Origin of the sequence: Novosphingobium sp. (genome assembly GCF_027486195.1) — a bacterium.
Lineage (GTDB): Bacteria > Pseudomonadota > Alphaproteobacteria > Sphingomonadales > Sphingomonadaceae > Novosphingobium.
The window spans coordinates 57672-115342 of sequence record NZ_JAIXPP010000020.1 but is presented as its reverse complement, the minus strand read 5'-3'; the positions used below and the strand labels follow the sequence as shown (position 1 = coordinate 115342).

53 protein-coding genes and 2 tRNA genes (2 of these 55 cut by a window edge) are annotated in these 57671 nt (G+C 66.2%); 32 read left to right on the top strand and 23 right to left on the bottom strand.

The window, feature by feature from the left end; genetic code table 11:
* The 9 genes from Q0071_RS04705 to Q0071_RS04665 all read left to right on the top strand — a co-directional run.
* On the top strand, positions 1-621 hold the 3' portion of the coding sequence (locus tag Q0071_RS04705; protein WP_298165837.1) for an SLBB domain-containing protein. The gene continues 1269 nt to the left of window position 1, outside the view; only the last 621 of its 1890 coding nucleotides appear in the window; its start codon lies beyond the left edge, outside the window; the stop codon is at positions 619-621.
* The gene (locus Q0071_RS04700) at positions 618-1748 is read left to right on the top strand and encodes a capsule biosynthesis protein (RefSeq protein WP_298165835.1); all 1131 of its coding nucleotides are present in this window, start codon (positions 618-620) and stop codon (positions 1746-1748) included. The genes Q0071_RS04705 and Q0071_RS04700 overlap by 4 nt, the downstream gene beginning before the upstream one ends.
* Before the next feature lie 16 nt (positions 1749-1764).
* Entirely contained in the window at positions 1765-2745 is a 981-nt protein-coding gene (locus tag Q0071_RS04695; RefSeq protein WP_298165833.1) for a glycosyltransferase family 2 protein, read from the top strand.
* Complete coding sequence (locus tag Q0071_RS04690) at positions 2738-4099, top strand: hypothetical protein (protein ID WP_298165831.1); 1362 nt, start codon at positions 2738-2740, stop codon at positions 4097-4099. Before Q0071_RS04695 ends, Q0071_RS04690 begins: the two co-directional genes overlap by 8 nt.
* Positions 4096-5139: an NAD(P)-dependent oxidoreductase gene (locus tag Q0071_RS04685; RefSeq protein ID WP_298165829.1), complete on the top strand. Its 1044-nt coding sequence runs from the start codon at positions 4096-4098 to the stop codon at positions 5137-5139. The genes Q0071_RS04690 and Q0071_RS04685 overlap by 4 nt, the downstream gene beginning before the upstream one ends.
* Positions 5136-6965 carry a thiamine pyrophosphate-binding protein gene (locus Q0071_RS04680; protein WP_298165827.1) on the top strand — a complete coding sequence of 610 codons (1830 nt, stop codon included), beginning with the start codon at positions 5136-5138 and terminating at the stop codon, positions 6963-6965. Before Q0071_RS04685 ends, Q0071_RS04680 begins: the two co-directional genes overlap by 4 nt.
* Positions 6966-6968: 3 nt before the next feature.
* Positions 6969-7409, top strand: coding sequence for a GtrA family protein (locus Q0071_RS04675; RefSeq protein ID WP_298165825.1), 441 nt, complete (start codon positions 6969-6971; stop codon positions 7407-7409).
* A 66-nt stretch (positions 7410-7475) separates the two neighbouring features.
* Positions 7476-8318, top strand: a complete 843-nt coding sequence (locus tag Q0071_RS04670; RefSeq protein ID WP_298165823.1) for a class I SAM-dependent methyltransferase — start codon at positions 7476-7478, stop codon at positions 8316-8318.
* A gap of 26 nt (positions 8319-8344) precedes the next feature.
* Positions 8345-9316, top strand: coding sequence for a nitronate monooxygenase family protein (locus tag Q0071_RS04665; RefSeq protein WP_298165821.1), 972 nt, complete (start codon positions 8345-8347; stop codon positions 9314-9316).
* Positions 9317-9457: 141 nt separating this feature from the next.
* On the opposite strand, the gene Q0071_RS04660 is transcribed toward Q0071_RS04665, so the two are convergent.
* Both Q0071_RS04660 and Q0071_RS04655 read right to left on the bottom strand, forming a co-directional pair.
* On the bottom strand, positions 9458-10588 hold the full coding sequence (locus tag Q0071_RS04660; RefSeq protein WP_298165819.1) for an acyl-CoA dehydrogenase family protein: 1131 nt from the start codon (positions 10586-10588) through the stop codon (positions 9458-9460).
* Positions 10589-10652: 64 nt separating this feature from the next.
* A complete protein-coding gene (locus Q0071_RS04655; RefSeq protein WP_298165817.1) occupies positions 10653-11846 on the bottom strand; it encodes an acyl-CoA dehydrogenase family protein in 1194 nt (397 codons plus the stop codon).
* Positions 11847-12201: 355 nt separating this feature from the next.
* Between Q0071_RS04655 and Q0071_RS04650 the strand changes: the two genes are divergently transcribed.
* The 4 genes from Q0071_RS04650 (at position 12202) to Q0071_RS04635 (ending at position 18923) form a co-directional block, all read left to right on the top strand.
* The gene (locus Q0071_RS04650) at positions 12202-14748 is read left to right on the top strand and encodes a TonB-dependent receptor (RefSeq protein ID WP_298165815.1); all 2547 of its coding nucleotides are present in this window, start codon (positions 12202-12204) and stop codon (positions 14746-14748) included.
* Between the two features lie 265 nt (positions 14749-15013).
* Positions 15014-16528, top strand: a complete 1515-nt coding sequence (locus tag Q0071_RS04645) for a tryptophan halogenase family protein (protein WP_298165813.1) — start codon at positions 15014-15016, stop codon at positions 16526-16528.
* A 4-nt stretch (positions 16529-16532) separates the two neighbouring features.
* Positions 16533-17909: a putative 2OG-Fe(II) oxygenase gene (locus Q0071_RS04640; RefSeq protein ID WP_298165811.1), complete on the top strand. Its 1377-nt coding sequence runs from the start codon at positions 16533-16535 to the stop codon at positions 17907-17909.
* A 15-nt stretch (positions 17910-17924) separates the two neighbouring features.
* Positions 17925-18923 carry a substrate-binding domain-containing protein gene (locus Q0071_RS04635; RefSeq protein ID WP_298165809.1) on the top strand — a complete coding sequence of 333 codons (999 nt, stop codon included), beginning with the start codon at positions 17925-17927 and terminating at the stop codon, positions 18921-18923.
* On the opposite strand, the gene Q0071_RS04630 is transcribed toward Q0071_RS04635, so the two are convergent.
* The 8 genes from Q0071_RS04630 to Q0071_RS04595 form a co-directional block, all read right to left on the bottom strand.
* Positions 18916-19800, bottom strand: a complete 885-nt coding sequence (locus Q0071_RS04630) for an ROK family protein (RefSeq protein WP_298165807.1) — start codon at positions 19798-19800, stop codon at positions 18916-18918. The two genes, Q0071_RS04635 and Q0071_RS04630, sit on opposite strands and share 8 nt — an antisense overlap.
* Positions 19797-20936 carry a glycoside hydrolase family 68 protein gene (locus Q0071_RS04625; protein ID WP_298165805.1) on the bottom strand — a complete coding sequence of 380 codons (1140 nt, stop codon included), beginning with the start codon at positions 20934-20936 and terminating at the stop codon, positions 19797-19799. The genes Q0071_RS04630 and Q0071_RS04625 overlap by 4 nt, the downstream gene beginning before the upstream one ends.
* Positions 20937-21004: 68 nt before the next feature.
* Positions 21005-22135 (bottom strand): galactokinase, encoded by a 1131-nt coding sequence (gene galK, locus Q0071_RS04620; RefSeq protein WP_298165803.1) that lies wholly within the window; start codon positions 22133-22135, stop codon positions 21005-21007.
* Positions 22132-23166: a UDP-glucose--hexose-1-phosphate uridylyltransferase gene (locus tag Q0071_RS04615; RefSeq protein ID WP_298165801.1), complete on the bottom strand. Its 1035-nt coding sequence runs from the start codon at positions 23164-23166 to the stop codon at positions 22132-22134. Before Q0071_RS04615 ends, galK begins: the two co-directional genes overlap by 4 nt.
* Complete coding sequence (locus Q0071_RS04610) at positions 23163-25229, bottom strand: alpha-galactosidase (RefSeq protein WP_298165799.1); 2067 nt, start codon at positions 25227-25229, stop codon at positions 23163-23165. Before Q0071_RS04610 ends, Q0071_RS04615 begins: the two co-directional genes overlap by 4 nt.
* The gene (locus tag Q0071_RS04605; protein ID WP_298166065.1) at positions 25222-26562 is read right to left on the bottom strand and encodes an MFS transporter; all 1341 of its coding nucleotides are present in this window, start codon (positions 26560-26562) and stop codon (positions 25222-25224) included. Before Q0071_RS04605 ends, Q0071_RS04610 begins: the two co-directional genes overlap by 8 nt.
* Positions 26563-26721: 159 nt before the next feature.
* The gene (locus Q0071_RS04600; RefSeq protein WP_298165797.1) at positions 26722-27345 is read right to left on the bottom strand and encodes a flavin reductase family protein; all 624 of its coding nucleotides are present in this window, start codon (positions 27343-27345) and stop codon (positions 26722-26724) included.
* Complete coding sequence (locus tag Q0071_RS04595; protein WP_298165795.1) at positions 27345-28289, bottom strand: carbon-nitrogen hydrolase family protein; 945 nt, start codon at positions 28287-28289, stop codon at positions 27345-27347. The genes Q0071_RS04600 and Q0071_RS04595 overlap by 1 nt, the downstream gene beginning before the upstream one ends.
* A gap of 236 nt (positions 28290-28525) precedes the next feature.
* Here Q0071_RS04595 and Q0071_RS04590 point away from each other — a divergent pair, with 236 nt between their 5' ends.
* Positions 28526-29125, top strand: coding sequence for a 2-hydroxychromene-2-carboxylate isomerase (locus tag Q0071_RS04590; protein ID WP_298165793.1), 600 nt, complete (start codon positions 28526-28528; stop codon positions 29123-29125).
* A 14-nt stretch (positions 29126-29139) separates the two neighbouring features.
* Here the strand turns inward: Q0071_RS04590 and Q0071_RS04585 are convergent.
* Positions 29140-29213: transfer RNA gene (locus Q0071_RS04585), tRNA-Gly, on the bottom strand.
* A 156-nt stretch (positions 29214-29369) separates the two neighbouring features.
* Between Q0071_RS04585 and Q0071_RS04580 the strand changes: the two genes are divergently transcribed.
* Positions 29370-31499, top strand: coding sequence for an acetate--CoA ligase family protein (locus Q0071_RS04580; protein ID WP_298165791.1), 2130 nt, complete (start codon positions 29370-29372; stop codon positions 31497-31499).
* Positions 31500-31647: 148 nt separating this feature from the next.
* On the opposite strand, the gene Q0071_RS04575 is transcribed toward Q0071_RS04580, so the two are convergent.
* The 7 genes from Q0071_RS04575 to Q0071_RS04545 form a co-directional block, all read right to left on the bottom strand.
* Positions 31648-33360, bottom strand: coding sequence for a hypothetical protein (locus tag Q0071_RS04575; RefSeq protein WP_298165789.1), 1713 nt, complete (start codon positions 33358-33360; stop codon positions 31648-31650).
* Positions 33361-33417: 57 nt separating this feature from the next.
* Complete coding sequence (locus Q0071_RS04570) at positions 33418-34218, bottom strand: GDSL-type esterase/lipase family protein (protein WP_298165787.1); 801 nt, start codon at positions 34216-34218, stop codon at positions 33418-33420.
* Positions 34218-35447, bottom strand: a complete 1230-nt coding sequence (locus Q0071_RS04565; RefSeq protein WP_298165785.1) for an aminotransferase class I/II-fold pyridoxal phosphate-dependent enzyme — start codon at positions 35445-35447, stop codon at positions 34218-34220. Before Q0071_RS04565 ends, Q0071_RS04570 begins: the two co-directional genes overlap by 1 nt.
* 4 nt (positions 35448-35451) lie before the next feature.
* On the bottom strand, positions 35452-35691 hold the full coding sequence (locus tag Q0071_RS04560; RefSeq protein WP_298165783.1) for an acyl carrier protein: 240 nt from the start codon (positions 35689-35691) through the stop codon (positions 35452-35454).
* Between the two features lie 138 nt (positions 35692-35829).
* Entirely contained in the window at positions 35830-36141 is a 312-nt protein-coding gene (locus tag Q0071_RS04555; protein WP_298165781.1) for a type II toxin-antitoxin system RelE/ParE family toxin, read from the bottom strand.
* Entirely contained in the window at positions 36142-36390 is a 249-nt protein-coding gene (locus Q0071_RS04550; RefSeq protein ID WP_298165779.1) for a ribbon-helix-helix protein, CopG family, read from the bottom strand.
* 58 nt (positions 36391-36448) lie between these two features.
* On the bottom strand, positions 36449-36811 hold the full coding sequence (locus tag Q0071_RS04545) for a response regulator (protein ID WP_298165777.1): 363 nt from the start codon (positions 36809-36811) through the stop codon (positions 36449-36451).
* A gap of 56 nt (positions 36812-36867) precedes the next feature.
* Between Q0071_RS04545 and Q0071_RS04540 the strand changes: the two genes are divergently transcribed.
* From Q0071_RS04540 to Q0071_RS04520, 5 genes are read left to right on the top strand one after another with little or no spacing between them, the layout of a single operon-like run.
* A complete protein-coding gene (locus tag Q0071_RS04540; RefSeq protein ID WP_366886088.1) occupies positions 36868-37140 on the top strand; it encodes a DUF3572 family protein in 273 nt (90 codons plus the stop codon).
* Positions 37140-37775, top strand: coding sequence for an HAD family hydrolase (locus Q0071_RS04535; RefSeq protein ID WP_298165775.1), 636 nt, complete (start codon positions 37140-37142; stop codon positions 37773-37775). Before Q0071_RS04540 ends, Q0071_RS04535 begins: the two co-directional genes overlap by 1 nt.
* Positions 37768-38235, top strand: coding sequence for a RidA family protein (locus Q0071_RS04530; RefSeq protein ID WP_298165773.1), 468 nt, complete (start codon positions 37768-37770; stop codon positions 38233-38235). The genes Q0071_RS04535 and Q0071_RS04530 overlap by 8 nt, the downstream gene beginning before the upstream one ends.
* Positions 38207-38998 carry a glycerophosphodiester phosphodiesterase family protein gene (locus Q0071_RS04525; protein WP_298165771.1) on the top strand — a complete coding sequence of 264 codons (792 nt, stop codon included), beginning with the start codon at positions 38207-38209 and terminating at the stop codon, positions 38996-38998. Before Q0071_RS04530 ends, Q0071_RS04525 begins: the two co-directional genes overlap by 29 nt.
* Complete coding sequence (locus tag Q0071_RS04520) at positions 38995-40125, top strand: GNAT family N-acetyltransferase (RefSeq protein ID WP_298165770.1); 1131 nt, start codon at positions 38995-38997, stop codon at positions 40123-40125. The genes Q0071_RS04525 and Q0071_RS04520 overlap by 4 nt, the downstream gene beginning before the upstream one ends.
* 271 nt (positions 40126-40396) lie before the next feature.
* Here the strand turns inward: Q0071_RS04520 and Q0071_RS04515 are convergent, their stop codons facing one another.
* Entirely contained in the window at positions 40397-40729 is a 333-nt protein-coding gene (locus Q0071_RS04515; protein ID WP_298165768.1) for a hypothetical protein, read from the bottom strand.
* Between the two features lie 260 nt (positions 40730-40989).
* Between Q0071_RS04515 and dksA the strand changes: the two genes are divergently transcribed.
* The 3 genes from dksA (at position 40990) to Q0071_RS04500 (ending at position 43604) form a co-directional block, all read left to right on the top strand.
* Positions 40990-41448, top strand: a complete 459-nt coding sequence (gene dksA, locus Q0071_RS04510) for an RNA polymerase-binding protein DksA (protein WP_298165765.1) — start codon at positions 40990-40992, stop codon at positions 41446-41448.
* Positions 41449-41659: 211 nt separating this feature from the next.
* Positions 41660-42022 (top strand): PilZ domain-containing protein, encoded by a 363-nt coding sequence (locus Q0071_RS04505; RefSeq protein ID WP_298165763.1) that lies wholly within the window; start codon positions 41660-41662, stop codon positions 42020-42022.
* 112 nt (positions 42023-42134) lie between these two features.
* A complete protein-coding gene (locus tag Q0071_RS04500; protein ID WP_298165762.1) occupies positions 42135-43604 on the top strand; it encodes an ABC transporter substrate-binding protein in 1470 nt (489 codons plus the stop codon).
* A 23-nt stretch (positions 43605-43627) separates the two neighbouring features.
* On the opposite strand, the gene Q0071_RS04495 is transcribed toward Q0071_RS04500, so the two are convergent.
* On the bottom strand, positions 43628-43846 hold the full coding sequence (locus Q0071_RS04495) for a DUF1674 domain-containing protein (RefSeq protein WP_366886045.1): 219 nt from the start codon (positions 43844-43846) through the stop codon (positions 43628-43630).
* A 29-nt stretch (positions 43847-43875) separates the two neighbouring features.
* Here Q0071_RS04495 and Q0071_RS04490 point away from each other — a divergent pair, with 29 nt between their 5' ends.
* Positions 43876-45138, top strand: coding sequence for an RsmB/NOP family class I SAM-dependent RNA methyltransferase (locus Q0071_RS04490; RefSeq protein WP_298165760.1), 1263 nt, complete (start codon positions 43876-43878; stop codon positions 45136-45138).
* Positions 45139-45224: 86 nt separating this feature from the next.
* Here Q0071_RS04490 and msrA read toward each other — a convergent pair whose 3' ends face one another.
* Positions 45225-45752: a peptide-methionine (S)-S-oxide reductase MsrA gene (gene msrA / locus Q0071_RS04485; RefSeq protein ID WP_298165758.1), complete on the bottom strand. Its 528-nt coding sequence runs from the start codon at positions 45750-45752 to the stop codon at positions 45225-45227.
* Positions 45753-45897: 145 nt separating this feature from the next.
* Here msrA and Q0071_RS04480 point away from each other — a divergent pair, with 145 nt between their 5' ends.
* The 7 genes from Q0071_RS04480 to Q0071_RS04450 all read left to right on the top strand — a co-directional run bounded on the left by Q0071_RS04480 (position 45898) and on the right by Q0071_RS04450 (position 54509).
* Complete coding sequence (locus Q0071_RS04480; RefSeq protein ID WP_298165756.1) at positions 45898-46746, top strand: methyltransferase; 849 nt, start codon at positions 45898-45900, stop codon at positions 46744-46746.
* 124 nt (positions 46747-46870) lie between these two features.
* Positions 46871-47737, top strand: a complete 867-nt coding sequence (gene aguB / locus Q0071_RS04475; RefSeq protein ID WP_298165754.1) for an N-carbamoylputrescine amidase — start codon at positions 46871-46873, stop codon at positions 47735-47737.
* Between the two features lie 51 nt (positions 47738-47788).
* Positions 47789-48283, top strand: a complete 495-nt coding sequence (gene folK, locus Q0071_RS04470) for a 2-amino-4-hydroxy-6-hydroxymethyldihydropteridine diphosphokinase (RefSeq protein WP_298165753.1) — start codon at positions 47789-47791, stop codon at positions 48281-48283.
* 18 nt (positions 48284-48301) lie between these two features.
* Positions 48302-48377: transfer RNA gene (locus Q0071_RS04465), tRNA-Lys, on the top strand.
* Between the two features lie 275 nt (positions 48378-48652).
* Positions 48653-49879: an efflux RND transporter periplasmic adaptor subunit gene (locus Q0071_RS04460; protein ID WP_298165751.1), complete on the top strand. Its 1227-nt coding sequence runs from the start codon at positions 48653-48655 to the stop codon at positions 49877-49879.
* A complete protein-coding gene (locus Q0071_RS04455; protein WP_298165749.1) occupies positions 49876-53052 on the top strand; it encodes a CusA/CzcA family heavy metal efflux RND transporter in 3177 nt (1058 codons plus the stop codon). The genes Q0071_RS04460 and Q0071_RS04455 overlap by 4 nt, the downstream gene beginning before the upstream one ends.
* Entirely contained in the window at positions 53049-54509 is a 1461-nt protein-coding gene (locus Q0071_RS04450) for an efflux transporter outer membrane subunit (protein WP_298165747.1), read from the top strand. Before Q0071_RS04455 ends, Q0071_RS04450 begins: the two co-directional genes overlap by 4 nt.
* Here Q0071_RS04450 and Q0071_RS04445 read toward each other — a convergent pair.
* Entirely contained in the window at positions 54506-55816 is a 1311-nt protein-coding gene (locus Q0071_RS04445) for a HAMP domain-containing sensor histidine kinase (RefSeq protein ID WP_298165745.1), read from the bottom strand. The genes Q0071_RS04450 and Q0071_RS04445 overlap by 4 nt on opposite strands.
* Positions 55813-56520, bottom strand: a complete 708-nt coding sequence (locus Q0071_RS04440; RefSeq protein WP_298165743.1) for a response regulator transcription factor — start codon at positions 56518-56520, stop codon at positions 55813-55815. Before Q0071_RS04440 ends, Q0071_RS04445 begins: the two co-directional genes overlap by 4 nt.
* A gap of 440 nt (positions 56521-56960) precedes the next feature.
* On the opposite strand from Q0071_RS04440, the gene Q0071_RS04435 reads away from it, so the two are divergent.
* On the top strand, positions 56961-57671 hold the 5' portion of the coding sequence (locus Q0071_RS04435; protein WP_298165741.1) for a class I SAM-dependent methyltransferase. It continues 51 nt past the right edge of the window; the window shows 711 of its 762 coding nt (coding positions 1-711); the start codon lies at positions 56961-56963; its stop codon lies off the right edge, out of view.

Sequence of the window (57671 nt, the reverse complement as noted above, 5' to 3'; positions counted from 1 at the left end):
GCGCAGGCCTATCCCTTCGGCGCGGTGTTCGTGCGCGATAGCCTGCGCCGCCAGCAGACCTACAATTTCGGCAAGGCGGTCGATGAGCTGAAGGTCACGCTCACGGCGGAACCGCTGGTTCGCTATGAAAACCAGGACAAGGACCTGACTGCCCGGCTCTCGGCCGTCGATGCGCTGGTGAGCCAGCTCAACGGACGCCGGATCGAAGGTCGCCTCGTGCTGCCGGTTGCGCCCGGCGATCAGAGCCTGCCTGCAGGCTTCCTCGTCGAGAACAACGACAATCTGGTGATCCCCACGCGCTCGCTCGCGGTCGGTGTCTACGGCATGGTCAACAGCTCGGCCGATTTCCGGTTCACGCCCGGCGCCAAGGTGGGTGATTATCTGAAGCTCGCCGGCGGGTTCAACCGGCTCGCCGATCGCAAGCACGTGTTCGTCGTGCGCGCCAACGGAACCTTGCTGAGCGGGCGCAGCACGCTCTCCGCCACCGCGCTCCCCGGCGATCTTGTGTTCGTTCCGATCGATTCGCAGCGCGGGGCATTCTGGGCGCGCTTCAAGGATCTGCTCAACTTCGGCTTCCAGGGCGCACTCGCCACCGCGTCGATCGTGGCGGTGACCAAGTGACCACGCTGCAACGGATCGGCCGGCTGCGCGAACGTCGTGTGCGGCTGATCATCTACCTCGTGCTGGGCGCTGTTCTGGCGGTGCTGTGCCTGTTTCCGCGCCCGTTCATGGCGCGCGCCAAGGTCGTGCCGGGCGACAACAACGCGGCTTCGCTGTTCAGCATGTCCGGTGCCGGATCGCAGCTGCAGAATCTGGCCTCGCTGTTCGGTGATCGCAGCGCGACCGAAGTGACGCTGCAACTGGCCAAAAGCGACGCCGTCGGCCGTGAGGTGGTGGCCCGCCTCAACCTTGCGGGTCCGGGCCGACCTTATGCGGACGAGCGGACCGCGCTGGTGGCGCTGGGCAAGCGGGTCGATGTCCACTCGCTGCTGGGCGGTATCATCGAGTTCGAGACGCGGGCCTACGATCAGGATTGGGCGCTGGCCGTGACCAAGGCCTATGTCGATGCGATGAGCGAACGGATGGGCAGCTATGTGCGCACCCAGGTCTCACGCAAGCGCCGCATCGTCGAAGACCGGCTCGGCAGCTCGCAGGAACGCCTGATTCAGGCGCAGGCTCAGCTCGAAGCTTTCCGCAAGGCCAACCGCATCGCCGATCCCGGCGCCCAGCTTGGCGAGCAGTTGACCGTGCGGGCCGGCCTTGAAGGCCAGTTGCAGGCCAAGCAGGTCGAACTGGCCACGCTGCGCGCCATTTCGGGGCCGGAAAATCCCCGCCTCAAGGTTGTCGCCGGACAAGTCGCCTCGCTTCAGTCGCAGATTGCCCGCGCCGCAACGGCGAGCGAAGGGCAGCCCAGCCCCAACGTCGGCGCGATCACGGCGGTCACGCTCACCTATGCACGGCTCTATCGCACCTACGTCTTCGCGCAGGGCGTCTCGGACGTTTATTCGCGCGCGGCGGAAGAGATCGCGGTGCAGGAAATCGTCTCGCAGGACCGGGCCCAGCTTTCGGTGATCGATGCGCCGCATGTCGATGCGGACCGCTATTTCAACACGACTGCCGTCGCCCTCCTAGCGTTGCTGGCCGCGTTGGTCGTGTTCGTCGAAGTCTATGCGCCGGCGACCGGCCTGTTCGATCCGGGAGCCGGACCCCGCCGCACCGGCCATGAGGCCGGTCCGCAGGCAGAATGATACAGGCGCCCGGACGATGAGCGATATCGAAGTCTCTGTCGTGATTCCCTGCCTCAACGAGGAGGAGAATGTTCAGGGCATCTATGACGAGGTCAGCGCTGAGCTCGCGCAGCATGCGCGTTCGTGGGAAATCCTCTTCATCGACAATGGCTCGACCGACCGGACCCGCGAGCTGATCCGCGCGATCTGCGGTGCCGATACCAAGGTGCGGGCGATCTTCAACACCCGCAATTTCGGCCAGATGCGTTCGCCAACCCACGCGATCTATCAGGCCGAAGGCGCGGCCGTGATCGGCATGTGTGCCGATTTCCAGGACCCGCCGCAGCTGCTGGGCGAATTCATTCGCCAGTGGCGCGATGGCCGCATGATTGTGCTGGGCGTCCGCCGTAGCGAGGAAAAGGCGGGCGCGCTGCTCACCGCCGCGCGCAAGGCAGGCTACGGCTTCCTCGCGCGCAACGCGGATTACGCCGTCATTCCCGGTGCCACCGGGTTCGGGCTCTATGACCGGCGCGTGGTCGATACCCTGGCGCGCTGGCACGAACCGGAACCGTTCTTTCGGGGCATGCTCGTTGAAAGCGGCTTTTCGATCGGCCTCGTCCCCTATGACCGGCCCGAGCGGCGCGGCGGCCAGACCAAGAACGATGTCTTCGCGCTGCTCGATTTTGCCGTCTCGGGTCTTGCCGGTTCGTCTAAGGCCCTGCTGCGGCGGCCCATCGTGTGGTCGTTCGGCTTCATGGCGCTGGGGCTCGTGCTCGCGGCGGTTGCAGTGGCGGCGGCCTTCACGGGCGCCGCGGCATGGCCATGGGTCATTCTTGCCAGCCAGTTCGGCCTGTTCGGCTTCGGTTTCCTATTTACCGGATTGCTGGGCGAGCAGGTTCGCATCATCGCCGAACGGACGCGGCGCGTGCCGCTGGTGATCGAGCAGGAGCGGCTGAACTTCCCGGCCAGCCGCACCCGGCCCGTGCGCCAGCCGTTCGTCGTGGCCGAAGATGCCTGAGGGCACGGGAGCGGACCCCAGCCGGAGCCGGCGCGAGAATCTGCGGCTGGCTTTGCGCGCCACGCTGCCCGAACTCGTGCTGCTGCTGCTTGTCCTCGCCTCGTTCGTCTCGCTGGTCCACACGTTTGCTAAAACCGGTTACCTGCCGCAGCCCTTCATCTGGGATCCGCAGGATACCTTCATGGATTGGTTCAACACCGCCTATTGGGCCAACCATTGGGGCGCCTATTCGGTCTGGCGCTCGATCTATCCGCCGCTGTCGTTCTTCGTCCTGCGCATGTTCACGATCTCGTCGTGCTATGTGACCTCGTCGTTCGCGGCCCGGGATTGCGATTGGCTTTCCATCACCACGATCCTTGTCTCCTATGTCGCGGCGATTGCGGTGTCGTACCTGGCCTTGCGCCGCAACGATCCGCGCACGGCGGTCATGCGCACCCTCGCGCTCGCCTTCGGCTATCGCTCGCTCTACGCGCTGGAGCGGGGGCAGCTGCTGATCATGTGCTATATCGCCATGGTCATCGCCTTCGGCTTCTTCGCCGCCTCGCGCCCGGTGCGGGCGATTGCGGCGGGTCTGATGATCAACTTCAAGCCCTATATGCTGGTGGCCACCATTGGCTGGGGCATCCGCCGCGAATGGCGGCAGCTGGAACTCGCCGCGGTCGCCACGGTGCTCATCTACCTTGCGACCTGGGCGTTTGTGGGCGGCGGCAGCATCGCCGAACTGCTCGACAACACCCTCAACTGGATCACGTTCACCGGCGGCGATGTCGTTGGCGAGATCTACTATTCGACCAGCTTCAACGGCCTGTTCGGCGTGATCGACCGGGGCGCGTTTCCGGTCCTGCGCTATTTCCGTTCGGACACCTACGAACAGTTCCGCTTCGTGCTGAAGACGGCGATGGCGGTCGCGCAGTTGACCGGGGTCGTGGCCCTGTTCCTCGCGTGGCTGCAGCCGCGCGCGGTGCCGCTCACGCGCCTTGCCTGCATTGCGCTGCTGATTTCGCTGACCAACCGCTCCCCCGGCGGCTACACCGAGATGTTCCTGATGTTCCTCGTGTTCATGGAGCCCTGGCGCGGCTTTGCCCGGATCGCCTCGATCACGATCATCTATCTCAATGCGCTCAATGTGGATTGGCAGATCTCCACGTTGCCGGTGGCCCACACCACGGCGTGGCTCAGCGGCAAGGCCGTCTCGGCGCAGTTCGGCATCGCGGTTGGTCAGTTCACCCATCCTATCGGCCTCCTGCTGGTGCTCATGCTGCTCTCGCTGGAAACGATCCGCGAGGCGACGCTGGCCTATCGCCAGCATCGGCCACAGCTCTCGTTCGGCCCGCCCCGGGAGGCGCTGGCATGAGCATGCATCCCCTCCTTGCGGAAGACCTCGCGGGCGTGGTCGAACGCCTCGCGGCAGACTGGTCCTCGCTCAAGGGCGCGCGCCTGTTCATCACCGGCGGCACGGGGCTGATCGGGCGCTGGATGCTGGAGGCGCTGCGGCTTGCCGATCAGGCGCATGGCCTTGGCCTCGACGTGGCGGTGCTTACCCGCGACCCTGCTGCCTTCGCAGCAAAAGCTCCGACGCTGGCGGCGTGGCCCGCGCTGCGGCTGGTGGCGGGCGATGTCCTGACCCTGCAGCCGGACGGACAGCACTACACCCACGTGATCCACGGCGCGACCGATGCCAGCGCCGATCTCAACGAGAACGACCCGCTGCGCATGTTCGATACGATCGTGGCAGGCACGCGCAATACGCTCGATTTCGCGCGGGCAGCCGGGGCAGGGCGCGTGCTGTTCATGTCCTCGGGCGCGGTCTACGGCGCGCAGCCGTGGGACGTCACGCATGTGGACGAGGACTATCGCGGCGCGCCCGATCTGATGACCCACCGCTCCAGCTACGGCGAGGGCAAGCGCGCGGCGGAAATGCTCTGCGCGATCTATCGCCGCCAGTTCGGGCTCGACATCGTCACCACCCGCATCTTTGCGCTGCTGGGGCCAATGCTGGCGCTCGATATCCACTTCGCTGCGGGCAATTTCATCCGCGATGCCATGGCCGGGCGCACGGTAACCGTGAACAGCGACGGGCGCGCGGTGCGCTCCTATCTCTATCTGGCCGATCTGACCGCGTGGATGTGGGCCGTGCTGCTGCGGGCACCGGCCGGCGCGACCTACAATCTCGGGTCGGAGCAGGCGGTTTCGATCGGCGAACTGGCCGAACGCGCGGCAACGCTGCTGGGCAGCGGCAAGTTCGAAATTCTCGGCAAGCCCGATGCCGGCTGGAACCCGGGGCGCTATGTGCCGGCAACCCACAAGATCCGGAGCGAACTCGGCGTGGTCTCCACGGTCGATATGGATGAAGCTATTCGCCGCACTGCGGCCTCGAATGGATGGATGCGATGAGCAAGGTCAAGCTTTCAGACTGGGTGGCGCAGCAACTGGTGGCGCATGGCATCGGCGATGTGTTCATGCTCACCGGCGGCGGGGCGATGCACCTCAACCACTCGATCGGCACGCACGAAGGGATCCGCACCACGTTCTGCCATCACGAGCAGGCGCTCGCGATTGCGGCGGAAGCCTATGGGCGGCTGACCGGACGCCTGCCAGTGGTCAACGTCACCTCGGGACCCGGCGGCACCAACGCCATCACCGGCATCTACGGCGCCTTCGTGGATTCGGTCGGCGTCCTCGTCATCTCCGGGCAGGTCAAGAATGAGACCACGGTGCGCCACACCGGCCTGCCGCTGCGCCAGTATGGCGATCAGGAGCTCGATATCGCGCCGATCGTGCAGACGATCACCAAATATGCCGAGATGGTCACCGATCCGCAGACGATCCGCTACCACCTTGAAAAAGCGATCTACCTTGCGCGCTCGGGCCGTCCGGGGCCGACCTGGCTCGACATTCCGCTCGATGTGCAGGCAGCGCGGATCGATCCCGATACGCTGGATCCCGGCTTCGATCCGGCCGAGCTCGACGAGCCCTGGACGAAGACCGACCTTGCGGCGGCCGCAGAGGCCGTCATCGCCAGGCTCAAGACCGCCAAGCGCCCTGTCGTCTTCGCTGGCGGCGGCGTGCGGCTCAGCGGCGCGCACGCCCAATTCATCGAGCTGGTCGAGAAGCTGGGCGTCCCGGTCGTCACCGGCTGGAATGCGCACGATGTGATCTGGGACGATCATCCGCTCTATTGCGGCCGCCCCGGCACGGTGGGCGATCGCGGCGGCAACATGGTCAACCAGAGCGCCGATTTCCTGCTCGTGCTCGGCAGCAGGCTCAACATCCGGCAGGTCAGCTACAACTGGGGCAGCTTTGCGCGCGAGGCCTACAAGGTCTGGGTCGATATCGATCCGCTCGAACTGCAGAAGCCCAATGTGAAGCCGGACATGCCGGTCGTCGCCAATCTCAAGGATTTCATCCCGGCGCTGCTTGCTGCCGCGCCGGAGGGGGCCACGGACGAGCAGCGCGAATGGCTCGCTTGGGCGGTTGAGCGGCGGCGCAACTTCCCGGTGGTGCTCCCCGAGTACAACCAGAACGCCGTATGCAATCCCTATGTCGCGCTTGATGCGCTGTTCCAGGTGCTGGACGGCGAAGATGTCGTCGTGTGCGGCAATGGCAGCGCCTGCGTGGTCGGGTTCCAGACCGCGCAGATCAAGGAAGGTCTGCGGCTGTGGACCAATTCCGGCTGCGCAACGATGGGCTATGATCTGCCGGCGGCGATCGGTGCCTGCGTTGGCCTTGCCAGCGCGGGGAAGGGCGATCCGCGCCGCGTGATCTGCGTGGCCGGCGATGGCAGCATCATGATGAACCTGCAGGAACTGCAGACCATCATCGGCTACGGCATGCCGGTGAAGATCATCCTGCTCAACAACAACGGCTATGTCTCGATCTTCCAGACCCACCGCAACTACTTCAACGGCGTTGAAGTGGGCGGCGGGCCCAAGAGCAATGTGACTTTCCCCGATTTCTCCAAGCTCGCAGCCGCCTTCGGCTATGGCTACTGGCGGGTCGATGGGCACGAGAATCTCGGCGCGCTGCGTGAGGCGATCGAGGCACCCGGCGCCACGATCTGCGAAATCATGATCGACGAGAATGCCGCCTTCGCCCCCAAGCTGGGGGCCAAGGTCCATCCCGATGGGCGGATGACTTCGCCGCCGCTCGAAGACCTCTCGCCGTTCCTCCCGCGTGAGGTCCTGCGCGAGAACATGCGCATTCCGCTGCTGGAAGAGTAAGCCGTGCGCCTCATCGAACGCGTTCGCACGCGATTGCGCCGGGGCGAGCGCCCGGTGCGCTATCTGCTTGCCGGCGCGGCGAACACCGCGTTCGGGCTCTCGTTCTTTCCGGCGCTCCTGTGGTTTTCGCCCTGGTTCGCGCACAACTACATGGCCGCGCTGCTGCTCTCGCAGGTCGTCTGCGTGGTCTTTGCCTTCAGCACCTACAAGATCGGCGTCTTTCGCACCCGCAACAATATCCTTCGCGAATTTGCTTACTTTGCCTCATATTCGTACGCGGTTTTCGGGGCCAATCTGATTGCATTGCCGCTTCTGGTGCAAGGCTTCGGCCTGCATCCGATCCCAGCGCAGTTCAGCTTCTCGCTGATGACGCTGGCGGGCAGCTATTTCTGGCACCAGGCCGTGACATTTCGTGCTGATAAACCTTCTGATACAGGGACTTGATGACCGATGGCAGCCTTTCTTGAGCGGTCCTGCCCGTGCTGCGGAAGCGCGCAGGCCATTCCCGAAATGCAGAGCAAGCCGGCCGGGGAAGACGTGGGCCTCGAAGGCCTCGTTCCCTTCTGGGAGGGGCTGCGCAAGGAGCGCATGTTCTTCACTTATGCCCGGTGCCAGAGCTGCGGCCTGCTCTATTGCCCGCGCTATTTCACCGGCGCGCAACTGAGCGAGCTCTACGCCAATCTCGCGCCCAACATGGACATCGTGCCTTCCGCCGCGATCGCCGCAACCCAGCGCGGCTACTGGTCGGCGGTGGCAGACAGCGTCGTTCCGGGCGGTTACATGGAGATCGGGCCGGATGTCGGGCATATCGTCACGCCTGCGGCGGCTTCGGGCAAGTTTGGCCATGCCTGGCTGTTCGAGCCGAACCGCGCGGTGCATGATGTTCTGGCCCGCTCGGCCGGAACCCTCTCGCACACCATCAGTGCGGCGATGGACGATTTCAGCGACGTGCCCGATGGCACGATCAGCCTGGCCGTGATGATCCACGTGCTCGATCACATTACCGAGCCACTCGCGATCCTGCGCCAGATCCGCACCAAGCTGAAGCCGGGGGGGCGCATCCTCATTGTCACGCACAATGAGAAATCGCTGCTGCGCACGGTGATGGGCCGCACGTTCCCGCCGTTCTGCCTGCAGCATCCCGAACTCTACAATCCTGAAACCATGACCAAGGTGCTGACAACCGCCGGGTATTCGGGGGTAGAGGTGCAGCGCAGCGTCAATCACTTCCCGATCAGCTTCCTGGCCCAGCAGGCGGGCCAGACTGTCGGGCTCGATCTCTCGCGCCTGCCCCTCCCAGACATGGCAGTGGGCCTGAAACTGGGTAACATGTTAACGACGGCCCAGCCGTAAGATCATCCATCGGGAGAGAGCCAGCCATGAAGACCCGCATCACCGAACTGTTCGGAATCGAGCACCCGATTATCCAGGGCGGCATGCACTACGTCGGCTTTGCCGAAATGGCCGCCGCCGTTTCCAACGCGGGCGGGCTCGGCATCATCACCGGCCTCACGCAGAAGTCCGCCGCCGATCTCGCCAATGAAATCGCGCGCTGCAAGGACATGACCGACAAGCCCTTCGGCGTGAACCTTACGTTCCTGCCCACGGTCAACGCGCCCGATTATCCGGGCTACATCCGCGCGATCATCGAAGGCGGGGTGAAGATCGTCGAGACGGCAGGCAACAACCCCGCGCCGTTCCTCCCCTATTTCAAGGACGCCGGGATCAAGGTGATCCACAAGTGCACCTCGGTGCGCCACAGCGTGAAGGCGCAGAACGTCGGCTGCGATGCGATCTCGGTCGATGGCTTCGAATGCGGCGGCCATCCGGGCGAGGACGATATCCCGAACTTCATCCTGCTCCCCCGCGCGGCGGAAGAGCTCACCATTCCCTTCGTCGCCTCGGGCGGCATGGCCGATGGGCGCAGCCTCGTCGCCGCGCTGGCGCTGGGCGCGGAAGGCATCAACATGGGCACGCGCTTCATCGCGACCAAGGAAGCGCCGGTGCATGAAAAGGTGAAGCAGGCGCTGCTCGCCGCCTCCGAGCTCGATACCCGCCTCGTCATGCGCCCGCTGCGCAACACCGAACGTGTGCTGACCAACGCGGCGGTCGAACGCCTGCTCGAAAAGGAGCGGCGCCTCGGCCCCGACATCAAGTTCGAGGACATCATCGAGGAAGTCGCGGGCGTCTATCCGCGCATCATGATGGAGGGCGACATGGAAGCCGGCGCGTGGAGCTGCGGCATGGTCGCGGGGCTGATCCACGATATCCCGACCTGCAAGGAACTGGTCGACCGCATCATGGCGCAGGCCAACACGATCATCCGCGAACGGCTGGCCGGGATGGTCTGAGCCGCTACATCGCAACCAACGCTACTTGCCCCTCCCCCGTTCGGGGGAGGCCGGGTGGGGGTGCGCAGCGTCTGCCGGAAGCAGCGGAACCCCCTCCCCAACCCCTCCCCGAGCGGGGAGGGGCTTACAAAGCTGGCTGACTCAAGCCGCCAGCGTCAGATCCTCGAACCGGCCAAGGTGGAAGTCCGCCGAGCCGAACTGGTTCTCGATCATCGTGCCGCGCTTGAAGTAGTGCCCGATGGCGAGCTCCACGGTGATGCCGATGCCGCCGTGCGTCTGGATCGCGTTCTGCCCGACGAAATTGATCGAGCGCGCGACCTTCGCCTTGGCGAGGCTCACCGCCGCCTTGCGCTCGTCTGCCGCCAGATCGAGCTTCAAGGTGCCCATCAGCGCCATCGAGGCGATCTGTTCCACTTCGACGAACATGTCCGCCATGCGGTGCTGCAGCACCTGGAACTTGCCGATCGGCTGGCCAAACTGCTTGCGCTGCTTGATGTAGTCGAGCGTGCCCTCGTGCAGCTTGCGGCTCACGCCGCAGGCCTCGCCGCAGATCGCGACCGTGGCTTCGTCGGCCAGCAGTTCGATCAGGCCGATGCCGCCCGGGATATGCGCATCGCCGGGAATGGCGACGTTCTCGAAATAGATCTCGCTCGCCTGGAAGCCGTCGACGGTCGGGTAATCCCGCCGCACGATGCCGGGGAGGGTGGCATCGATCAGAAACAGCTCGGCGCCCTCACGCTCACGCTGGCTCCCGCCGGTGCGCGCGGTGACGAGCAGGTGCGTCGCCCACGGCGCGGCATAGACCACCGCCTTGTGGCCCGAAAGCACATAGCCCCCGCCGTCCGCCTTCGCGGTGGTGCGCAGGTTGGCAAGGTCATAGCGGCCCTGCGGCTCGGCATAAGCGAAGGCGATCACGGCATTGCCGGCGATGATCTCGGGGATCACCGCATCGGCCATGGCCGCCGGTGCGCGCTTAAGCGCACCGCCGCCGATCACCACGGTTTGCAGGTAGGGTTCGATCGCGATGACCTTGCCCAGCTCTTCCATCATGATCATGTTTTCGAGCGCGCCGCCACCAAGGCCGCCATGCTCTTCAGCAAAGGGCGCGCCCAGAATGCCGAGCTCGGTCGCCAGCGCCTTCCACACGCCCGGATCGCGGCCTTCGGGGCGCAGCAGCATCTTCTTGCGCGTCTCGAAGTCATAGGTGTCGGCAAGAAAGCGCGCGAGCGTATCACGCAACATATCCTGCGTTTCGGTGTAGCTGAAATCCATTGTCCTCAAATCCCGCTTCAGGGCCACCGCGTCGTACCTTCCGCGCGGCGGCCTCCATTATCACTCAGAGCCCCAGCACCATCTTCGCGATGATATTGCGCTGGATCTCGTTCGAACCGCCGTAGATCGTCGTCTTGCGGGTGTTGAAATAGGTCGGCGCGGCGCGGTGCGCATAGTCCGGCCCGATCGGGTGCTCGTTGTCGCCTTCCCCGAAACCGCGGAAATAGGGTGCGCCGTAGTGGCCCACCGCTTCCAGGGTCAGTTCGGTCAGGCGCTGCTGGATTTCCGAACCCTTGATCTTGAGCAGGCTCGATTCCGGCCCCGGACCCTTGCCCGCACTTTCACCGGCCAGGCTGCGCAGCTCGGTAAACTCGAGCGCGGTGAGGTCCATTTCCAGCTCGGCGATCTTGCGCTTGAAGAAAGCGTTGGAGATCAGCGGCTTGTCGCCGTCCATCTCGGCGCGCGCGATGGACTTGACCTTCTCGACGCCGCGCTTCGAAGCGGCCACGCCCGCGATCCCGGTGCGCTCGTGCGCCAGCAGGAACTTGGCGCAAGTCCAGCCCTTGTTCTCTTCATAGACGCGGTTTTCGACCGGCACGCGCACGTCTTCGAGCCACACTTCGTTGACTTCGTGTTCGCCGCCCAGCGTGATGATCGGGCGCACGGTGATGCCCGGCGTCTTCATGTCGATAAGGAGGAAGCTGATGCCTTCCTGCTGCTTGGCATCGGGATCGGTGCGGACGAGGAAGAAGCCCCAGTCGGCATGCTGCGCCATCGTCGTCCAGGTCTTCTGGCCGTTGACGACGTAGTGATCGCCGTCCCGCACTGCCTTGGTGCGCAGCGAGGCAAGATCGGAACCCGAACCCGGCTCCGAATAGCCCTGGCACCACCAGTCCTCGCCCGAAAGGATGCGGGGGAGGTACTTGGCCTTCTGCTCAGGCGTGCCAAACGTGTAGATCACCGGGCCGACCATCGAGAGGCCGAACGGCATCAGGCGGATGCAGTCCGCACGCGCGGTTTCTTCCGACCAGATGTAGCGCTGCGTCGCGCTCCAGCCGGTGCCGCCGTATTCGACAGGCCATGCCGGGGCGACCCAGCCCTTCTTCGCCAGCACCTTGTGCCAGGAGAGGAAATCTTCCTTCGAAAGCTCGTCGCCTTCGTCCTGCTTCCCGCGCAGTTCGACCGGATAGTTTTCGGCAATGAAGGCGCGGACTTCCTGCTGGAAGGCCAGATCCTCGGGGCTGAAATCAAGATGCATGGGGCTCTCCGTTTGAGTTCATGGCCTTTTTGCGGCCCTGACGCGGCGAGACTCGCCACCGCGGACGATGGCGTTCTCTTGACCCCTCCATCCTTCCACTTTACGTAAACGTCAAGAGGGGCATTGGTCCAGCCGTGCCCGCAAGACGCCTCCATGCCGATGCGTAGGCATGATACGCAGCGCGATGCACAGAAGACACAGTTCCTCCGATCTCGCGCCAATCCCGATTCAATCGCTTGAATTCTTGCTTGCGCTTGTCCCGACCTTTTGCCAGAGAACCGGCATGCAGGCGCATCGAGGCCTCGATTCGCTGCTGTCGTACGCACAAAAGTGCTCGCAATCGGGAGGGATATCTGTGAAGCTCACCGCAATTCAATCGTGTGCATCGGTCATCGCGCTGGCCATGGCCGCCGTCTCGGCGCCCGCGTTCGCGCAGGCCGCCGCACCTGCCGATGCCGCCACGGCCGATACCGCCGCAGGCGATACCCTCAGCGAAATCGTCGTCACCGCATCGACCGGCACCAAGAGCAAGCTCGACAGCTCGGTCTCGATCTCCTCGGTCGATTCGGCGATCATCGCCAACTTCCGCCCGATGTCGGAAGGCGATCTGCTCCGCCTGCTGCCGGGTCTCCAGCCCAACGTTTCGGGCCCGGGCGGTAACGGCAACTTCGCCGTTCGCGGCCTGCCCGTCGCCACCGGCGGCGCCACTTTCGTCCAGCTGCAGGAAGATGGCCTGCCCACCGTGCTGTTCGGTGATATCCAGTTCGGCAACAACGACTACTGGACCAAGTCGAGCCCGATCGACGCCCGCGTCGATGCGATCCGCGGCGGCACCGCTGCCACACTCGCCAGCCAGGCCCCCGGCGCGGTGATCAACTACATCAGCAAGACCGATCGCAGCGAAGGCGGCTATGTCCAGGTCGAGCGCAATCTCACCTACGATTACACCCGCGCCAGCTTCCGCTACTCGGGCGGCATCGACGACAAGACCTATTTCAACATCGGCGGCTACTACGGCGCCGGCGATGGTCCGTGGCACTCGGGCTACCAGCTCAGCAAGTCGTACCTGATCAAGGGCAACGTGACCCGCGAGTTCGACGATAACCGCGGCTTCTTCCGCCTCTATTTCAAGGCGCAGGACACGCAGGAGCCCAACACCCAGGGCGGCATCGCTTGCGGCAACCTCAGCGGCGGCAAGGTCTCCGGCCTCACGGCCTGCCCGGGCTTCGATCCGCGCCGCGCGTCCAACTTCTCGGCGTTCAACCCGGTCGTGAACTATGTCGATTTCGACAGCCGCGGTCTCGCGAGCACGCCGCTCAATGGCATCACCACCAATGCCCAGTCGCTGCAGGCGCAGCTGCACTACAAGTTCGACAACGGCATCACCGTCGACAACAACGCCCGCTACACCAACATGAGCGGCGGTTTCTCGTCGAACTTCCTCAGCGTTTCGCCGCTCAGCGGCCTGATCGGCTCGACCAAGAATGGCGGCGTCGTCGCCCGCGCGGTCTATTCGGCCGGCCCGAACAAGGGCAAGGACGTCGCCGAGGCATTCTACAACAACAACGTCTCGGTCTACACGCGGATCCGCGACGTCGGCAGCTTCGTCAACGATGCCAAGCTCAACTGGCAGGGTGATCTCGGCGGGATCAAGGCCAACCTCACCGCCGGCTGGTTCTACATGAACCAGAAGGTCGCGATGGATTGGCATCCCAGCCAGTTCAACGGCTCGCTGACCCCGGCGGCCTCGCCGATCGACCTGCTCGATGCGGCCGGCAACCTGCTCAGCGCCAACGGCTTCACCGGCTACAACAACAACTGGGGCGGTTGCTGCGCCCGCACCTACGATTACACCTTCACCGACAACGCGCCTTACGCCGACTTCATCTTCGACGTGGGCAAGTTCGAGCTCGACGCATCGGTCCGCCACGATATCAACAAGGGCACCGGTTCGGGCATCAACGCCAACCCGGCAGTGGGCGATGCGGTGACGCATTTCATCACCACCAATGCGGTGAACCCGGTCACGGGCGCCTCGCAGTCGGTCAGCCTGCCCTACTATCTGCCCGATGGCGCGCGGGAGACGATCAACTACACCAAGGCAACCACCTCGTGGTCGGTGGGTGCCAGCTTCAAGCCGGCGGACAATCTCAACCTGTTCGTCCGCGCTTCGAAGGGTGTTCGCGCCAACGCGGATCGCCTGACCTTCAGCGGCTATTTCAACGCTGACGGCACACTCAACGCCAAGGGCAACACGGCGGTTTCGAACAACGTCTATCAGTACGAAATCGGCCTCAAGAACCGCGGCAACATCGGCGGTGCGCGCTACACGGTCGAGCTGACGGGCTATCACAGCCACTTCAACATCACGACCTTCGAGCTCAGCCAGACGATCTGCCCGATCGTGACCGGGAATCCGACGCAGTTCACCTGCATCATCTCGGACAAGTACAAGACGACCGGCGCGGAGTTCTACGGCACGCTCAGCGCAGGCGGCTTCAGCCTCCTTGCCAACATGACGTACAACAAATCGAAGAAGCAGCCTTCGGCGCCGGGCTCGGTGTTCTCGCGCTCGAACAACATTCCCGATCTGTCGTACACTTTCGCGGCCAACTATGACTTCAGCGACATGATCGCGCTGGGTGCCAACATCACCGGCGTGACCAGCACGCTCGATGGTGCGGGCAACCAGTGGCCGGGCGGCAGCGTATTCGGCGCGAACCTCAAGGTTCGTCCGGTCAAGAACCTCGAACTGGGGATCAACGCCTACAACCTGTTCAACAAGCTGACCCCGCTCGGGCCGGCCGGAACGGACTTCCAGCCGGGCAACGGCACCTTCGTCGGCGGTATTTCGCCGGTGCTGGGCCGCAACATCAACGCCTCGGTCCGCTTCAGCTTCTGATGGGCTGAGCAGCCCCCAAAGGGCAGGCACATGCAAGAGGGGGTGGGCGCGGCCGGATGGTTCCGCACCCACCCCTTTTTGCGTATGCCTGCATCCATGAAGGCGCAGCGTATTCCCAGCTTTCGTCATTCCCGCGCAGGCGGGAATCCAGAGCCGGGCAAGCGACAGGTCAGAATCTGGCGCCCTGGACCCCCGCCTGCGCGGGGGTGACGAATGATGATTTGAATAAATGCAGTCTCGGCAGAAGTTGAGTGGGAGAAAGTCCGTGAACGAAGGCGATCGGCGGATCCGTTCGGTGCTTGTCGTCGGCGGCGGCTCGGCCGGCTGGATGTCGGCGGCGATGCTGGCCACGATGCTCAAGCGCGATTGCACGGTCACGCTCGTCGAATCCGACGCAATCGGCATCGTCGGCGTGGGCGAGGCGACGATCCCGCCGATCCGCCTGTTCAACGAAACGCTGGGCATCAGCGAAGCCGATTTCATCCGCGAGACGCGCGGCACCTTCAAGCTCGGCATCGAATTCGTCGATTGGGGCCAGGTCGGCACCCGCTATTTCCACCCTTTCGGCCCGCACGGGCGCAATTTCGATATGGTGCCGCTGCACCAGTACTGGCTGAAGACGCGCGAGGAACCCGGCGCCTTCCCGCTCGAAGACCTCTCGATGGCTTGGCAGATCGCGCGCGCCGGCCGCATGGCGCGCCCGGTGCCCGATCAGCGCTCGCTGCTTTCCACCTTCGACTATGCCTACCATTTCGACGCCTCGCTCTACGCCGCCTTCCTGCGCCGCCATGCCGAGGCGCGGGGCGTCACCCGCGTCGAAGGCAAGATCGACGACGTTACGCTGAACGGCGAAACCGGCTTCGTTGAAAGCGTCACGCTGGAAGGCGGGCAGAAGCTGGAGGCCGATCTCTTCATCGATTGCTCGGGCCTGCGCGCGCTGCTCATCGAAGGCGCGCTGCAAACGGGGTTCGAGGACTGGAGCCACTGGCTTCCTTGCGACCGCGCGGTGGCCATGCCCTGCGCCAGCGCGGGTGCGCCCACGCCCTACACCCGCTCCACTGCGCGCGAGGCTGGCTGGCAGTGGCGCATCCCGCTGCAGCACCGCATCGGCAACGGCTACGTCTATTCCAGCCAGTTTCTGGAGGACGACAAGGCTGCCAGCCTCCTCGCCTCGCGGCTCGATGGCGAGGCGCTCGGCGATCCGCGCTTCGTCCGCTTCCGCACTGGCCGCCGCAAGCAGCACTGGAACCGCAACGTCATCGCGGTCGGCCTTTCCAGCGGCTTCCTTGAACCGCTCGAATCGACTTCGATCCACCTTATTCAGGCCAATATCTCCAAGCTCATCGGCCTGTTCCCGGACCGCGATTTCGATCCTGCCACGATCGCCGAATTCAACCGCATCGCCCACGCGGAAACCGACCGCATCCGTGATTTTCTGATCCTCCACTACAAGCTCACCCAGCGGCAGGATCACGAACTCTGGCGCTATGTCTCCGCGATGGACGTGCCCGATACGCTCGCGCTGAAAATGGATCACTTCCGCCGCCACGGCCGGCTGATCGCGCGCGAGATGGACTTGTTCGCACCCCCCTCGTGGCTCGCGGTCCACATCGGCCAGCACAACTATCCCGAAGGTCTCGATCCCCTCATCGAGCACCGCGGCATCGATGCGCGCGATTACCTTGCCAAGCTGCGCGCCGCGATGGCGGCCGAGGCGGCCAAGCTGCCCAGCCATGAGGCCTATATCGCCGGCCTTACCGGCACCGCAGCTGCGGCCTGAGGAGGTGTCGGAGCTGCTCGAGGCCGAAGTCTGGCGCGAACGCGCCCGCGCCGCGCGCGCCGTGCAGGATATGGCCGGAGCCGATCGCGCGATCGCCGAAGCCGCGCGCCTTGCTCCGACCGATCCGCTGACCGCATTCCTGCGCGCGCAATCGGCCTACGAACTCGGCCACCCGGCCGCCACGCTCTTCGCCGAAGCCGTGCGGCTCTGGCCCGAAAACCTGGATGCCTTGCGCAACCACGCCCTCGCGTTGGCGTCCGAAGGCCAGCTGGCCGAGGCGGAAGCCGTGCTCGCCCGCGCGCTGGCGGCAAGGCCCGATTGGCTCGATGGCCAACGCGTGCTCGCCAGCCTCCGCTTCAGTCATGGTGATGCGGAGACATATGACGCAGGCTTTGCGGAGGCGGTGCGGAGCCAGCCGCGCCATCAGGGCCTCTGGCTCGGCTGGTTCACCTTGCGCGCGCAGCAGCGCGATTGGCCCGCCGCGCGCCGCATCCTCGATGCCGCCGCGGCGCAGCTTGGCGAAACCCGCTCGCTGGCCGTCGCCCGCGCCTTCCTCGCCAGTGAAAGCGGCAACCTCGCCGAAGCGCAGGCGCGCCTTGCCGCGCTGACCGGCGCAGATGACGAGTTCCTTGTCCTGTGCCGCATCCGCACGGCCTTGCGCGCCGGTAATGCCGCTGCGGCGCGCGACCTTGCCCTGCCGCTCACCGCCACGCGTCTGGCCGGGCAGGTCTGGCCCTATCTCTCGACGGCTTGGCGCATGCTTGGCGATCCACTCGCCGCGTGGCTGGACGGCGATCCGGTGCTCCACGGCGTCCTCGATCCCGGCCTTGCCACCACCGAGCTTGCCGAACTCGCCGCACTGCTGCGCCGCCTGCACACGGCCTCGCTGCCCTATGCCGAACAATCGGTGCGCCACGGCACGCAGACCGATCGCTCGGTCCTCCTCCGTCACGAACCGCTGCTCGGCACCGTCCGCGCGCGGCTGATGGAAGCGCTGCGCGATTTCGTAAGCACTTTGCCGCCGCCTGATCCGCGCCATCCGCTCCTCGGTAAGCCGCGCGGCGGCCTGCAGAGTTCCGGCAGCTGGTCCGTGCGGCTCGGGGCAGGGGGCTTCAATGTCACGCACAGCCATCCCGTCGGCTGGCTTTCAGCCGTGCTCTATGTCGCACTGCCGGATGATCCCGGCCCGGCTCCGGCGGGTGCTTTGCAGCTCGGCGCACCGCCGCCGGAGCTGGGAATTGCCCTTCCCCCATATGCCGTAATACCACCGCGCGTGGGGCAGCTTGTGGTCTTCCCGTCGATCCTGTGGCATGGCACCCATCCGTTCGCGGCGGGTGAACGGCTCAACATCGCCTTCGATGTGGTTCCCACCTCTGCCTGAGGACACCTCGAAACCATGAATGCCCCGAAGACCCTCAAGGAACTCGCCGAGATCGCTGGTGTCACCAGTGGCACTGTCTCGCGCGCGCTTTCGGGTTCGAGCCTCGTCACCCCTGCCACGCGCGACATGATCGTCGCCCTTGCGCGCCAGCACGGTTTCACCCCCAATGCCACCGCGCGCAACTTGCGCATGCGCAAGACGAACACGATCGGCGTGGTCATCCCGCTCGGTCATGAAGTGCGGCAGAACATTTCCGATCCGTTCTTCATCACCATGCTCGGCCTGCTGGCGGATAAGCTGACAGGCCGGGGCTACAGCCTCCTCCTCTCGCGCGTCGTGCCGACGGATGAGGACTGGCTGCTCAAGCTCGCCCGCTCCGGCCAGTCGGACGGGATCATCGTGATCGGCCAGTCAGACCAGTCCGCCGTGCTCGACCGCGTTGCCGAACTCTACCGCCCGCTCGTCGCGTGGGGCTCGCACATTGCGGGGCAGGCGCATTGCTCGGTCGGTTCGGACAATTTCCGCGGCGGCGCGCTCGCCGCGCAGCACCTGCTGGAGCGCGGCTGCCGCAACATCGTGTTCTTCGGCGATGCCCGCGCGATCGAGATCGGCCAGCGCCTCGAAGGGTGCCGCTCGGTTGTGGAGCGTTCCGGCGCGCGGTTCATCGTGGTGCCCACGCACCTTGTTGCCGATGCAGCGCAGAGTGAGATCGGCAAGTATTTCCGCACCGAGACCAATCGGCCGGACGGCGTTGTCGCGGCGTCAGACGTCATCGCCGTCACCGCCATGCGCGTGCTGGCCGAACAGGGGCTCGCGGTGCCCGGCGACGTGAAGGTGATCGGCTACGATGGTTTGCCGCTGGGCGAGCACACCATGCCCCCGCTCACCACCATCGCGCAGGATCTGGAACAGGGCGCGGAAAACCTCGTCAGCAGCGTGATCCAGCGCATCGCCGGGGAGGAGATCCACTCGGTCATCCTCCAGCCGCGCTTGCTGATCCGGGAATCTACCTGAGCGCCAGAGCCAGCGCCAGCGCGCCCAGCAGGCCCGCGTTGTCGCACAGCCCCGGCGCCACGATCAGTTCGTCGATCTTTCCCACGGTATAGCCGCCGTTCGCCGCCAGTGCTTCGGCGCGGATCAGGTCGAGCAGCCCCGGCGTCGCGGTCACTCCGCCGCCCAGCACGATGCGGGCCGGTTCCATCACTGTCTGGAATGTCGCGAGCGCGCGGCCGATGTACCAGGCGATGATGCGTTTGCCGGGGTGCCCCTCGGGCAGCTCGGAAAGCGACTTGCCCCAGCGCGCGATCACCGCCGGGCCGCAGGCAAGGCCTTCGAGGCAATCGCCGTGAAACGGACACGTGCCCGCAAAGTCCTGATCCTCGGGATGGCGGGGCATGCGGATATGACCCATTTCCGGGTGCGAAAGCCCGCGCAGCAGCTGTCCGTCGCTGCAAAAGCCGCCGCCGATGCCAGTGCCGATGGTGAGGTAAAGCACCGAACCCCATTGTCCTTCTGGCCCTGCGCCCGCGCCCCAAAGCGCTTCGGAAAGCGCAGCGCCGTTGACGTCGGTATCGATCGCCACCGGCACGCCGAAGCGCTCCTTGAACGGCGCGATCAGGCTCGCCCCGCTCCAGTGCGGCTTGGGTGTGGGGCGCACGCAGCCATAGCCGGGCGAGGCGGGTTCAAGGTCGAGCGGCCCGAACGAGGCGATGCCGAATGCGGCATAGTCCGCGCCCTGCGCCGCGAACCATTCCACCGCCGCGCCGAGCGTCTCCTCAGGCGTCGTCGTCGGGATGCGTTCTCGCGCATAGATCGTGCGTGCCTCATCCGCGACGCCCAGCACGAACTTGGTGCCGCCCGCCTCGATCAGGCCATAGCGCGCCGCGCTCATGCCGCAATCTCCGCGCGCGCGCCGTCAAGGACGAGGCGAAATACCGGCGCCGGCACGCCTGCAAAATGCGCCCGCCGCCAGGCCGCATCGCCATGGTCGTTGCCCTTCAGCGAGTTCGGATAATCGACGAAGCCATGCACGGTAAGTTCCTGCGTCACCCACCAGCTGTAAGTCTGCACTGGTGCCTCCGGCGGATTTCCCGCAACCAGCCCGCTGCCGTTAAGCGGCAGCCACGGGCCGTCCATGCTCTCAGCGACCATGCCGTAAAGCCCGTTGGGGCCATTGGGCTCGCCCGGCGCAAAGACCTTCCGCTGGGTCGACCAGAACAAGTAGTAGCGCCCTGCGTGGAAGACGATGTGCGGCCGTTCCTGCTCGTTGTTGAGCCCGTCCGCGCTCAGCAGCGGCGGTAGCACCGCCCAGCTCTCACCTTCGCGCCGCAGCAGAGCGATGCAGCCGTTCCACGGGCTCGCCGAACCTTTGAGCGATCCGGTGAACAGCAGATAGTCCGCGCCATCCGCCGGATCGCGGAAATGCGCCGGATCGCGGAAGCCCTTGATCATGCCTGGCACGCCTTCCGCCGCCGTCACCAGCACATAGTGCGGGATCGGCCCGCCGGCGATCTCGCGCGGTTCGCTCCAGTCCTCCACGGCAAAGGCGCTGGCGTCCCCGGTCAGGGCGCCGGTCGTCTCGAACATGCGCTGGATGAACGTGCGCGGCTCTTCCCCGCGCAGGCCCGATGCGGTCCAGTAGAGCGTCACCGCGCCGGTCTCAGGATCAAGCAGCGCAGAGCCCGCCCACTCGCGGCTGCCGGGATTGAGGTCGTCAGGCAGGGCATTGCCGTGATCGCGCCATTCGCCCCCACGTGCCGCCATCAGCCGGATGCGCACAAAGTCATGCCGCGCCTCGGGGTCCTCGCCCGCCGGGGCGGAGAGCACGAACCACAGCGTCCAGCCTTCCACCACTGCCGTGGTACCGTCCGCCAGCTGCAGCGGCCAGAGATCCCACAGGTCAAAGCCCGGCAGCGGGTGCTGCAGGCGCTTGCCGTCCACGAGCGGGATCTGGTGGCAAGGCTCGATGTTGAGCGCGCGCAGGTGCTCGCGGGTCCAGAGCGTTGTCGGGGAAGTGAGTACGGACATCGAACAAGTATCCTGAAGCAATCGATTGGAATTGGCCACGGCCATCGAAAAAGGGACGAACAGCGCGCTTACCTCATGATGAGGCCGGCCCCGTCGCAGGCCGCTTCGCGCAGCACCAGCGGCGCGCTGCCGTCCGGCCTGCGGTAGGTGAGGGCGTCAAGCACCGCGTCGGCACGGTCCGCCCGGCATAGCGCGACGACCGCGCCGCCAAAGCCGCCGCCGGTCATGCGCGCGCCGCCCTCGGGGCCGATCAGCGCCTGCAATTCTGCCGCCAGTGCATCGACCGGCGGCACGGTGATCTGGAAATCGTCGCGCATCGAGGCGTGCGATGCCGCCATCAGTTCGCCGGTCGCTCTGAGGTCCCCAGCCGCCAGCGCTTGCGCCGCCGCCAGCACCCGCGCGTTCTCGGTCACCACATGCCGCGCCCGCGCCAGGGTCAGCGGATCGAGCCCGGCACCGTTCAGCATCGCCATGTCCGCATCGCGCAGCGCGGGCACGCCGATCGCAGCCGCCGCCACCTCGCACTGCATGCGCCGCTCGTTATAGGCACCTTCGACCAGCCCGCGCGCCACGCCCGAATGGACGATCAGGATCTGCACGTCCCCCGGCATTGCCACCGGCGTCACAGCCAGGGAACGGCAATCGATCATCAGCGCGTGGCGGGCGACACCGGCGGCCGAGGCCAGCTGGTCCATGATCCCGCAGCGCATGCCCACGTGATCGCACTCGCCCGCCTGCGCCATGCGCGCGATGTCGGCGGGGGCAATCGCCAGCCCTGCCAGCGCCGCCAGCACCGTGCCGATGCCGACCATCAGCGAGGCGGAGGAGGACAGCCCGGCGCCCTTCGGCACGGTCCCGGTCATGGCGATGTCCGCGCCGGTCAGGGCGTGGCCGCGCTCGATCATCGCGGTGGTCATGCCGCGCACGTAATCGGCCCAGGGATGGTCGGGATCGGCGGCATGGGGCGCATTGAGCGGCCATTCCGCCACGGCCCCGCCGAAATCGCAGGCGACAACGCGAATCCGGCCATCACTGCGCGGCGCGGCTGCGATCCGCGTTTCCACGCTGATCGCGCACGGCAGCACGAAGCCGTCGTTGTAGTCGGTATGCTCGCCGATCAGGTTCACCCGCCCCGGCGCCCGCGCGACCACTGCTGGCGCCGCGCCAAAGGCTTGCGTGAACTGTTCTGCCAGGGTCATGCGGCGCTCCGGAAATGCGGGCCGCCACAGGCGCGCAGCCGTTCTGCCGCCTGCTCGGCGGTCAGATCGCGCTGCGTCTCGGCCAGGATCTCGAACCCCGCCATGAACTTGCGCACCGAAGCGGAGCGCAGCAGCGGCGGATAGAAATGCGCATGCAGACGCCAGTGCTCGCTCGGTTCGTGCCCGAAGGGCGCGCCATGCCAGCCCATCGAATAGGGGAAGGAGCACTGGAACAGGTTGTCGTACCGCGTGGTGAGATCGCCAAGGATCGCGGCGAGATCGGCGCGCTGGTCGTGCGAAAGGTCGGGCAGGCGCGCCACATCGCCGCGCGGCAGTAGCAGCGTCTCGAACGGCCATACCGCCCAGAACGGCACGATCGCTAGCCAGTGCTCGCTGGCGCAGACCACGCGCGGGCCATCCGCCTCGGCTTCCACCAGTTCCGCTAGCATCGGGCGGCCCTTGTTCGCGAGCCAAGCTGCCTGCGTGCGGTCTTCGGTCGCGATCAGTTGCGGCACATGGCTCGTCGCCCAGACTTGCCCGTGCGGATGCGGGTTGGAGCACCCCATCATCGCGCCCTTGTTCTCGAAGATCGAAACCACGCTGTAGCGCTGGCCCAGATCCGCTGCCTCGGCGCACCAGGTGTCGATCACCGCGCGCCGTTCCGCGATGGAAAGCTCGGGCAGGGTGCGGCCATGATCGGGCGAGAAGCAGATCACCCGCGCTTCGCCCGTCGCCTGTTCCGCGCGGAACAATCCGCCACCCATGTCGGGCGCCGGCGTATCGGGCAGCAGCGCGGCAAAATCGTTCTGAAACACGTAAGGCCCGGTGTAGTCCGGGTTGCGCTCGCCGTTCACGCGTGTGTTCCCGGCGCAGAGATAGCAGCCGGGATCATGCGCAGGCGGGCGTGCCCTGTCCGGCACTTCCTCCGCCCCCTGCCACGGCCGCTTGGCGCGGTGCGGGGAAACCAGCAGCCAGGTATCGCTCAGTGGATCGTAACGCCGATGGGGATGTTCGGCAGGATCGAAACTCATGAACGCACCTCAAGCACCAGCACAGCCTCGCCGGGTAGCGGCCGGACGGCCATGCCTACGCGCGCGAGCCAGCCACCGTCCATCCGCGCGAGCTCGCCATTCTCGGACGCAATCGTATACGTGCGACCCGGCAGCGCCATCGGCAGCCTGAGGTTCGGCTGGTGGCGCATCGTCGTGGGCTGCGTCCGCGTCACCAGCACGACCATATCCTCGGCCGAGCCATGCGCCTGCCACACCACCCCGTCGCCCACTTCGCCCATCCACACGCGGCCCGCATGCAGGCGCTCCCGCAGGGCTTTGTAGCGCGCGATCCCGGCCATGAGCTCGCGGCGCTCGGTCTCGCCCAGCTTACGTGCATCGAGCTCCACGCCGAAGTGCCCCGGCAGCGCCACCCCGCAGCGAAACGCCATGGACTGCGAGCGCCCGGTCGAATGCGCCGGGCTTGCGCCCACGTGGCTGCCCATCACTTCGGGCGGCATGAATTGCAGGAACCCGCGCTGCATGCCCGCGCGCGAAACCGCGTCGATGCAGTCGCTGGTCCAGAAGCGGTGCGTGCGCTTGATGATCCCTGCGTCGATCCGCCCGCCGCCGCCGGCGCAGGCCTCGATTTCCACCGCCGGAAACGCTGCCCGCAGCCGGTCCATCAGGGCGTACGTCGCCAGCACTTGCGCGCGGTAGTGCGGCAGGTTCCCGGCATGGACCAGATCGCGGTTGTGATCCCACTTGAGGTAGCCGATCGGCAGCTCGCGCAGCAGCGCCGCAATCGCATCGAACAGATAGGCGCTCACCTCGGGCCGCGCGAGATCGAGCACCAGCTGGTTGCGCGCCTCGAGCAGCGGGCGGCCATCCACGTGCAAGGCCCAGTCGGGATGGCGACGATAGAGCTCGCTGTTGCGGTTGACCATCTCGGGCTCGACCCACAGGCCGAACTCCATGCCGAGATCCGTGACCGTCTTCGCCAGCGGTCCCAGCCCGCGCGGGTATTTGCGCTTGTCGACGGTCCAGTCGCCCAGCGAGGAGGTGTCGTCGTCGCGCTTGCCGAACCAGCCGTCATCCAGCACGAAGCGCTCGATCCCGATGCTCGCCGCCGCCCGCGCAAGATCCATCAGCGCGGCCTCGTCATGCTTGAAGTAGAACCCTTCCCAGGTGTTGATGTGCACGGGCCGCTTGGCCGCCCCCTCTGCACCGCCGGGCCAGGTCATCCTTGCCCGGATGCCGCGGTGGAACGCATGCGCCACCCCGTTGGGGCCTTCGGCAGAAGCTGTCGCGAGCACTTCCGGGCTCTGCAGCACGCCGCCCGGTGCGATGATCGCCTCGCCCGGCGCCAGCCATTCGCCCAGCTGCCACTGCCAGCGCCCGTCGTCGATCCACTCGATCGTCTGCGCGTGATTGCCCGACCAAGCGATCTGCGCGCCATAGGCGCTGCCATCGCCGCAGGTCACCACTGCCCCGGGGAAGCAATCGTGCGATGTCAGCCCGCGCCGGTTTTCGCGCCGCCATATGCTGCGGGTGAGGGGGTCGCGCACCGGAACGAATTCCGAATTGTGCCGCCCGGCCAGCGAATGCACCTCCGCCGCATCATCGGGCAGCGGCAGCGCGGCGGCGGCCAGCCAGTGCACATGAAGGGGTGCATCGCCTCCGTTGGAAATCGCGGTGCGCACGTTCATCACGTCGGTCGCGGGATCAAGCGTGTAGCTCGTCGTCACTGCGATTCTGGCCACGGCATCATGCAGCACGAAGCGCACGGTCTGTGCATCCGGCCGCTCGACCTTGCATTCGCCCGCCTGAAACGACCAGTCGCGCCCGCCCCGGTCGGCCAGCAGCGCGCTCTGCCCGAACCAGCCCATGCCGAAGCCGGGAAACACCGTCAGCGGCTGATCGAAGTGGAGCGAGAAGCTGGGCTCGGGCCGCTCGCTGCGCAGGCTTGCGGAAGGCCGCGCCCCTTCGGGCAGGCGCGGCCCCCAGTATCGCCACAGCGGTGCCTCGCCGGGGGGCAGCTCCCAAACGGCGGAGCAGCCCGGGCTTTCCAGCGCGATGATTTCAGGAACGCCCATGTCAGGCATGCACCAGCTCCGCCGCCCGGCGCGGATCGCGTACGCGCAGCATGGTGATCGCCGCCATCACCAGCAGCGCACCGGCAAAGCTCAGCGCATTGCGCGGGTCTGCGCCCAGCACATGGTTGTAGATCCAGCCGAAGGTCAGGCCATTGAGCAGCATCGGAATCACGATCATCATGTTGAAAATGCCCATGTATACCCCCGTCCGCTCCGGCGGGATCGAGCCGGCAAGGATGATGTAGGGGTTGCCCATGATGCTCGCCCAGCACATGCCCAGCGTCACCGCGATCAGCAGCAGCGGCGTGTGGCTGCCAAGGTCGGGCATCGCCAGCGCGGAGAACACCGGCCCCGGCGCACTCGGCGCGCCCGCAACATGCGCCATCGCCACCATGCCGAGCCCACCCGCAGCAAGACATGCCATATGCACCCGCGATGCCCCCAGCGCGCGCGAGATCGGCACCATCGCCAGCGCTGCGGCAAAGCCGACAAGGTTGTAGAACGCGCCCAGTTGCTGCGTCGTCAGCACCGCCGCGCGGAATGCCTCACTCGATTTGTCGGCCGTGCCATAGATCGATCGTCCGATCGAAAGCGCGCTGTAGGACCAGTAGATCGAGAAGCCGTACCACTGGAACAGGCTCATCCACGCCATGCTGCGCATCGCCTGGGGCATTTCCACGATCGCGCGGCCGATCTCGCCCAGCGTTGCCCCGGCAGACTTGGGCGCAGCGGCAATGCGCGCCTTTTCGTCCTCGCTTAGCGGCAATTCCGGCACGCGCCAGATCGACCACAGGATCGTGGTGATCGAAAGCACCGCGCCGACCATGAACGAAATATGCGTGATCGTCGGGATGTTGTGCGCATCCACCGCATTGCGGTCGATCCCCACCCAGTAGACGAGGATCGAGGGCGAAAGGAACGCAAGGCACTGCGCCAGCCCTGTGAACGCGCTCTGGCTGAGGTAGCCGATCTCGTGCTGGCTCTCGTCCAGCCGGTCGCTCACATAGGCGCGGTAGGGCTCCATCGTGATGTTGTTGCCGGCATCGAGCAGCCACAGCAGGCTCGCCGCCATCAGGATGCTCGCGGAAAACGGCATGAACAGCAGGCCCAGGCTGCACATCACCGCGCCGATCAGGAAATAGGGCGTGCGGCGGCCAAACCGTGAACTGGTGCGGTCGGAGAGTGCGCCGACCAGCGGCTGGATGAGGAGACCGGTCATCGGCCCGGCCAGTTGCAGGATGGGGAGATTCGATTCATCCGCGCCGAGCCACGAATAGATCGGCACCATGTTGCCCTGCTGCAGGCCGAAGCTGAACTGCAGGCCAAGGAAGCCGAGATTCATCTCGATCACGCGCATCAGCGACAGGATCGGCTTGTGCTTTGCCGGGGTCCGCTCGTTTCCTTGAGGCTTGGTCACGTCCAACGGTTCTCTCCCGCACGACTCTCGCTGGAGCCTTTGTGCCCGTCTAGCTTAGGCGACAGAATGATTCAATCGAGTGAATCAATTTGTTCCGGGACGATAGACGGGTCTCTCCAGCGTCCGGTCGGTCTGGATCCGGGTATAGCCGCCCACGCCGTGAACCCGGCCCATCAGCTGCATCGCCACCGGATCGGGCCGCAGGCTAGCGGCATCGACGAACCGGTCGTCGATGGTCATCGCCAGAACTTCGCCCAGAATGATCGTGCTGCCCGGCGGCGCGTCGATCGCCTGATAGAGCCGGCATTCGAGGCTCACCGGCGCGCCCGCGATGCGCGGCGGCGCGACGAGTTCGCTCGGCAGCATCTCGAGCCCGGCCAGCATCGCCTCGTCGATCTCGGGCGGCGCATCCACGCAAGTCACGTTCATCGCCTCGAGCATCGGCTCGCTCACCAGATTGACGACGAATTCCTTCGTTTCCAGAATGTTGGTCGCCGTATCCTTGAGGCCGCCGCCGCTCCCCCGCATCGCGCCCAGCACCACCAGCGGCGGCGCGGCCGAGATCATGTTGAAGAAGCTGTAGGGCGCGACATTGCCCACGCCTGCCGCCGAAAGCGTCGATACCCAGGCGATCGGGCGCGGCACCACGGTCCCGGCCAGCAGCTTGTAGCGCTCGGCTCCGCTGAGCCCGTCCATCCTGAGGTGCATCAGGCGTCGTCCTCGATCCACGCCACCGCCGGCTTGGCTCGGCGGTCCACCGTGAGGCGGAAGACATCGGGCCGCGAATAATGCCCCACCGCATCGAAATCATAGCGCGCGCGGGCGATCTCGGCCGGGTCGATCTCGGCATAGAGCACCGTCTCGCCGCTGTAGTCCGGTCCCGCCAGCATTTCGCCCAGCGGCCCCACGATCAGGCTCCCGCCGCGCATCAGCACGGTGTCCGCGTCCTCGCCCAGCACGCATTCCTGCCCCTCGGGCAGATCGCGCCGCTGCAGGAACTGGCAGGCGGAGAGCACGTGGCAGCGCCCTTCCAGCGCGATGTGCCGCATCGAGGAGGCCCAGCCGTCGCGGTCGTCCGCCGTCGGTGCGCAGTAGAGCGTCACGCCCTGGCCATACATCGCCATGCGCAGCATCGGCATGTAGTTTTCCCAGCAGATCACCGCGCCTACGGTGCCGAGCGCCGTTTCCACCACCGGCAGGGTGGAACCATCGCCGAAGCCCCAGACCAGGCGCTCGGCTGCGGTCGGCATAAGCTTGCGGTGGTGCGCCATGGTTCCCGCCGTCCCGTCGATGATCAGCGCGGTGCAATAGAGCGTCGAGCCCACGCGCTCGATCACCCCAATCACCACGACCATCCCCGCAGTGCCAGCAGCCTCGCGCACCGCCGCGATTTCCGGGCCGTCCAGCGCCACCGCCGCCGCGTAGTACCGCGCATAGGCCTCGCGCCCCTCCGGCAGCCGCAGCCCGATCGGCGCGCCAAACCGTGCGCCCTTGGGATAGCCGCCGATAAAGGCTTCGGGAAACACGGCGAGCTTTGCGCCGGCGGCGCCGGCATCGGCAATCAGGCGGGCGGCCTTGGCTGCGGAAGCCGCGCTGCCGGCGGGGTCGGATGCGGCCTGCACAACGGCGGCGCGAAAGGGAGAACTGCTCATGCGCCGAGCCTAGCAGCGCCCCTGCGCTCGGGCGATTGCTAACTGCACGCTCTGCGCGGTACGAGGTGCGCCAGCAAAGCAGGGGGAGAGCAGGGTGAGCGAACCAGCCACCAACGGTGTGTTAGCGCGCTCGCGGGTGGACGATCGCGCGCAGGCCTTCGTCTGGCTGCACCAGCAACCCCGCTCGGCTTGGACGCACGAGCTTGATTTACGCCCATGGCAGGAGCGCTTCTGATATGACCAGGACTATCGAGTTCATCTTCGATTTCGTCAGCCCCAATGGCTACCTCGTGTGGGGGCCGCTCAAGGCTCTAGCCGCGCGCAAGGGCGCAACGATCACGCTGACGCCCGCACTGCTGGGCGGCATGCACAAACTCACCGGCAACGCTCCGCCGTTCATGCGCGATGCCGAAATCAAGGGCAAGAACGCCTATGCCCAACTCGAGATGCAGCGCTTCATCGCCCGCCACGGCCTCACGAAGTTCCGCATGAACCCGGCGTTCCCGTTCCGCTCGGTCGAACTCCTGCGCCTGCTCCTTGCCGCCATCGATCTCGGCTGCGGTGAAGCCTTTGCAGACAGCTTCTTGCGCGCAATCTGGGAAGACGGGCTGAATCCTGCGGACCAGGCCGCCGTCGATGCCGTCATCGCCGCCGCCAGCCTCCCCGCCGCCGCGCTGGCAGAGGGCGCCCAGTCCGCAGCCGTGAAGGACCGCCTCGCTGCCAACACGCAGGCGGCCGTCGATCGCGGCGCCTTCGGCATCCCCACTTTCTTCGTGGATGGCGAGATGTTCTTCGGCAAGGAACGCCTCGGCCAGATCGAGGACCTGCTGGGCTGAAACCGGGGGAGGGCTGGAGCGGGTAGCGGGAATCGAACCCGCATAGCCAGCTTGGAAGGCTGGTGCTTTACCACTAAGCTATACCCGCGTCGCGCGCTCGCATTGCCACGCCGCCCTTCCGCCCGTCAAGCTCCGGCCTGCCAACCTTCGGTCACTCACTCTTGTGGCCGCCCATGCGGGCAGCCTTGCTCTGCGTGGCAGCAGCGGCTATTGTTATAAGGTATAACCTAATCCGGAGAGCGACGTGCCCGATACCGCCATTACTGCCCCTGTCCTTCCGGCGCTCGAGCGGCTGCTGCGTCCGCGCTCGGTTGCGGTGGTCGGCGCTTCGGACAAGCCGGGCGCGCTCGGCACCACGCTGCTCTCCAATCTCGATGCCAATGGCTTTGCCGGGGCGGTTTATCCGATCAACCCCAAACGCGAGACGCTGGGCGGCCGCACCTGCTTGCCCGGGATCGAGGCGCTGCCCGAGGGCGTCGATGCTGCCGTCCTTGCGATTCCCCGCGCGGGGGTGCTCGATGCGGTAAAGGCGCTGGCCGCGCGCAAGGTTGGCGGTGTGGTCATCTTCGCGGCGGGCTTTGCCGAGGGCGGGCCGGAAGGCCTTGCCGAACAGCGCGAGATCGCGCGCATTGCCCACGAGGCCGGCATGGTTGTCGAAGGCCCCAACTGTCTTGGCCTCGTCAACTACGTCGACCGCATCCCGCTCACCTTCGTCGAGACCGACGCGCGGCCACCGGCGGGCAAGCGCGCGATCGGCGTCGTCTCGCAATCGGGCGCGATGGCCGCCGTGCTCGGCACCATGCTCCTCGCGCGCGATTGCGGCGTGTCCTACTCGGTCTCCACCGGCAACGAGGCGGCGAGCGGTGTCGAGGACTATGTCGAATGGCTGATTGATCAGGACGATACGCAAGTCATCGCGATGATCGTTGAGCAATTTCGCAAGCCGGAGCGCTTCCTTGCCGCTGCCGCGCGGGCGGCGGCTGCGGGTAAGCCGATCGTCCTGCTCCACCCCGGCACCTCCAGCGCCGCGCGCGAATCCGCCGCGACGCACACCGGCGCCATGGCGGGCGACTATGCCCTGATGCGCGCCAAGGTAACCCGCGCCGGGGTGATCATGGCCGAAACGCTGGAAGAACTGGGCGACATCGCCGAAATCGCGCTGCGCTGCCCGGCGCTGCCTGCGGGGCACACGGCGGTGCTGGGCGAATCGGGCGCATTCAAGGCGCTCACGCTGGATCTGGCGGAATCGCTCGGCCTCCCGCTTGCGCCGCTGCACGATGCGGATTCGCCCGCCCTGCGCGCTGCGCTGCCGCCCTTCGTGCCTGTCAGCAACCCGCTCGATATCACCGCACAGGGCCTTTCCGAACCGGCGATCTACACCCGCTGCCTCGAAGCGCTGCTGGATGATCCGCGCGTCGGCACCGTGCTTGCGGGGATCATCCAGGCTGAGGCGGTGACTTGCGCCATCAAGTTCCCGCCGATCCTTGCTGCTGCCACTGCGAAGACCCTCACCAAGCCGCTGATCTTCGCCGGCCTCGATGAAGGCGCTGCCGTTCCGCCGGAACGCATCGCCTCATTGCGCGCGGCGGGCATCCCATGGTTCCCCACCACCGAACGCGCGCTGCGGGCGATCACCCGCCTCACGCAGTTCTCGGCGCGCGACGTGACCACCACTGCCGAAGCCCCGCTCGCCGTGCCCGGCCTTGCCGGACAGGCGGGCGTGATCCCCGAATATCAGGCCAAGGCGCTCCTCGGCCCGCTCGGCATTCCCTTCCCGGCCGGGGCGTTTGCGGCAAGTGCCGATGCCGCTGTCGCAGCTGCCGAAGCCATCGGCTATCCCGTAGCGATGAAGGCGCAGGGCGCCGCGCTCAGCCACAAGAGCGATGCCGGCGGTGTGATCCTGAACTTGGCCGATGCCGCCGCAGTGCGCACCGCGTGGGACAAGATGCACGCCAGCGTCGCCGCCTATTCCGCCGCGATCACGCTCGATGGCGTGCTGATCGAGGGCATGGGCGCGCGCGGGGTGGAAATGATCGTCGGCGCGAAGAACGATCCCGAATGGGGCCCGGTCCTCCTCGCCGGCTTTGGCGGTGTCACCGCCGAAATCCTCGGCGACGTACGCCTCCTTGCGGCAGACATGACGGCGGAGGCGGTCGAGGCTGAACTGATGCAACTCAAGAGCGCGGCGATCCTTGCGGGCTATCGCGGCGCCCCGGCGCTCGATGTCCCCGCGCTCGCGCAGCTGATCGTCACGCTTGGCCGCGTGCTGCGCGCTGAACCACGCATCCGAGAAGTCGATCTCAACCCGGTGATCCTGCACCCCAAGGGCCAGGGCGTGGTCGCCCTCGATGCCTTGATGCTTGTGGAGGGCTGAAGAACCCCTCCGACCCCGGCTGCGCCGGGCCCACCTCCCCATTTGCCCTGCGGGAAAATGGGGAGGACCTTCCTGATCCTCCCCATTTTTGCGAAGCACAAATGGGGAGGTGGCATTCGCGTAGCGAATGACGGAGGGATAATCTTGCTCAATGCACCCGCACTGCCATCCCCTCGGCGCGCCGCAGCACATCCTCCGCAACCGCATCCCTCGGCCGCAGCCGCAGCGATTCCTCCGCTGCCGTGCGCGCGCCTGCCGTATCGCCCGAAGCCAGCAGCGCCGCCGCAACATCGCGCCGCACCGGATACCAGAACGCCGGCGGGTCGGAGAATTGCATGAAATCCTTGGTTTCCTCGATGTCCGCCGCCGCCGTGAACGCCGTGACCGCGTCCTTGTAGCGCCCTTCTGCCATGGCGATGCGGCCTTCCAGCACGCCGCGCGTGATGCCCAGCATCTGCTCGGGTGCGCGGTGATCGCGGTCGACTTTGCCCTCTGCCACTTGCGCCGGGATCGCCGCCAGCTCCGCCTTGGCACCTGCCAGATCGCGCAGCCAGACCATCGCCTCGCCCCGCGCATAGTGCCGTGCCGCCTTGAGGTAGGGCAGCTTCGGTTCGGCCAGCGCCAGCACGGCTTCCGGATCATCGAACCGCGCCATCGCGAAGTATCCCGCTGCGGCCAGCATCTGCGAAAATGGCTCCGCCTTCTCGCGCTCGGCGGACCGTTCGACCAGTGGCCGTGCCAGATTGAGCGCCGTGCGCGCGTCACCTGCCATCATCGCCCCGCCTAGCCCGAAGATCACGTTGTGCGCGTGATAGGGCAGATCCCACACGCCCTTGGGCTCGGGCAGGCCCAGCCGCCTGGCATTGGCCTTGCCGATCTCCACCGCGCGCCAGTTCGTATCGGCGGCATCCTGATAGCGGCCCACCCAGAAGAACGTGTGGCTTGGCATATGGACCAGATGGCTGGCATTGGGCGCCAGGTCCGCCAGCTTGTCGGCATAACGTTCGGCCTTGGCCGGCTCGCCGGAAACTTCAGTGGCGTGGATATAGAAATGGATCGCCGGGGTATGCTCTGGCGCGCGCTTCAGCACCTGCTCCAGCAGCGTGATAGCTGCATCGATGGCACCGTGGTCGAAATCCTCGGCGTCCTCCACGAACGAGGACACCATCAGCGCGTCCGCCGTCAGCACCGCGATCTCGTTGTCCGCCGGGTAGCGCGCGGCCACGTGTCGCATCGCTGCGGCATAGGCCACATCGCGCGCGTGGACGTTCTTGCCCGGCAGATAGCGCAGGATCAGTGCGTCGATCAGATCCCGCTCGCGCGCGGTGCCATTCTTCGCCGCCAGCGCCTTGGCCTTGCGCACCATCACGAGCAGCGGCGCGCGCTCCTTGGCGTCGCTGCCATAGTTGATCGTGGGGCCTGAAACGAGCGCCTTGCCCCACAGGCACATCGCGCAGCCCGGATCGAGCCGCACCGCCTCGGCCATCGCCGCGATCGCTGCCTTGTGCGCAAAGGCCGCGCCGAGTTCCAGCCCGTTGGAAAAGAACGCCTGCGCCGCCGGGACCGTGGTGCTGATCGTAAAGCCGCCGTTGCCATAGCCGGTGAGCAGCGTCGGCACTTTTGGTACGGTGTTGTCGTCATGCGAGGCATGGTCCGCATGATCTCCATGCCCCGGCTCGGCAGCCTTGGTCGCGCCCTCGGCAGTCTGCGCCTCGCTTAGTGGCTTGCCGGTGGAGGGCGCCTGCATGTCGTGCCCAGACACGTCATGACTGCCCATGTCGTGGCCCGCTTGCGCGAGCGCCGGTCCAGCCAGTCCCAGCAGAACCGCACTGACGATCGAATGGAATACGGCCTTGTTCAACGACTTGCCCCCCTTGCCAGCATGAAGGCTGGCACGGGCCACCATGACTGGCAATCTTTAGCGCTGCGGTGCGGCGGTCTTTTCCGCTTCGGCAATTGCGGCGCGGGTGATCGGCTCCATGATCGCATAGCCCTTGGCATTGGGGTGGATGCCATCGGGCGCAACGTCGGGGTTCATGCCGCCTTCGGCATTGACCAGCGTGCCGTAATAGTCGGCATAGACTGCGCCCCGCACCCGCGCGAGTTCACGCAGCCAGCCATTGAGCGCGACAACTTGCCTCGCCGGGGCCAGCGCGGGTTTCCATGGGAACTTCGCGGCGGGCAGGATGCTTGCCAGCACCACGCCGATCCCGTTGGCGCGCGCGATGTCGACCATTGCCATAACGTGGTTCTTGTACATCTCCGGGCTGTTGGGCCCGGTATTGCCCGCCAGATCGTTGGTGCCGATCATGATGTGCACCACGCGCGGGCGCAGCCGCACCACATCCTGATAGAACCGCACGAGGATTTGCGGGCTCGTCTGGCCGCTGATTCCGCGCCCCACCGCGCCCCCGGCAAACAGCTTCGGCGCAAGCGGCACCCACCCTTCGGTGATCGAATCGCCGATGAACACCACACGCGGCGGCGCGGCCACCTGCTTTTCCGCCTCGGCGTACTTGCATTCCCAGGCCCAGTCGTTGGCCTTCACATAAGGATGGCCGAACCACAGGCCGGTCTGATCGGGGCAAGGCTTGTCCAGCATCCCGTCGCCCGGCGCAGTGATGGGCGGGGAGGGGGGCGGGAAGCTCGGCGCCGCTGCCGTCTGGGCCAGTGCGGGCGCGGCCCAGAGCACCAGCGCGGCCGCGATCCCCCGCCGCATCAGATGATCCCCACGGCCTTGCCCGCACGTTCGAACATGCCGGTGATGATCCCCACCTGTTCGGCAGTATGTTCGGCGCAGAGCGAGCAGCGCAGCAGGGTCATCCCCGCAGGCGTTGCGGGCGGGCGGGCCAGGTTCACATAGAGCCCCTCGTGCAGCAGGGCTTCCCACATCATCGCCCCGCGCTCGAGGTCGGGCATGATCACCGCGATGATCGCGCTCTGCGGCTCCGCCGTGCCCAGCTTGAAGCCCAGGTCCGTCAGCGCCTTGTGCAAGGTGCGCGAGTTTTCCCACAAGTGCGCGCGCTTGTTGCCTGCGTGCATCAGCTTGCGGATCGAGGTCGCCGCGGTCGCCACCACGCTCGGCGGCAGGCTCGCGGTGAAGACATAGGGGCGGCAAACCAGCCGCATGATCTCGAACTTAGGATGGTTCGAAACACAGAAGCCGCCCACCGTGCCGACCGATTTGGAGAATGTGCCGATTACGAAATCCACCTGATCCAGCACGCCCTGATCCTCGGCAACGCCGCGTCCGTTCGGTCCGATAAAGCCCATCGAATGCGCCTCGTCCACCAGCACCATCGCGCCGTTTTCCTTGGCGATGCGGATCATTTCCTTCAGCGGAGCAATATCGCCCAGCATCGAATAGACGCCTTCGAGGATCACCAGCTTGCCCGCGCCTTCGGGAATGCGCTTCAGGCGCTTTTCCATCGCCTCGATATCGTTGTGCTTGAAGGGCACGACTTCGGCGTCGCCCATCTTGCAGCCGTCCCAGATCGAGGCGTGGCTATCGATATCGAGCACGATGTAATCGCCCTTGCCCGCGATCGTGCTGATGATGCCCAGGTTCGCCTGATAGCCGGTCGAAAACACCATGGCATGATCCATGCCGTAGAATTCCTTGAGCGCCTCTTCCACCGCGCGGTGGCCTGCATACGTGCCGTTGAGCACGCGGCTGCCGGTGGTGCCCGCGCCGAAATCGTCGAGCGCCTGCTTGCCCGCCGCGATCACGTCGGGGTCGAAGGTCATGCCCATGTAGTTGTAGGTGCCGAGCAGGATCGTCTCACGCCCGCTGCAGATTGCCGTCGTGGGCGAAAGCACCTTCTCCATCACGAGGCTGAACGGATCGGTCACGCCCGTCGCCAGCAGCGAACGGCGCGTCTCGATCAGCGGATCGAACTTCGAGAAGAGGTCGGTGGTCGGCATCTCAGGAGGGGTCATGTCGTTCATGGCTTCAGCCCTGCATCGTGGTCACGGCATCGATCAGCTGGCCATAGGTTTCGATCTCGGCCTGCTGGTTCATGCTGATGATGATGTCGAATTCGTCCTCGATGGCGGCCACGAAATCCATGACCGTGAGGCTGTCCCATTCGAGATCCCCGGCAAACGAGGTGGTTTCGGTGATCGGAACCGCGTTCTTGTTGAACGGTTCGATCACTTCGGCAATGCGGGCGGCGATAGCGGCGCGATCCATGGTATGTGTTCTCCGGCTTTGAGGCGCCCTTGCCCCAAGAATGCGGCTGAAAAGCGGCCAGCCACACCGCTTGTCAAGCGCGGCTGGCTTTTCGTGCATCGAGATCATGCCCCAGATCAAAGTCCGACGAGGTTTCGGCTAGCCCTTGCTGTCCTTGCGCCGCGTGACTAGCGCCCGGCTAAGATCGCGCGCGCCATGGAATACTGCCAGCACGGTAACCGCGGCGGTGTCGGCTTCGTAGACTACGATATAGGGCAGCCCGGTGATGGAGTATTCCCGCGTTCCTGGCAGTCGACCGGGATGGCCAAGCGCCGGAAACGCAAGCAACAGTTCCGTCGCCGCCACGATAGCACGATAGACTGCTTCCGCTGCGCGCCGGTCGTCAAGCGCGACGTATTCGACAATATCTTCCAGATCATTCGCTGCCGGTTCGGCAAAGACGAGGCGCACCTATCGGTTCCAGCCCTGCCTTGCGGCAATGCGTGAATAAACGGCATCAGCCGGAACAACCTGACCTTCGCGGGCCGCAGCTATGCCTGCCTCGATCCGCTCGATCTGCCAGGCGTTGCGCTCAAGATACTGCTCAAGGGCCAGACCGACGAGATAGTTGCGCGAGCGGTCCATTGCGGCGGCAAGTGCATCGATCCGCGCAACCATTTCCTTGCTGGTCCTGACGGTGATCGGCTCTGTTGATGCCATCTGAAACCTCCTGCAATCAGATGTAATCATATCATGGGTCTGGCCTTTGGATAAGCCCCTACACCAGCGCCTTCACCGCCATCATGAACGGCCCGATCGATACCGGCTTGGCGAGATAGCCTTCCGCCCCCGCCTCGCGGATGCGTTCCTCGTCGCCCTTGCCGGCGTAGGCGGTTACCGCCAGCACCGGGATGAGCCTCAGGCCAGGATCGCCCTTGAGGGCCTCGATCAGTTCGAGGCCCGAAATGTTGGGCAGCTGGATATCCATGATGATCAGGTTCGGCACGAATTCGCGTGCGCGAACAAGCACATCACGCCCGTCTGCCAGCGGCTCCACCGCAAAGCCGCCTGCCTTCAGCACATCGCAGAACAGCTTACGGTTGAGGTCGTTGTCCTCGACAACCAGTATTCTTTTTGCCACTGAGCCCCAATATCCTCATACCACCCCAGACACCTGCCTAGTCACCCCGGAAGGCCCTGACAATCGCCCGCGCATCCGCCTCCCTGCCCGATCCTGCCGCCACGGCGCTGCAGGCCCTTGGCTGGGTGCTCGGTGATGCTGGCCGTGCGGAGCGTTTTCTGTCCCTCACCGGTCTGACGCCTGACGAGCTGCGGACCGGTCTCGGCGATCCGGCGGTGCAGAGCGCGGTGCTCGAATTCCTCTGCGGGCATGAGGCGGATCTGATTGCAGCGGCAGATGCGCTGGGCCTCGCCCCGGCCACGCTCGCCGCCACCCGGGAGAGATTGTGATGAGTAAGCCGCTGGTGATCAGCGATTGCGATGAAGTGCTGCTGCACATGGTCGCGCCCTATCGGGATTGGCTGGGCGAGCAGCATGGTATCGATTTCGTGATGGAAGACAGCGATTTCGGCAAGGCCATGCGCTACGCCGGAACGGGTGATCCCGTCCCCGGGCCGGAAATCTGGCGCCTGCTCGGCCTGTTCTTCGATACCGAGATGCACCGCCAGCAGGCGATCTCGGGCGCGGTCGAGGGAATCAACGCGCTCGCCCGGCATGCCGATGTGGTGATCCTCACCAACCTCAACGACGATCGCCGCGATGCCCGCGCCCGCCAGCTCATGGATGTCGGCATCAACGCGCGCGTCTTCACCAATCAGGGGCCGAAGGGGCCTGCGCTCAAGGCCATTCTCGATGAATACCAGCCCAGCCGCGCGGTGTTCATCGATGATCTGCCGCAGCACCACGGCTCGGTCATGGAGATTGCCCCCCATGTCGGCCGCCTGCATTTGTGCGGCGAACCGATGATCGCGCGCCACATCGATTGCGCGCATGTCAAGGGCCACGCCCATGCCCGTATCGACCAGTGGGAGCACGCGCTGCCCTGGCTTATGGATCGTATCCACGGAGTGAACGACGATGACTGAGACCCCCGCCACACGGCTTGCCGAACTCGGCCTCACCCTGCCTGCTCCGGCAGCACCGGTCGCCGCCTATGTCCCCACGGTGGAGGCCGGCGGCTTTCTCTATGTCTCGGGGCAGGTCTCGTTCGTCGATGGCGCGCTGGTCAAGGGCAAGTTGGGCGCTGATCTCTCGGTCGAGCAGGGCTTTGCTGCCGCGCAGGGCTGCGGGCTGATGCTGCTCGCCCAGGCCCAGGCCGCACTTGGCTCGCTGGACCGGATCGCCCGCGTCGTGAAGCTCGGTGCGTTCGTGGCCTGCACCCCCGATTTCACCGATCAGCCCAAGGTCGCCAACGGCGCCTCGGAACTCATGGTCGCGGTGTTCGGCGAAACCGGCAAGCATAGCCGCAGCGCCGTCGGCGTGCCTTCGCTCCCCCTCGGCTGCGCAGTGGAAATCGATGCTGTATTTGCTCTCCATCCTGCTTGATCGCCTGCTGGCGCCGCCCCCGCAGGCCGAAAAGGTGGCCTGGCTCAAGGGCGTGACCTATGCGCATCGCGGCCTCCATGGTCCGGGCCTGCCCGAAAATGCGCTCTCGGCCTTTGCCGCTGCGATCGAGGCCGGGCTCGGCATTGAATGCGATGTCCAGCGCAGCAGCGATGGGCAGGCCATGGTCTTCCACGATTGGGAGCTGGACCGGCTGACCGCCGAGACCGGCCTCGTGATCGAACGCAGCGCGGCCAAGCTGGGCCAGATCCGCATCATCGGCAATGATGCGGACACGATCCCGTCCCTGCGCGAGCTGCTCGATCTCGTCGCGGGCCGCGTGCCCTTGCTGATCGAGGTCAAGACGCGGCCTTCCACGCGCATTCCGGCGATCTGCCTCGCGGTGCGTCGCATGCTCGAAGGCTATCGCGGCCCCGTCGCGGTTATGAGCTTCGATCCGCGCGTCTCGCACTGGTTTGCGCGGCATTCCAGCCACATCGTGCGCGGCCTCGTGATGATGGAGGAAAGCAACCGCACGCTTTTCGCGCGCACCCGCCGCCACATCACGCTCTGGCGCGCGCAGCCCGATTTCCTCGCTTACGACATTACCGACATGCCCAGCCGCTTTGCCGGTGCGCAGCGCCGCCGGGGCTTCCCCGTGCTCACGTGGACGGTCAACACGCCCGGCCTGATGGAGCGCGCTCTCAAGCACGGCGATGGTCCGATTGCGGAAGGAGCAGGGCTGGCAAAGGCCGCCCGCCCGTGAGCGTGACCGCGCGCGTCCACCACGCTGTCGGCGAGATTCCCGCCGCCGAGTGGGACGCGCTGGCTGGTGCAGGCAACCCCTTCACCAGCCACGCCTTCCTCGCGCTGCTCGAGGAATCGGGCAGTGTCGGCGGGCGCAGCGGCTGGTCGCCGCTGCCGCTGGTGATCGAGGATGCCGCCGGCATCGCCGCCGCCGCGCTGCCCGCATATCTCAAGGGCCATAGCCAGGGCGAATATGTCTTCGATCACAACTGGGCCGATGCCTGGCACCGTGCGGGCGGGCAGTATTACCCCAAGCTCCAGATCAGCGTGCCCTTCACCCCCGCCACGGGGCCCCGCCTGCTGACGGGCGATCATCCGGCCCTTGGGCTGCCCCTGCTGCGCGTTGCCGAGCAGATCTGCGCGCAGAACCAGCTTTCCTCCGCCCACGCCACCTTCATCGAGCCGTCGCAGCTGCCGCTGTTCGAGGAAGCGGGCTGGCTCCTGCGCACCGATACGCAGTTTCATTGGAACAACCAGGGCTACGCCAGCTTCGACGATTTCCTGGGCCAGCTCTCCTCGGAAAAGCGCAAGAACCTGCGCAAGGAGCGCGCCAAGGCGCAGGACGGGGTGGAGATTCGCCAGCTCACCGGCGAGGCTATTCGCCCCGAGCACTGGGACGCGTTCTGGGTGTTCTATCAGGATACCGGCGCGCGCAAATGGGGCCGCCCCTATCTCACGCGTGAGGCCTTCACCCTGATGGGTGAGCGTATGGCGGACCGCATCTTGCTGGTCATGGCCTTCATCGGCGATCAACCGGTGGCCGGCGCGCTCAACTTCATCGGGTCGGAAGCGCTCTACGGGCGCTACTGGGGGGCCGTGGTCGACAAGCCCTTCCTGCATTTCGAGCTGTGCTACTATCAGGCAATCGACGCCGCGATCGCACTCGGCCTCAAGCGGGTGGAGGCGGGCGCGCAAGGCCAGCACAAGCTGGCGCGGGGCTACAAACCGGTGCCGACCTGGTCGGCGCACTACATCACGGACCCCAATTTCCGCAGCGCCATCGCCGATTTCCTCGAACGCGAACGTCGCGGCGTGGCGCAGGAACAGATGTGGCTGGGCGAGAGGACGCCGTTCAAGAAGGGGTAGGGCGGCAGTTCCTCTCCATTTTCACGAAGTGCAAATGGGGAGGGGGACCGCCCGAAGGGTGGTGGAGGGGTAAAAAGGCGCTGGCTCGCGCCTTCGCTGGAGAACGTACGGATAGTCAGTTCGAACGTTTGAAGGCTATCTTGCAGCAAGCCTTCGCAGCTCCAGCCGATACCTACGTTACGCTCACCGCCGATGATATCATTGCGCGCTACAAGCGGACTGTGGCGACACCGGGTTCACAATCCAAACCGAGCTCGCTTCCAGACGATACTTAGGCCGCGCGGCTGTCGGTCCGCATCATGCGCAGCCACTCGCGGGCGCGGCGCTGGGCTTCGGCGATCTCGCGCGCGGTCATGTCGTCCGAAACCTCGGCGCGGCAGTTTGCCGCTTCCTCGTGCCCGCCCACTGCGGCAAGGTTGAACCACTTATGCGCCTCGATCAGGTCGCACGGCGCGCCGTGGCTACCGGTCGAATAGGCGACGCCAAGGTCGAACAGCGCATCCATGTCGCCTGCCGCCGCAGCAGCCAAGCAGGTCGCGACGAGCGTATCGGCGGCGGCGGAAGCTTCGGTTTCGGAAACCAGCTTGATCCAAGTCTGTGCCATAAACGTTTCCCCTGTCCCCCCGAACCGTGATGACGCTTGGCCGGGCAGGGACAAAGTCAACAATCTTGGTCAACAATTGGTTAACGCCGAAGAAAAGGCGGCATTTGTCCGGGTTGGGTACAACTTGGCATTGCCCCTTAGGAAAACCTTGTGCGGATTCCGCCACTTGCTTATAGGCCCGCCAAACCGGGAGCCACAGGTGTCCTTCCGCGGGCGTCGCGGCGGCCGGGGGTCGCAAGAGCATGAGCTTGGAGGGCCGGATGGCTGGGGTTTTGAGTGACGAGATCGACGTTCTGGCCAAAGCACGTCGGGCCATGCCCGGCGATTACATTCCTTCCGATGATGAGCCCTACATGGGTGAGGCGCAGCAGGACTATTTCCGCCGGCTGCTGCTCGAATGGAAGAAATCGATTCTCTCGGCATCGGCCGGCACGCTCACCGCGCTGCAGGATGGCCCGATCCGCGAGCCCGACCTCAACGACCGCGCTTCGAGCGAGACCGAATGGGGCATCGAACTGCGCACGCGCGATCGCCAGCGCAAGCTGATCGCCAAGATCGATTCCGCGATGCGCCGGATCGATGAAGGTGAATATGGCTATTGCGAAGTCACGGGTGAACCCATCGGGCTGGGCCGTTTGATCGCCCGTCCGATCGCCACGATGACCGTCGAAGCGCAGGAAGCGCATGAACGGCGCGAGAAAATCTCGCGCGATATGTAGGATCGGCGGCGTTAAACGCTCTGGCCGGAGAGTGTCCCGCTCCGGCACAGCCTAAGCAAAAACACGTTAACGCCGCGCCGATTTAAGATTCCGTTAGCCAGCCTCGCTTAGCAATCCGCGAGAAAGTTTTGCGACTTTCCTCGTGGCGTGCAGTGCGGCTCATCGCACTGATCGTTGGGGCCTTCTTTGGCAGATGAGACGGAAACCGGGCGTGACTGAACTCGATCATCGGCAAGTAGGGCGTGACAGCCTGTTTCTCATGGCGGACGTGCGTCTGGCCGGGGCGGGCGACGAGCACCGCGTCAAGGTTCGCAACCTTTCGGGCGGGGGGATGATGGCCGAAGGCCATGTAAAGGTCACCCGCGGCGCCAAGCTTGAAATCAATCTGCGCAACATCGGCTGGGTCGAAGGCGTCGTCGCCTGGATTCAGGAAAACCGCTTCGGCATCGCCTTCGTCGAGGACATCGATCCCAAGCTCGCACGCGAACCGATCGTCACCAGGTCCGACGAGACGCCGCGCTTCGTCAAGCCGGTGCTCGCGATGGTTGACCCGACCCGGCTGCGCAAGATCTGATCAAACGCAAAAATTTCTGCTGATTCTCGCGGTCATGCGGCCCTTCCGGCGCTGACCGCTGCGGCCTTGCGTGCTAGCACGGCTCCTGATGGTGCGTGCCTCCCGCCTTTCCATGGCTGCCGCCCTGGCCCTCGCCGGGCTCGGTACTCTGGTGCTGGGCGTCTCTGCCTGCGGACGGCGTAGCGAGGGGCCGCTTCCGATCGCCCTCATCGGTGATCGCACCGCGCTCGATACCAGCAGCCTGCGCCTGTCGCCCGCAGCACGCACGATACGCGGCGCAACGGTTGAGGGCCTCGTCGCTTTCGACGCCGAAGGCCATGTCGTCCCCGCCATCGCGGATCGCTGGATCATCACCGATGATGGGCAGAGCTACATCTTCCGCCTGCGCGACGGCACCTGGCCGGGCGGCGCGCGCATCACCGCAGAAACCGCCGCCGCCGCGCTGCGCAAGTCGCTCGCGCTGCTGAAAGGCACCGCGCTCGGGCTCGATCTTGCCGCGATCGAGCAGGTCCGCGTCATGGCGGACCGGGTGATCGAGATCGATCTCGTTGCGCCCGTCCCCGATCTGCTCACGCTGCTGGCCCAGCCCGAGCTCGGCCTGCCTTATGCCCGCCGCGGTTCCGGTCCGATGGGCCTTGCCCGGCGCGGCAGCGGGCTCGAACTGTCCCTCATTCCCCCGGAAAAGCGCGGCCTCGTGCCGGAGGAAGGCTTTTCCAGCCGCGCGCGCAATCTTGTCGTCGAACTCTTGCCCGCGAAAAAGGCGGTGGACCGCTTCAACGATGGCGCCGCCGATCTTGTTCTTGGCGGGCGCATCGATTCGCTGCCGCTTACCGAACAGACCGGCCTCGCGCGCGGGAATATCCAGCTCGATCCGGTGATCGGCATGTTCGGGCTCCTCATCGAAAGCGAGGCAGGCTTCCTTGCCGAAGCGCCCAACCGCGAAGCGCTGGCGCTCGCCATCGATCGCGATGCGATCATCGCCGCGTTCAACATCGCCGGCTGGCAGCCCACCACCCGCGTTGTCTCCGCCGGGGTCGAAGGCGATGCCGGCACCGTGGGCGAGCGCTGGGTCGGCGTCGCACTCGATGCGCGCCGGGCGCTGGCGGCCGAGCGTGTCACGCGCTTCATGGCCAGCGGCAACTCCGCCCCGCTGGTGCGGATCGCCGCGCCCAATGGACCGGGCACGCGGCGGGTGATCGATCTGATCGCGGCCGATTTCAAGGCCATCGGCGTGGTCGCGGTGCAAGTTGCGGAAGACAAGCCTGCCGACCTGCGCCTGGTCGATACGACCGCGCGCTATGGCCGCGCCTCGTGGTTCCTGAACCAGCTCGCCTGCTCGGTCCACAAGCCCGCCTGCAACGCGGCCGGCGATGCGCTGCTCGCCGATGCCCGCCAGACCGCCGACCTGCGCGAACGCGCGCGCCTGCTGGGTCAGGCCGAGGCTGAAATGACCGCCGCCAATGCCTATATCCCCATCGCGCGGCCCTTGCGCTGGTCGCTCGTGCGCTCGGGCGTCAGCGGCTTCGCGCTCAATGTCTGGGGCTGGCACCCGCTGCCGCCGCTGGCCGCGCTGCCGAAGTGAAGAGCGTCCTCCGCAACAAACCCTCAGAAATCGATTGCGATCCCGTTCTTCTCCCAATCGCCAAACCGCGTGGGATCAAGCCCGTCGGGATCGTCGCGTTGCTCGGCCGGGGCGGGCACGGGGGCGGGTTCGTTGGTCCAGTGCGCGGGCCGGGTAAAGCCTGCGGGGCGGGTTGTCGCGCGGGGGATCGGCTTGTCCATCAGGTCTGCCTGCCCAAGTCCGCGCGCAAGCGCAATTGCCAAGATGGGCACCACGCGCGATAGGCTGGCCAATGGCCCGTTCTCCCCAAGCTGCCGAAGCCGATATTCCCGGTGTTCCCGCCCGCCGCGCTGCGCTGCGCCTCCTCGATGCCGTGCTGCGCCGGGGCGATCCGCTCGATCAGGCTGCCCCGCCGGTGCTGCGCGCCATCGAGCGCGGCGATGACCGCGCCCTCGCGCTGGCCATCGCGGCTGAAGCGCTGCGCTGGCTGCCCGATCTCGATCGGCTGATCGATGGCGCCACCCGCCAGATTCTCCCCGAGGATGCCAAGGCGCGCAGCGTGCTGCGTCTCATGCTCGCGCAGGCGCTGCGCCTCGGCCTGCCGCCGCATGCGGTGATCGCCACCGGGCTGCCGCTGCTTGTCGGCGGCCCGCGCCGCCTCGCCCACGGCGTATTCTCCGCCGTGCTGCGCGCAGAGGGCTTGCCGGACAGACCCACGCTTCCCGCCGCCACGCTCGAACGCTGGACCAGTGCCTGGCCCACCCGCGTCGATGCCATCGCCGCGGGCCTCGCCGTCCCTCCGCCGCTCGATCTCAGCTTGCGCGATCCGGCGCGCACCGATGAATGGGCGACACGCCTCGGCGGCACGTCGCTCGCGCCCGGTCATGTGCGCCTTGCGCGTGGCGGGCCGATCGAAAGCCTCGAAGGCTTCGCCGAAGGGGCGTGGTGGGTGCAGGATCTCGCCGCCTCGGTGCCTGCGCGTCTGCTGGGGCCGGGTGAGGGGCGCCGCGTCCTCGATCTCTGCGCTGCACCCGGGGGCAAGACGATGCAGCTCGCCGCCGCCGGCTGGCGCGTCACCGCGCTCGACAAATCTGCCCGCCGTCTTGAACGCCTGAGCGAAAACGTCGCGCGCGTGGGCCTCGAAGTCGAAGTCGTCACCGCAGACGCCATGCAGTGGCGCCCGTCCGAACTCTACGACGCCGTGCTGATCGATGCGCCGTGCAGCGCCACCGGCACCTGCCGCCGCCACCCGGACGTGCTCCACCGCCTGATCGACCAGACCGCCCTCGAAGAACTCCAGCGCGGCCTGCTTGAGCGGGCTTCGGGCGCGATTCGCGCCGATGGCCGCCTCGTCTATGCGGTCTGCTCGCTGGAGCCGGGGGAAGGGGAGGCTCAGGCGCAATGGGTCAAGGCGCTCGGCCCTGTCCCCATCACCGCCGATCAGCTTCCCGCCGGCCTCACGCCCACGCCCGAAGGCTGGTTCCGCAGCGATCCAGGCATGCTCGCCGAATCCGGCGGCATTGACGGCTTCTTCGCCGCGATGTGGGAAAAATAGGGACAGTCCCCTTTTTTCCTGCACCCACATCCCCAACCCGCTCATCCTGAGCTTGTCGAAGGATGCAAGTACGAGGGGGCCCGCGCTTACCCCTTCACCTTCGCCGCAAAGCTCTTGCGCAGCTTTTGCAGCTTGGGCGGGATCACCGCGAGGCAATAGGGATTGCGCTGGCCTTCGCCCTGCCAATACTCCTGATGGTAGTCCTCCGCCGGATACCACGTGGCCGGGCCCTCGATCGTCGTGACCACCGGCTTCGGATTGGCCGCAGCCGCCCGCGCAATTGCCGCCTCCATCGCCGCGCGCTGCTCGTCATCGACCGGAAACAGCGCCGACCGGTACTGCGTGCCGACATCGTTGCCCTGCCGGTTCAGCGTCGTCGGGTCGTGCGTCGCAAAGTGGATATCGAGCAGGTCGTCCAGCGAGAGCAGTTCGGGATCATAGGTCACCCGGATCGCCTCGGCGTGTCCGGTCGTCCCGCTGCACACCTGCTTGTAGGTCGGGTTCGCGCCCGTCCCGCCGATATAGCCGCTCTCCACCTCGATCACGCCTACGACGTCGCGGAACACCGCTTCGGTGCACCAGAAGCACCCGCCCGCCATGATTGCCTGCGCCATTCACTTGTTCCTTGCTTCCGGGGGAATTGCCCCCGATGTCATGCCCAGTCAGCTATGAGGGCCAGATAGGAACGAATGACCCGGTTGTCATCGCCTCCTGCCCGCTTAGGCTATCCTTCGCTCGAATCGCCCCCGGAGTTACTTCATGCGCAAAGCTGCCCTTTTCTCCGCCCTCCTGCTCGCTGCCGCTGCGTCCGTTCCCGCAGTGCTTCATGCCGCGCCAGAAGGCCCAGCCGCCACCGCCGCCGATCCCGCCATGGCCACGGCGCTCGCCGATCCCCGGCGCGACAAGGATCGCGTACGCGATGCCTTCCGCCACCCGGCAGAAACGCTGGCGTTCTTCCGCATCAAGCCGGGCATGACCGTGGCGGACTACATGCCCTCCAGCGGCTGGTACACGCGCATCCTCGTCCCCTATCTGGGCGAAAAGGGCCAGTACATCGGCATCACCGCTGGCCTCGCCGCTGCCTCGGGCGATACCAGGACCCGCCTCGCTGCCTTCCCCGCCCAGTTCCCGCCCAAGGCCGCCAGCTGGACCGGCGTTCCCGAAGCGCGCATCCCCGCCTACACGCTCGATGCCATCCCGCCCGAGCGCAAGGGCACCGTCGACCGCGTGATGATCATGCGCGAAGTTCACAACATGTGGCCCGATGGCTACCTCTTCAACGATCTCGCCGCGATCCGTTCGCTGCTCAAGGATGATGGGCTCCTCGGCATCGAGGAGCACCGCGCCAAGGCCGATGCCCCTGCGTCCTACACCCAGGGCACCATGGGCTACATGCGCGAGGCCGATGTCATCGCGCTCATCGAAGCCCACGGTTTCCGCCTTGTCGGCAAGAGCGAAGTCAACGCCAACCCGAAGGACACCGCCAACTGGCCCGACGGCGTCTGGACGCTGCCCCCCGTCCTCACCCTCAAGGACAAGGACCGCGCGAAGTACGAAGCCATCGGCGAAAGCGACCGCATGACGCTGCTCTTCGCCAAGCGGCCCTGATCCGCCTCGGCGCGATCGACCCATAACTTCGTCATTCCCGCCTGCGCGGGAATGACGAGTGTCTGGTACGTTCGGTCAGCGCATCTCCTTTGACATTCCCGCAAAGACCCACCACTTCCCGCCCATGACCCAGCTCACCGTCGCCGCCCTCCAGCTCGCGCTCGGCGCACCCGATGCGCAGACCAACATCGCCGCCGTCAGCGCGCTGGTCGAACAGGCCGCGCAGCAGGGCGCGCAGGTCGTCCTTCCGCCCGAACTCTTCGCCGGCCCCTATTTCTGCACGGTGGAGGACGAAGCCCTCTTCGCCCTCGCGCATCCCTTGGCCGAAGACCCTTCCGTCAAGGCCATGCAGACGCTCGCGCGCAGCCTGAAGATCGCCATTCCCACCAGCTTCTTCGAGCGCGAGGGGCATCACTACTACAACACCCTCGCGATGATCGGCCCCGACGGCGAGATCATGGGCACCTACCGCAAGAGCCACATTCCGGATGGCCCGGGCTATGAGGAAAAGTACTATTTCCGCCCCGGTAACACCGGCTTCAAGGTATGGGATGTCTTCGGCACCCGCATCGGCATCGGCGTCTGCTGGGACCAGTGGTACCCGGAATGCGCGCGCGCGATGGCGCTGATGGGCGCGGAAGTCCTGTTCTATCCCACCGCCATCGGCAGCGAGCCCTACGATCCCGGCCTCGATACCAGCCGCGTCTGGCGCCGCGCGATGATCGGCCACGCGGTTTCGAACTGCATGCCGGTGATCGCCGCCAATCGTATCGGCAGCGAAAGTGTCGGCGGCACGCCCCCGCAGCGCTTCTACGGCCACAGCTTCATCGCCGACCAATGGGGCGATTTCCTCGCTGAATATGGCGCGGAAGAAACCGGTATCCTCACCGCCACGCTCGATCTCGCCGAAGCCGCCCGCCACCGCGCCGGCATGGGCTTCTTCCGCGATCGCCGCCCGCAGCTCTACACCCGCCTTGCCGAAGATATCTGAGCGGGGAAACCGGCTCCTCCCCCCGTTCGTGTCGAGCGAAATCGAGACACCATGCCCTACCACTACCTGATCGCGCTCGGCTCCAACCAGCGCCATCCGCGTCACGGCCCTCCTCCGCAGGTCCTGCGCGCCGCACTCGCCGCCATGGCGGGGGCGGGCCTTGTCGTTGAAGCCATCTCGCCGATCATCGCCAGCGCCCCCATCGGCCCCTCGCGCCGCCGCTATGCCAACGCCGCCGCACGGATCGCCACACCGCTCGATCCGCCCGCGCTGCTTGCCCTGCTCCAGTCCCTCGAAACCCGCTTCGGCCGCGTCCGCCGCGGCCAGCGCTGGGGCGCCCGCACACTCGATCTGGACATTGTGCTGTGGAGCGGCGGCCCCTGGCACAGCAAGACGCTCACCGTTCCCCACCCCCGCTTCCGGACACGCCCATTCGTCCTCGGCCCCGCCGCGACGGTCACCCCGGACTGGCGCGATCCATCAGGAACCTGCACCATCCGCCACCTCCACGCCCGCTTGACCCGGCCCCGCCCCACCCCTAGGTGAGGCTCACCCATCTGCGGGGGGCCCTTAGCTCAGTCGGTAGAGCAACTGACTTTTAATCAGTAGGTCGCTGGTTCGAACCCAGCAGGGCTCACCATATCTTTCTGGATGTTTCCAGTATTTGCCGCGCCCGGTGAATGAGGCGCGGCCTTGCGGTCTCCGTCCGGGATCGCACCCGGTCCATCATTGTCGAGGTGTTTCCTTCCCTTAGCCTCCATCTGCGGGATGGGGCCATCGGTGGTGAGATATCCGGTCGATTGCAGCCAAAGTGGGACCTGTAAGGCGCATGTAAGCGCAGTCGCTTATAGGCGCGGCCCGCAATCGGGTAACGCATCCATGGCTGACACAGATCCCCAAAACGCTCATCCGCCTGTGCCAAGGCTTACAGTCCGCCAACAGGCGCGCCTGCTGGCTTTCGCTCTGGCAGCGCTGGCTGCACTTGCACTCGCCGGCTGGCTTGGGGCGTGGCTCCTCCGGCCGGTGCCGCACGAGCTGCCCGCCGATCCGCCCGGAACGTTCCGCCCCACGGATGCGCAGCTGGCGACCCTTTCGTTCGAGCAGGTGGGTGCGGGTCAGGCCGAACAGGTGACCACCGCTTCCGGCTCGATCGAGGCTGACGGCGACATGAGCACGCCGGTGCTGCTGCCCTATTCGGGGCAGGTCATGCAGGTGCTGGTCGATGCCGGTCAGGTCGTCACCCCCGGCCAGCCGCTGCTGACAATCCGGACGAGCGATTTCGTCGATGCGCGCAACAGCCTGTTTTCGGCCGAGGCAACCATGCGCTCCAGTCAGGTCGCCCTGCTCAATGCGCGCCGCAATGCCGAACGCGCCAAGGCCCTGGCCGAGACGGCGGGCGGTGCGCGCAAGGATTACCAGCAGGCACAGACCGAACTGGCGGCCAGCGAAGCGCAGGCGCGCAGCGCCGAAGCTGCGGTGGGCGCCGCGCGTGACAAGCTGGCGATCCTCGGCAAATCGGCTGGCGAGATTCGGCGGCTCGAGACCGCCCGAGAGATCAGCGGGCTGCACGAGGTGACCACCTTCCACGCGCCCATCGGTGGCACGATTGCCCTGCGCGATGTTTCCCCCGGCCAATATGTCGGCGTTGGCGGCGAAAAGCCCCTCTTCACGATCACCGATGCCTCGCGCGTCTGGCTGCAGGCGCAGATCGCGGAAAGCGATGCTTCGGGCGTGCACGTTGGCGACAAGGTCGATGTGGTCACGCCGGCCTGGCCGGGGCGCCGGTTCACGGCGGTGATCGACATGGTCGGTGCCGGGCTCGATCCCACCACCCATCGCCTGCCCGTACGCGCCACCATCGCCAATCCCGATGGCGCGCTCAAGCCGCAGATGTTCGCGAGCTTTTCGATCCATCATGTCAGCCCCGGCACGCGCATCATGGTCCCTGCGGCGGCGGTGATCCATGAAGGAGACACCGCGCGCGTCTGGGTGCGCAGGCCGGACAGGCGCCTGGCGAGCCGCGAGGTGCAGACCGGTGAGGAACTCGGCGGCCGCGTCGAAGTCCTGCGCGGTCTGCGCCCGGGCGAGACCATCGTCACGGCCGGCGCGATCTTCGTGAACGAGGCGGGGCTGGGGCAATGAACCGGCTGCTCCGTTTCGCGCTGCGGCAGCGGCTGCTGATCGTTGCGGTGTTCGTGGCCGTGCTGGTCGCGGGCGGCTTTGCCTTCGCCGCGCTCAATATCGAGGCCTATCCGGACCCGGTCCCGCCGATGGTCGAAATCGTCACCCAGACACAAGGTCTCTCGGCCGAGGAGATGGAGCGCAACGTCACCGTTCCCATCGAGGTGGCGATGGCGGGCATTCCGCACCTCACCACCGTGCGGGCGATTTCGCTGTTCGGCCTGTCCGATGTGAAAGTGCAGTTCAGCTATGATCTGACTTATCAGGAAGCCCAGCAGCAGGTGATCAACCGGCTGGCCCAGTTGCCGCCGCTGGCGGGCGGTGCTCAGCCGACCTTGTCGCCCACCAGCCCGATTGGCGAGATCTACCGCTACCGGATCGTCGCGCCCGATGGCTATTCGCCGATGGACCTCAAGACCCTGCAGGACTGGATCCTCCAGCGCCGGTTCAAGCGGATTCCCGGCGTGGCTGACGTCACCGGCTGGGGCGGCAAGTTGCGCACCTACGATGTCACGGTCGATAACGACCGGCTGGTCGCCCACGGGGTGACGCTGGCCCAAGTAATGTCAGCCCTTGCCAAAAGCGACAGCAACGTTGGCGGGCAGACGATCAATTTCGGGTCGCAGGCCGCGATCGTTCGCGGCGTCGGGCTGATCCAGTCCCCATCGGCGATCGAGAACGTGCTCGTCGGAACGGCGGGCTCGGCGCCGGTCCTGCTCAAGGATGTGGCGCGGGTTTCCATCGGCAATCAGCCCCGGCTGGGCATCGCCGGGTACAACGGGCTCGATGATATCGTGGAAGGCATCGTCCTGATGCAGCGCGGTGCCAAGTCCATGCCGACGATCGAGGCGGTGCAGAAGGAAGTGGCCGAGATCAATGCCTCGGGCGTGCTTCCGCCCGGCGTGCATCTCGAACGGGTCTACGACCGGTCGGACCTCATCCGCCTCACCACGCACACCGTGCTTGAAAACCTGATGGCGGGGATCGTGCTCATCTTCGCGCTGCAGTGGATCTTTCTGGGGAACCTGCGAAGCGCGCTCATCGTTGCGGCGACCATTCCCTTCGCGCTCGCCATCGCGGTCCTTATCCTCGTCGCGCAAGGCGAAAGCGCCAATCTGCTCTCGGTCGGCGCGCTCGATTTCGGGCTCGTGGTCGATGCCAGCGTGATCATGGTGGAGAACATCTTCCGCCACATGGTGGAGCGATCCGTTGCGGTGGAATCCGGCCAGGGCCACTTCAGCCCTGCAAGCCGGCTCAGCGCCATCCTCCACGCCGGGTCCGAAGTGAGCCGGGGGATATTCTTTGCCGCCGCGATCATCATCGCCAGCTTCATCCCGCTGTTCACCCTCACCGGCGTCGAAGGGCACATCTTCGGGCCGATGGCGAAGACTTATGCCTACGCCATCACCGGCGGCGTGATTGCCACGTTCACGGTCACCCCGGTCCTCGCCGCCATCCTGCTGCCGGACCGCCTGTCCGAGGTCGAGACGAAGCTGGTCGCGTGGCTGCGGCGAATCTACGAACCGGCTGCGGCCTTTGCCCAGGCCAACCGCGTGCTCACCTTCGGCGGTGCGGCCATCGCGCTGGTGCTGGCCGGGTTTGGCGTCAGGGCACTCGGCGTCGAGTTCCTGCCGCATCTGGAGGAAGGCAACCTCTACATCCGCGCCAGCCTGCCTGCCTCGATCAGCCTTGAGGCGGGGCAGCCGGTCGTCAACGCCATCCGGCGCGATCTTGCGCGCTATCCTGAAATCGAATCGGTTCTCTCGGCCCATGGCCGGCCTGACGATGGCACCGACGCCACCGGCTTCTTCAACGCCGAGTACTTCGTGCCGCTCAAGCCGAGCAGCGAATGGCCGGCAGGCATGACCAAGGAAAAGCTGGTCGACGATATGTCGGGCCATCTCCACAGCCGCTTTCCGGGGGTCGATTTCTCGTTCTCGCAGGTCATCGAAGACAACGTGGAAGAGGCCGCCTCCGGCGTGAAGGGCGCAAATTCGATCAAGCTCTATGGCCCCGATCTCGCCACGCTCGAAAAGACGGCGGGGGCGATCAAGGCCGAAATGGCGAAGGTCCAGGGCATCGCCGATCTCGGCGTGTTCGAGTCCCTCGGCCAGCCTACGGTCCGGATCGACGTCGATCTTGCCCGCGCCTCGCGCTATGGCCTGACGCCCGACGATATCAACCAGACCGTGGCCGCCGCCATCGGCGGAAGCAGCACCGCCCAGCTCTACGAGCCCGGAACCGACCGGCATTTCCCGATCGTCGTCCGCCTGCGTGCCGATCAGCGCAATTCGCTCGAAGCCATCCGCCAGATCACCGTGGGCGCACCATCGCCTGATGGGAAAGGCATGATCCAGGTTCCCCTGTCGGAAGTAGCGAACATCCACCTCACCACCGGCGCTTCGTTCATCTACCGCGAGCATCAGGAACGCTACATCCCGATCAAGTTCAGCGTGCGCGGACGCGATCTCGGCAGCGTGGTTGCGGAGGCGAAGGCGCGGATCAAGGCGCATGTCACGATCCCGCCGGGCTACCACCTCGAATGGGCAGGCGAGCTCGACAATCTGCAGAACGCGATTGCCCGGCTCGAAATCGTGGTGCCGATCAGCCTGATCCTCATCCTGATCCTGCTCTACGCCAACTTCGGCTCGATCCGCGATACGCTGCTCGCCTTTTCCGCCATCCCCATGGCGATCGTTGGCGGCGTCCTCGCGCTGGCGCTCACGGGAACCGCCTTCAGCATCTCAGCGGCGATCGGCTTCGTCGCGCTGTTCGGGATCGCGGTGATGGACGGGATCCTCATCGTCACGACCTTCAACCAGGTCGTCGATGATGGCGCGACACGGCACGTCGCGGTCCGCCGCGCCACGGCAAACGCCATGCGGCCTGTCCTGATGACTTGCCTTGTCGCGGCCATCGGGCTGCTGCCGGCGGCCCTGTCGAACGGGATCGGCAGCCAGGTGCAGAAACCGCTGGCGCTGGTGGTCGTCGGCGGCATGGCGCTTGCACCGCTGCTGATCCTGCTGGTCCTGCCCGCCCTCGTCGAGCGCTTCTCGCTCCACCTGCCGCCCGAAGATCGCGGGCCTCACGGGCGCGATATCGGCCACTACTCCGAACAAGGGGAGCCGGCATGAACGCTCGCTTGCGATTTGCCCTACCTGTTGCCGTCTGCGCGCTGGTGGCAGGCTGCACGGGGATCGGTGATGCTGATCCCCACGCCCGCCTGCCTGCGGTGGCCGGTGCCGGCGCGCCCACGTCGGCCACGGTCGGCAATGCGGTTCCAGCCCAGACCTTCACCGTGGGCGAGACAACCCCGCGCGCATGGTGGCAGGCATTCGGCTGCTCCGATCTGGACCAGCTGGTCGATCAGGGCCTAGCGGGCAGCAACGACATCGCGGCCGCCGATGCCGCCTTACGCGCGGCGCAGGCGCAGGCCGGGGTGGCCGGCGCGGCGCTCGCCCCCGGCGTCGACGTGTCCTACTCCGCACAGCGCGCGCGCAGCCCCGCCGCGCTGCAGTCCCCCCTCGCAGACGGCTCGCAGCTGCTCTATTCGCTGCACACTGCGCAAGTGACAGTGAGCTACCCGCTCGATCTGTTCGGCGGTCTGCGCGCGCGGCGGCAATCGGCGCGGGCTACGGCCAAGGTCGCCGCCGCGCACCTCCTCGCTGCGCGCCAGAGCCTTGCCGCCAATCTCGTGGTCGCTGTGGTCAGCCGCGCGGCCCTTGCCGATCAGATCGCGGCGACCGAGGCCTCGATCGGTTCGGCCCGGCAGATGCTGGAGATGACGCGCAAGCGCCGCGCGCTGGGGGAAGCCGGTGATGCGGATGTCGCCGCGCAGGAAGCCGCGCTCGCCGCTGCCGAGGCCGCGCTTCCGGCCTTGCAGCGCAGCGAAGCGCACCAGCGCGCGCTGGTCGCCGCGCTGCTCGGCCGCGCCCCGGGCGAGGATCTGCCCGCGCTGCCCTCCAGCACCTGCTTCGTGCTGCCCGCGCACGTGCCCGTCGCCCTGCCTGCTGCTGTCGTGCGCGCCCGGCCCGATGTGCAGGCCGCCGCTGCCGCCGTGGAAGGCGCCGCCGCAGATGCCCGCGCCGCGGTCGCCGCAAGGTTTCCCTCGTTCCTGCTGACGGCGAGCGCCGGCGGCGCCGCGCAGACCTTTTCCAATATGTTCCAGGATGGGAACGCCTTCTGGTCGCTGGTCGGCGGGGTGACGGCGCCGGTGTTCCATGCCGGAGCGCTGCGCCGGCAGCAGCAGGCTGCCGAGGCCCTGCTCGAGGAAAGCAAGGCGCAATACCGCTCGGTGGTGTTGCAGGCCTTTGTCGATGTGTCGGATGCGATCAACGGCCTGCAGGCCGATGCGCGGACCGAAGACGCATCGGTGCGGGCGCTTGCCGCAGCCGAACAGTCCTATGTCTTCACGCAGCGCCAGCAGCAGCTTGGCGAGGTCGGTTCCTTCGCGCTCCTGCAGGCGCAGGCGGCGCTCCAGCAGGCCCGCCTGCAGCGCACGGCGGCGTGGGCATCGCGGCTGGTCGATACGGTTGCGCTCTATCAGGCCAATGGCCAATCCGATGATGGGCAGGGACAAGAGGTCCGCTAGCCTCGCTCCTGCGCCGCCGGATAGCACAGGGTAACCGCCGCTCCGCCTGCTTCGCTCGTCCCGAATGCGATCGAGCCGCCCGCCGTTTCGATCAGCCGCGTGACAATCGCGATGCCCAGACCCGAACCGCGCGATGGCGATCCGTCGGCGCGGGAATAGATCTTGCGCCCGTCCGATCCGCTGCGCATCCGGATGCCGGGGCCGCTATCGGCCACAACCACCGTCGCCGCCGCATCATCGCACAGGATCGTGATCCCGGCGCCCGCCGGCGTGTGCCGCAACGCGTTCTCGACAATGTTGGCAACCGTGATCCGGACCAGCGCGTCCGGTGCGAGGCGGGCCGGTCCGCTGTCCACGCAGCGCAGGCTGACCGGGCCATGGCCGGAAGACCGGATCAGCCCGCCAAGATCGTCGATTACATCCTGCGCCGCGGCCGAGACCGCGCGCGGCTTCCCCCGGATCAGTTCTTCCTCGCGCCCGTGGAGCCCCAGCATCTGGGTCACCACCTCGTTGGCGTGCGCCACGGCCTCGACCACCTTGTCGCGCGGTTCTCCGCCCGGCAGCAGCTCGGTCCGCAGGCTGATCGTCGAAAGCGCGGTGCGCAGTTCGTGGACAACCGTCGCCGCAAACACGCGTTCGCGCTCGTAGCCGGATACGGCGCGGTCCAGCAGTTCGTTGGCCGTGTGCACCAGCGGCTCGATCTCGGTCGGCACGATATCCTCGCGCAGGCGCGCCGTCCCGGGGCGGATCGGATCGAGCGCCCGCGCATCCCTCGCCGCTTGCTTGATCGGCCTGATCGCCCGCGCCAGCGCCCACAGGCTCGCCAGGGTCGAGCAGACCAGCGCAATCGGCACGATCACGATGAAGCGATCGAGGAAATACGCGACGATATCGTCGTGCAGGACAGCCGGATGCTGCCGGTCTTCCGCGACAACCAGCGTCTGGCCGGGCCCGATCGGCCGCGTCAGGAAATCGGAATGCGGGCCATGGTAGAACCCCTCCCGCGATAGCCGTGCCGGTGTCAGTGCGGAGAGGTCCGTAATGTCCGGCCCGGAAAGCCTGCGCAAGTGATGGCCTTGCGCCATGTAAAGCGCGATCGCGCCCGCCTTCGGGCTGTTCGCCGTCTGCACAGTACCCGCCCTTTGCGCGGCAAGGTATTCCGCCGCCTCGCCGCTCAGCAGGCGCTGGGTCAGGTCATCGCCGATCTCGCGGATCGTGCGATTGACAATGAAGGGCAGGCCAAGCGCCAGAACGAACGCGATGGCAACCTGCGCGAGGACCAGCCGCAGCCACAGGCTGCGTATCACGCCCGCCCTTCCTTCATGCTGCCCGCCTTCATGGTGTCGGCCTTCATGCAATAGCCCTGTCCGCGCAGCCACACGATCTCGGCCGTGCTGCCCGCTGCCGCCAGTTTGCGCCGTAGCCGGTGAATGCTCACCTCCAGCGCATTGGCCGAAAGCGCCTGTGACGCTGCGCAGAGCAGGTCCTCCATGCGGGCCGTATCGATCGGCCGCCCGCGCGAGCGCAGAAAGATCTCGAGCAGGCTGCGCTCGCGCGGCGAAAGGCTGATGGGCGCCGCATCGATGCTCACGACATGGCTGGTCACGTCGTAGGACAGGTTCCCGCAGTCCAGCGTGTTCGAAATGCGGTGCTCCGCCCGCCGCACCACGGCGTTGAGGCGGGACTTCAGTTCGGCGAAGAGGAAGGGCTTGCCCAGATAGTCATCGGCACCCGCATCCAGCCCGTCGATCCGCGAGCCTACGTCTGATTGGGCCGTGAGGATGATGACGGGAATGCGGTTCCCGCTACGGCGCAGGCTGCTGACGAGATCAAGGCCGTCCATGTCCGGCAACCCGCGATCGATGACTGCGGCGTCGAAGGGATAGAGCGCCAGCAATTCGGCGGCACTGCGCCCCGATGCGCAGATTTCGGCATTGAAGTTCGCGCCGGCGAAGGCCGCTTGCAAGGCCTCGCCCAAGGCAGTGTCATCTTCGACAACAAGCACTTTCACGAACCGCGTTCCCAAGACCGCGCGCTGACCAGCGCCACCATCCACGCCGCAGCGTGCCAGTTCGGCAAACAGCGGCGCGCGACGTTTTCCGTGTTCTGAGGGCGTTGTCAAACTCGCACCCTACCTGCCGCCTTGCCCATGCGGCGACTCGCCAGGCGCAGGGTGCCCAGAATGCGCCTCCCCCGCTCGATACACTTCCGCAAGACCCTGTCTCACTCCTTGGCACCGCGCATTGCGGCCTCGATCTGCCAGAGAAGAATGTATCAAAACGTTGCGAATGAGGATAAAGTAAGTCGTTTCAGTCATACTTCAGATCAGATTTGTGGCCTAACCAACATTATCCTATCTCTCAGTCACGAAGGTAAGCCGCGATGCAGACGCCATGCCCGCTATGTGGAAACGATGACGCCGCCCCCTGGGCGCGCGAGAATGGCTTCGCGATGGGAAAATGCCGCGGTTGCGGGCTCCTCTATGTAAATCCCCGGCCCTCGGATGCCGATATCAGCGATGCCAACAAGGTCGGTGTCCACCGTGGTGAAGATGGTGCGCTCGACGTCCGGACGCGGTACAAGGCGTCGAAGACTGCCCACTACTCGAAAGTTATACGCGAACTCTTCGGCGCGGACTGGGCCGATGGCAAGCCGATCCACTGGCTTGATGTCGGCGCCGGCTACGGGGAGGTGGTGGCCGCCGTTCGCCAGACCGCACCAGCCGGCAGCAAGGTCCACGGCATCGAACCGATGCAGCCTAAGGTCCGCAAGGCGCAGGAGCTGGGCCTGCCCGTCACGAGCCAGTCGCTGGACGACATTCCGGGGCAATTCGACGTGATCTCGCTCATCAACGTCTACTCCCACGTGCCCGATTTCCTAGGCTTCGGCGCCGCGCTGGCGGCCCGGCTGCGGCCCGGCGGCGTGCTGTTTCTGGAGACCGGCAACGCAGCCGATCTTGCCAGCCGGGATGCGTTTCCGGACATGCTTTACCTTCCGGATCACCTGGTCTTCGCCGCCCCGCCCCAGATGCGCATGACCTTCGAGAAGATCGGCCTCAACCTTGAACGCTATGAGGAACAGCCGGTCGATGGGCTGGTCTGGTGCCTCAAGAAAGCGGTGAAACACGCCCTGCGCGGCCAGCTCCTGCTGCGAATGCCCGGC

Coding starts and splice junctions, on each gene's coding strand:
- Q0071_RS04560 (WP_298165783.1), bottom strand. CDS start 35,691: ATGGATCGCGCCGCTATCGCCGCCCGCATTGCCGAAGTGATCGAACCG.
- msrA (WP_298165758.1), bottom strand. CDS start 45,752: ATGGCGCAGGCAATCATGGCGGGCGGGTGCTTCTGGTGCACCGAAGCG.
- Q0071_RS04660 (WP_298165819.1), bottom strand. CDS start 10,588: ATGGATTTCAGCTACACCGAAACGCAGGATATGTTGCGTGATACGCTC.
- Q0071_RS04570 (WP_298165787.1), bottom strand. CDS start 34,218: ATGCGGCGGGGGATCGCGGCCGCGCTGGTGCTCTGGGCCGCGCCCGCA.
- Q0071_RS04665 (WP_298165821.1), top strand. CDS start 8,345: ATGAAGACCCGCATCACCGAACTGTTCGGAATCGAGCACCCGATTATC.
- Q0071_RS04535 (WP_298165775.1), top strand. CDS start 37,140: ATGAGTAAGCCGCTGGTGATCAGCGATTGCGATGAAGTGCTGCTGCAC.
- folK (WP_298165753.1), top strand. CDS start 47,789: ATGCCCTACCACTACCTGATCGCGCTCGGCTCCAACCAGCGCCATCCG.
- Q0071_RS04455 (WP_298165749.1), top strand. CDS start 49,876: ATGAACCGGCTGCTCCGTTTCGCGCTGCGGCAGCGGCTGCTGATCGTT.
- Q0071_RS04525 (WP_298165771.1), top strand. CDS start 38,207: ATGCTGTATTTGCTCTCCATCCTGCTTGATCGCCTGCTGGCGCCGCCC.
- Q0071_RS04630 (WP_298165807.1), bottom strand. CDS start 19,800: ATGAGCGCGGCGCGCTATGGCCTGATCGAGGCGGGCGGCACCAAGTTC.
- Q0071_RS04670 (WP_298165823.1), top strand. CDS start 7,476: ATGCAGAGCAAGCCGGCCGGGGAAGACGTGGGCCTCGAAGGCCTCGTT.
- aguB (WP_298165754.1), top strand. CDS start 46,871: ATGACCCAGCTCACCGTCGCCGCCCTCCAGCTCGCGCTCGGCGCACCC.
- Q0071_RS04600 (WP_298165797.1), bottom strand. CDS start 27,345: ATGCACCTCAGGATGGACGGGCTCAGCGGAGCCGAGCGCTACAAGCTG.
- Q0071_RS04500 (WP_298165762.1), top strand. CDS start 42,135: ATGGCTGCCGCCCTGGCCCTCGCCGGGCTCGGTACTCTGGTGCTGGGC.
- Q0071_RS04610 (WP_298165799.1), bottom strand. CDS start 25,229: ATGCCTGACATGGGCGTTCCTGAAATCATCGCGCTGGAAAGCCCGGGC.
- Q0071_RS04625 (WP_298165805.1), bottom strand. CDS start 20,936: ATGTCCGTACTCACTTCCCCGACAACGCTCTGGACCCGCGAGCACCTG.
- Q0071_RS04635 (WP_298165809.1), top strand. CDS start 17,925: ATGAATGCCCCGAAGACCCTCAAGGAACTCGCCGAGATCGCTGGTGTC.
- Q0071_RS04515 (WP_298165768.1), bottom strand. CDS start 40,729: ATGGCACAGACTTGGATCAAGCTGGTTTCCGAAACCGAAGCTTCCGCC.
- galK (WP_298165803.1), bottom strand. CDS start 22,135: ATGACCCTGGCAGAACAGTTCACGCAAGCCTTTGGCGCGGCGCCAGCA.
- Q0071_RS04690 (WP_298165831.1), top strand. CDS start 2,738: ATGCCTGAGGGCACGGGAGCGGACCCCAGCCGGAGCCGGCGCGAGAAT.
- Q0071_RS04590 (WP_298165793.1), top strand. CDS start 28,526: ATGACCAGGACTATCGAGTTCATCTTCGATTTCGTCAGCCCCAATGGC.
- Q0071_RS04655 (WP_298165817.1), bottom strand. CDS start 11,846: ATGCATCTTGATTTCAGCCCCGAGGATCTGGCCTTCCAGCAGGAAGTC.
- Q0071_RS04695 (WP_298165833.1), top strand. CDS start 1,765: ATGAGCGATATCGAAGTCTCTGTCGTGATTCCCTGCCTCAACGAGGAG.
- dksA (WP_298165765.1), top strand. CDS start 40,990: ATGGCTGGGGTTTTGAGTGACGAGATCGACGTTCTGGCCAAAGCACGT.
- Q0071_RS04450 (WP_298165747.1), top strand. CDS start 53,049: ATGAACGCTCGCTTGCGATTTGCCCTACCTGTTGCCGTCTGCGCGCTG.
- Q0071_RS04595 (WP_298165795.1), bottom strand. CDS start 28,289: ATGAGCAGTTCTCCCTTTCGCGCCGCCGTTGTGCAGGCCGCATCCGAC.
- Q0071_RS04530 (WP_298165773.1), top strand. CDS start 37,768: ATGACTGAGACCCCCGCCACACGGCTTGCCGAACTCGGCCTCACCCTG.
- Q0071_RS04565 (WP_298165785.1), bottom strand. CDS start 35,447: ATGAACGACATGACCCCTCCTGAGATGCCGACCACCGACCTCTTCTCG.
- Q0071_RS04480 (WP_298165756.1), top strand. CDS start 45,898: ATGCGCAAAGCTGCCCTTTTCTCCGCCCTCCTGCTCGCTGCCGCTGCG.
- Q0071_RS04680 (WP_298165827.1), top strand. CDS start 5,136: ATGAGCAAGGTCAAGCTTTCAGACTGGGTGGCGCAGCAACTGGTGGCG.
- Q0071_RS04615 (WP_298165801.1), bottom strand. CDS start 23,166: ATGAGTTTCGATCCTGCCGAACATCCCCATCGGCGTTACGATCCACTG.
- Q0071_RS04605 (WP_298166065.1), bottom strand. CDS start 26,562: ATGAATCTCGGCTTCCTTGGCCTGCAGTTCAGCTTCGGCCTGCAGCAG.
- Q0071_RS04685 (WP_298165829.1), top strand. CDS start 4,096: ATGAGCATGCATCCCCTCCTTGCGGAAGACCTCGCGGGCGTGGTCGAA.
- Q0071_RS04490 (WP_298165760.1), top strand. CDS start 43,876: ATGGCCCGTTCTCCCCAAGCTGCCGAAGCCGATATTCCCGGTGTTCCC.
- Q0071_RS04550 (WP_298165779.1), bottom strand. CDS start 36,390: ATGGCATCAACAGAGCCGATCACCGTCAGGACCAGCAAGGAAATGGTT.